This is a genomic window from Nocardia sp. alder85J (genome assembly GCF_020176955.2).
Classification (GTDB): domain Bacteria; phylum Actinomycetota; class Actinomycetes; order Mycobacteriales; family Mycobacteriaceae; genus Nocardia.
In genome coordinates this window covers 799,414-856,238 of the sequence record NZ_JAIUCZ020000001.1, presented here as the reverse complement: position 1 = coordinate 856,238, position 56,825 = coordinate 799,414, and the positions used below count along the sequence as shown (strand labels likewise).

The following is a 56,825-nucleotide window of genomic DNA, read 5'->3' as shown; positions in this document are numbered from 1 at the left end:
GTGGTGGTGGCCGACAGCGTCGGCGATGCCGCCGAGCGGACCGTCGAGTTGATCGAATCCGCCGGTGGCACTGCCGTTTCCGCAATGCTCGACGTGACCGACGAGGACAGTGCCCGCGCCACCGTCGCGCTCGCGCTGCACCGCTTCGGCCGGTTGGACGTGCTGGTCAACAACCCGAATCGCTACCGGGACACCCGCTACACCCCGTTGGCGGACATGACGATCGAGCACTGGGACCGGACCATGGCGGTGATGGTGCGTGGCACCTTCCTGATGTGCAAGGTAGCCGCACCCGCACTGGCCCGGTCACCGCATCCGGCCATCGTGAACCACACCTCCGCGGCCGCCTACGGGGTACGGAACTGGCTGGACTACGGCACCGCCCGCGCGGCGGTGATCGGCATGACCAAATCGCTGGCCAAAGAGCTTGCCCCGCAGAGTATCCGGGTCAACGCGCTGTGTGTCGGCAGCATGGCCGTCGAGGCGATCGAACTCGGAGTGCTCGAACGGGAGGATCAGATGACGAGCACGCCGGAGTTCGCCCGGCAGCTGATCCCCCGGGTCGCCACCGCCGCGGACGTCGCCGGGCCGATCGTCTTCCTGGCCGGTGAGGCGTCGGGATACATGACCGGCCAGACGATCTCGTTCGACGGCGGCAAATACTTCCTCGGCTGAGAGGTCACAGTGACGAGCACATCCCGGACCCCGTTGCAGATCATGGAATTGCTCTCGGCGACCTGGTTTCCCGACGCCATGGGTGACCCCGCGACGGCGCTGCGCTGGGAGGAGCTGTTCGACGAGGACATCGTGCTGATCGAGCCGGATTCGCTACCGCACGGCGGCCGGCGCCACGGACTCGACGGCTTCCGCGCGGCCCAGGCGGGCATGCGCGAGCTGTGGGAGCAGCGCATCGAGGCCGCCGACTATTGGCAGTGCGCGCCCGACCGGGCGGTGCTGCGCATCGTCATCCGCTGGACCGCACGGGCCACCGGCCGCTCGGTGCTGTTGCCGATGATCGATCTGATCCGGGTCCGCGACGGCCGGATCGTGGAAGTGGAGGCGTTCGTCCATGACACCGCGGCCCTGCTCGCCACCCTGCGCTGAGCCGATCGGCCCTACTCGTCGAGCCGGGCGGCGTAGTCGGCACGGCCCGCCTCGTCGATCAGTTCCAGCCGGAAGCCGTCGGCCCGAACGAGATACGCGAACACCGTCGGCGCACCGCCCGGTCCCGGCCGGGTCATCTCCAGCCGCCAGCCCGTGGCGCACAGCCGCTCGACGTCACCGGCCAGATCGTCGGTCCAATAGGCGAAGTGGTGCAGCCGGGGCCGGTCGGTGGCCCAGATGGTGTCCGCCGCACCGGCGATCAGATCGAGATGGATCGGCCCGCCCCGCGATACACACGAGGTCGGCCGTGGTTGCGCGACACCGTCGACGGTGTGCAGTACCCCCGGTCCGGTGGTCGGCGGCGTCCACGATACGCCGAGTGCCGCGGTCAGCGCGCGCATGGATCCGTCCAGGTCGCCGGTGGTGATCCCGATGTGGAAAGGAATGGCATCCATGCCGCGCTCCCCTGTTGACCGTCCCGAAAACTCAAGAGTACCCTGGCATTTCGAAAATGTAAGACAACCCTTGCATATTCCTCGTTGTCATCCGGAGAAGGGCACGATGCCGTGAACCCGACCTCGACGTTCGACCATCTCTCCCCCGAGGTCGCCGGGCCGCGCTTCTGGGACGCACTGCGGCAGCTGCAATCCCTCGGCCCGCTCACCTGGGTCGAGAGCAGCGGTGGCTATTGGGCCGCCACCCGCCACGACACCGTGCTGCGCATCGCGCAGGATTGGCAGACGTTCACCTCCACCGAGGGCGTCTCGATCACCCGCCCCGGTTTCGACGCCATGCCCCGGCTGGTCCCCATCGAGCTGGATCCGCCCCGCCAGCGCGCCTACCGCACCCTGGTCAACCCGCACCTGACCATCAAATCCCTGGCGGCCCTGCACGATCCGATCCTGGACATCGTCGACGAACTGATCGACACCTTCGCCGGCTACGGCCGCTGCGACATCGCCGAGGATTTCGCCCGCAAGCTGCCCGGTACCATCCTGTTCCGGCTGGTGTTCCGCGCCGGCGACGCCGACTTCCGGATCGCCGAACCGGCCGCCAAGATCATCAGTTTCGACGCCGACCGCAACCGTACCGCCGCCGCGGCCGCGACACTGCGGCAGTGGGCCGCAACGGTTTTCGCAGCACGCGCCGACGGCCCGGAGCTCGACGACGTGATCGCGGCCGTGATGCGGCTCGGCGCGAGCGGCTACGAATTCGCCGACCACGAATACTCCTCGGGCCTGCAACTACTGATCCAGGGCGGCATCGGCACCTCCGCCAGCGCCATCGGCGCCACAATGCGCATCCTCGCCGAGGACCCGGATCTCCAGCGGCGGGTGCGCGCGGATCTGTCGCTGGTACCGGCGCTGGTCGAGGAGACGCTGCGGCTCGAGACCCCGCTGCCGCTGATGTTCCGCACCGCGGTGCGGGACGTCGAGATCGCGGACCGCTCGATCCGCGCCGGTGACAAGGTCGGCTTGTTCTTCGGGGCCGCCAATCGCGACCCGGAGGTCTTCGAACGACCCGACGAGGTGATCCTGGACCGGCCACACAACCGGCACCTGTCCTTCGGCGCGGGCCCGCACCGCTGCATCGGCTCGAATCTGGCCCGGTTGCAGGTGCGCATCGCGATCCGCCGGCTGCTGGAACGCTTGGGCCCGTTCCGGATTCCCGACGGCGCGACGGTGGGCTACTTCAGCTTGCAGGCCCGCGGCCCGAAATCCGTACCGCTGGAATTCCTTCCCACCTGAGCCACCGGACCCGTTGCGCCCGTGCCGATCCGGATCGCCCCCGGCGTCATTCCGGCGGCCGCTCGGTGAGCACGGCGAGCACGGCGAGGAACCGCTCCTCGGCGATGCCGTTGAACGGGCGGCCCTGCATCAGCGAGAACAGGTGATAGCCGCCCAGCGCCGCCATCGCGATCGCGTCCACCACGTCCCGGTCGCCCAGGGCACCCGGGACCTCCCGCTGCACCGCGGTCCAGATCGCCTGGCGCAGTTCGGGAACCCGCTCCCCCTCGGTGAGCATCAGGCGGAACAGCCGATCGAACCGCCGGAAGTCGTGCAGCGACTGCTCGTAACCCCGCCGCCGCCGCTCCCCCGGATCCGTCACCTCCGCCACCGCGGCCCGCGCCTGCGCCATCTCCGCGCGCAGCAGCGCCACCTCACGCTCGACCGCGGCATCCAGCAGCGCCTGCTTGGAAGGGAAATGCCGGTACAGGCTACCCGTGCCGACGGCCAGCCCGACCCGCCGCTCCACCTCGCTGATCGTGGCTCCGGAGAAACCGACCTCGGCGAACACGTCCATCGCGGCCTCGAGAATGCGCTCGCGCGTCTTCCCGCGCGTCCGGGAACTGGTGGCGACGGGATCGGTGGTCACAGCGCCAGATTACGCAGCCCGCACCGATTCCCGGGCATCGGCGGAGCGCCGGGGCGCGGTGCGGGTTCCGGCCCACAACGCCGCCGCCACCAGCGCGGTCAGCAGCACACCGGTCCCGAACACGGTACCGTCGAACGCCCGCGCGGCCGGCCAGCCCGCCTCCGACCGCGCCGACCCCGCCAGGAAAGGCACCACCAGCAACACCCCGACAGCCAGAACGGCTTCGGCGGCAACGACTTTCGGGAAATGCCGGACCGCGAGCCGCACCAGCCCGGCGCGATCGCCCGCCGCGCGGGCGGCGGCGATCCGCGGCAACAACACCCGCGCGTTGTAGCCGCCCGCGGCGAGCATCACCAGCACCAGCGCCAGCTTGATCGCCAGATACCGCCCGTACGGCGTCGTAAACAGCTGCGCCGGCGTGCCGACATGCGTCCAGGCCAGCCAGGAACCGCTCACCACCAGCACCCCGACCGCACCCAGCGCGACCGACCCGAACCGCGCCCAGACCCGGGCCCAGTCCTCCCCGGCCGGCTCCGCCGCCTCCACCGATCCCAGGCGACCCACCAGACCGGCGACCGCCAGCGCGAGCAATCCACCCGCCCACACCATCGCACCCCACACATGCCCCACGATCAGCACCGCCCGGATCACATCCTGGGCGTGCGCCTGCCCGAACGGCATATGAGGTATCGCCACGGTGACCAAGCCGAGCAGCACGACCACCCACGCCCCGGCCCGCGCCGCCTGTCGCGACACCACCAGCAACGAGAGTGCCAGCAGCAGACCGACCCCCAGGTCCAGCAGCCCGACCACACCCGCGCCGACGGTCCCCCCACGCGCCGGCGCCACGTGCAGATACCCGTCGAGCACGGTCCACCCGAACCCCCGCCCGATCCCGACCCGCCGGCTCCGCGCGGCATCGGCCACGAACTCGAGCACCCCGGTCACCACGACCAGAATCGCCACCGCAACCGCTGCCCGCCGCAATCGAGCAGCTACCACTCCCCCTGCCGGCTCCGGCAGCGCCAGCCACGCGACAACCAGCCCGACGCCGACCGCCACGGCCGCCCCGATGTAGTACCCGGCCTCGATCAGCACCCGGCCCGCACTCGGAGCGGGCGGCGCAGCCGCGGCGAGAAGGACAGCATTCGACACGCCGACGACGGTATCCGCTCCGGCTGGGAGAGTCCTGGGAATGTGCTCGGAAGTTGCCACAGAGCCCACCGAACCGGCACCGACCGACGGCGTACCGGGCCGCTCGGCCGACGAGGCTGCGACCGACCGCGTGGTCACTGTTGCCGGAATTGATCCGAATCCGATTCGAATCGATTTCCGGTAGCCGCCGGGATATCTCCGAACGAACCGATCGGACCGTTTATTTTCGTCCCCCCACGAATCAGCGTCGCACTACCGATCAGGACAATCCAGCCATGGGCGCCAATTGGTCGCTTGTATTGTTGTCTATCGCATATTCGAGTTGCCGATGTGCCACAACGAGTCCAGAATGTACGAGTCGTATCGACCGGCAGGACAAGGAATTTCGAGTGGACCAGCGAACCATCGAGACAAAGCTCGACGACCTTTCGCAGGATTGCGCGTGCAGGACGATGAGTTCGGTTCACCGATCACGGCGGGTACAGCCCGGACGATGCAGCGCGCCGGTCAGGTGATCGGCCGAGCGCAGCAGGAGATGATGTTCGACGATTCACGACTGTCCGGCCCCACTATGCTCGCTCGGCGACTACTGTGGAATCGTGCGCCGAGCGAACAATCTCGAGCGCAGCCGGTAGTCGTCATGCTGGGCCCGGTCGGTGCCGGCAAGACAACAGCACTGCAAACAATCTCGCAAGACTGTGGCGACGGTGTGGTGCATGCGTTTTTCGACTTCGAACGCACACAGCCGGTAACGACAGTGGAGGCACTGGCGCAGATCGCATTCAACCTTTCCCGTCGATGGACGGCACGCCGGGCCGCCCGATTCACCCGCTTCACACTGGGCCTGATCGCAGTTCAGGCGCAGTTGGACGAGTTGTCACACGACCAGGCCAAGGAGGCATTGCGCAAGGAAATCGAAGGGTTTTTCCGGAGTCAGCGATCGGACCAACTCATCGGTGCGGTTCAGACGCTCGCCGACGCCGCCGAGAAGACCAAGATCTTGCCATCGGTGGTCGCGGTCACCGTCAAAATGGTGCTTCCTCCCCTGATCAGGACACTTGCCCGCAGGTCGTTGACCAGCCGTGCGGAACGCTGGCACGCCGACATTCCCGAAGCCGAAGGCGCGACGCCGCTGGACGCTCTCGTGGCGTTGAATCGCCGGGCACGAGCACATCCCGACGAGATGACCCCGTGGTTGACCGCAGCCTTTCTGGCCGATGTCCGGGAGAACCATCCGAGGATGGCGACACCCGACCCGTACAGTCCCTGCGCGTGCAAGAACCCCAGCAAGATTCGCCACCTGCACAACTGGATCGTGTTGCTCGACAACATCGACCATGAAGGAGGCGCCCGATTTCTGAGCGATCTGTCGGTCGCGCGGGAACGCCACCTCCGACACAATTCCGACGATCACGACGCATTGGTCGTGATCGCAACCAGTGGCCGGTGGAATCCCGAATGGGAGTCGGCGTGGCGGCCACCGTGGCAGCCGACATCCAAGGTGAACGACCTGTCGCAGGTCGTGCCTCGATGCCGGGACGCCGGTTACCGGAGTTGGTACGTCAATGCGGCAGCCCGGAACGGGCCGTCGCGGTGGTACCCCGTGCTGCTGGAGCCGCTCGAGATCGACGAAACAGCACGGATCCTCGAGGTCGGACAATTCTCTTCCCGGTGCACGCTCGTGCAACGCGCCACCGGCGGACTGCCACAAGCGGTCCACGCCCTCGCCCACCTACTGGGCAATTCGGAGATTCGACCGGGTGGCCGTGACGTCCTGCTTCGGCCGGATCAGGACCTGCCCGAGGCGGATTCGTGGCGCCGCCGCCTGTGCGACCTCGGGCCGATCCAGCGTTTGCCGGACATCGATATCGACGAGTTGATCACCGTCGCACCGTTCGTGACCGCACCCTGGCTGGCACCGATCGGCGCGACCAATATCGTCTCGGGTCCGCGAGTCGGCCGGATTCTCACCGAATTGCGCACCACACTGTGGGTCACCGGAACGAGCGACGACGACACGAGCAACGCCGAATTGCACCCATGGATCACGAAGACGATGCTGACCGCGCTCGCCGAACGGCCGGGATCGTCGGATCTCCCCACCTACGAAGCACAATTCGAGGCACTGCTTCACGACTCGGCCACCGGTGACGATCCGGTACGCAGAGCGTATTGCCAGCTTGCTCTGGGCCGCATCGGTGATGTGGTGAGTCTGTTCGAAGCCGATTTCCACCAGCGGCCGCATCGGGACTGGATCCGGCGGCTGTCGCTGGTCACGGGCGCCCCCGATAACATGTCGCTCGCCCGCGACAGCAGCGAACTCTACCGGGAACTGGTCGATCAGGATTTCCGCGATCACCCCGATGACCGATCACCGATCCGGAATGTGCTGTCCAGGCTCATCGCGGCAAGTTGGCTGATGTCCAACCCCTTCGCCGCCCCGGACCCTCGGCTCAGGGAAATCATCGTGAACGCGTATCGGGAACTGGCCCCGCAATCCCGCCGACCCGACGTGGCAGCTCTGTACGACGCCGCTACTCAACGCGCCCGCCAACTTTTCTGACAACTATCCGAACGGATTCGGCCATGCCCTTCATCGATCTCTTTCCACATCTGGCACGCCGACGCCGAGGCCCGGTATCGCCACGAGGGGTGATACGACGTCACCCGATTCTGGTCACACTCGCAGCAGCGATGGTTGTCGGCATCGGTATCGCGGCCTGCTGGAAACCCTGGCAGCCACCCGCATCCCATTGCGGGCCGGGAATGACTGAGCAGGGAACCCCACAGGTCTGCATCGGACTGGATCTGGACTCCACTCCGTTTCGTGACAACGATCCGCTGGCCGACCTCGAACGTGTCGTCGCCGAGCAAAACCGAAGGGTCGGCGACGACTTCATCACCGTCGTGGCTCTCTACGACACGGCGCCGAACCCCAAGAACAACAGCCTCGGACTGCCGGACCTGCGACACCATATCCAGGGCGCGATCACCGCCGTCTGGCGAGCGAACAATCAGTCGATCGCCGACGGCTCCATCCCGCCGATCAAGTTGCTACTGGGCAACTTCGGCGGCGAGGGAGCCTTCGAGGCGCAAGCCGTGAACGCCATCGTGCGGGCCAGAGACAGCCAGCACATCGTGGCGGTCACCGGATTCGGGCAGAGCCTCGACAAGATCCGACAGGCAGCCATCGATCTGTCCGATCATCAGATCTCATCCATCGCGGACACCGTCAGCGGCGACGACATGAATCTCGACCCCGCCACCCACCAGAAGATTCAGCGATTCTTCCGCACCACCGCAACCAACGGCGACAAAGCGGCCGCCGCAGTGGCCTATCTGGCGGAAAATTCTCTTCGGAAAGTCGTCGTGGTCGAGGACATCAACCCACTCGACCGCTACGGGATGAGCCTCGGGGAAGGGTTCAAATCCGCGTACATCAATCGGTACCGCCAATCGACGTATACGAAGAACTTCCGATCACCGGACACCGAACTGAGAGGAATGAGTCGAAGTGAATTCATGACCAAACAGTTCGCCGACATGCACGGCGAGTTGTGCCTGGAGAAGCCTGACATGATCTATTTCGCCGGCCGGGGTGCCGACTTGAGGTCGTTCCTCGTCGCGCTTTCCCAGGGTGGTGCCTGCGGCCTGGGGCCTCTTGACGTGGTCAGTGGCAACGATGCCGGAAATATCCTCGGCACACCTCTTCCGAATTTCGGGAGCCTGAACGTGACAGTCCTGTACACGACCACGGCAACCACCGGTGAATGGAACGACGCCGCACCGGCGGAAGCGGAAAACCTGCAGAACTACAACGACTTCGTATCGGTATTCACCGGTCAGCACTTCGGAACGGCACAGGACCTCGGGGACGGATCGGCGATGACCAGTCACGACGCCGTACTGACGGCCGCCACCGCAGCACGAAAAGACCCCTCATCGGCGACCGATCCGGCGACAGTCTCCGCGTTCATCGAGGAATTCGACTGCCGCAGTCCGATTCCCGGCGCCACCGGAAAGATAGCGTTCAGCCCGGACAGTCGCGGAAATCCGATCGACAAGGCCGTGCCGATCATCGAAATCCATGACGATGGAAGCCCGACGATGCGTGACATGGTCTGGGCCGCGGGCCAGCCATTCGATCCGGCCGGCTGCCAGTGACCCACTGCACTCATTCGGCGAGGTATCGGAAGTGGTCGTCCAGCAACGGGATCGGGTCCAGGTCGGAGAGGTCGTGACCGGCGTCGACATGATCGGTGAAATCCTTGCCGTCGCGGGCCTGCACGATCCGGATCCGGTCGACCAGACCGAGCAGGGTGCCGGCAACCGCGGCCGCGCGGCGGTAGCCGGGTGGGTCGCGGTCGGCGACGATCCACACCTGGGCCGCGCCCTGGAGGCAGGCGGCGTGCTCCGGGCGCCAGTTGTGGGCGCCGCCGGCGTTGGTGGTGGCGATCGCACCGGCGTGCCGGGCGGTGTCGGTGTCGGCCTCACCCTCGCAGACGTAGATGTCGGCACCCGCGGCGATTCCGGTCAGCAGGTCGGGTAGGCGGTACGGTACGGCGCCGAATCCGCCGTTGCACCAACCGGTTTCGGCCCAGCGCTGCTGCCAGAAGTGTTTCGCCCGGCCGCTGCGGTGCGGGGTGTGGACGCGGATCACCCGGCCTCGGGGCCGGCCGCCGGGATCGGTGTAGAGGTAGGTGGCGGCCACGCGGCCCGGTCCGGTGGCGGGGCCGAGGTCCGGTTTGCAGACGGTCAGCGGTAGTCCCGCGGCGAGGATCGCGCGATCCGCGAGCGTCACCGCGCGCCCGGTCGCAGCGGTCCGGGCGGGGCGGGCAGGCGGCGGGCCGTCGAAGAGGTCCCTTACGCGCAGGCCCAGGCGGGCGAGGATGTCCTCGTCGCGGCAGCCGGCGAAGCATCGGACGATCGTCTTGCGCTTGCCGCGATTGTAGACGACACCCAGCGACGGGTGATGGCGGCGGCCGTCGGCCTCGTGCACCGGACACAGGTAGCGGACCCAGTCGCCGCTGCGGCGGCCGGGGCCGCTGACCTGGCCGAGCGCTGCGGTGACGGTGTCCCAGGATCCCCGGATATCCATGGTGGTTCCTCTCCACCACCGGTGTACCGGGCACCGGAACACCGCCGCCACCACCGCTTACATCCGCAATTTCACCCAGACCATGCCCCGGCCGCTCTCGGCGGGGGCACGGACCTCGCGCGGTTCCAGGCGGTCCAGCCGATAGCCCAGTCGCCGCGCCACCGCGGCGCTGCGGAGGTTGGCCGCATCGCAGTGGATCTCCACGCGGTCGACACCCGGCAGGGCGAAGGCGACAGCGGTCAGGGCCGCCGCGCTGCGGGTGATCACACCGCGGCCGGTGTGGTCGACGTGGCACCAGTAGCCGATCTCCAGCGCCCGGTCACCGAGCCGGTCGTGCAGGCCCGCCGCACCCAGCACGGTCTGCCCGGCATCGCCGACGCCGAAGAGGCCGTAGTTGAAACTGCCCTCCGCGCTGGGCCAACCGGTCGCGGCGCGGGCGAAGGCGCGCTGCTGCTCCAGGGTGATCGGCTGCGCGGCCCATTCCATCCAGGGGTGGATGTGCTCGTAGGAGGCGGTGATCGCCTCGAACCTGGGCATCAGGTCGGCGGGCTCCCACTGCCGGATCAGCAAGTCTCCCAAGTCGATTCGCCGTGGCGGCAGACTTTCCGGCGGACGGGTGCGCGGCTCGGGGTACATGTCGCCATGGTGGCCGCCACGCCGCAGGACGCGCAATCCGTTTTCGCGGCACTGCGCGGTACGACGATGCCGGACGGCCGTCTCGCCGAGACGGGCATCCGGTGCCGACCATTGTCCGTGATGCCCGATTCACATCGGCTGGCCGAATGCGGGCGACGCCCTATTCCGCCTTGGAGTAGTCGGTGCTCAACCAGTGTTCCGGACGCATCCGGATGATCAGTGATTCCGGGCCGAGGTTCTCCGCGAGGAAGGCCGCGCCGGCCTGTTCACCCAGATATCGGTCGGCGATGCCACGGGCGGTCTCGAGGTCGGCGGTATCGATGCCGACGACCGGGCCCTCCGCGGTCACATACCGGTAGGGCGGCTCCTCCACCTGCGCGGTCAGCGAGAATCGACCGGCCGTGCGGATCAATTTCTCCTTCACCGACCCGGCCTCGGTCCACAACAGCACCTCGCCACCGGGCTGGTAGCCGTACCAGATCGGGACGGCGAGCGGGGCCCGGTCCGGTCGTTCGACCGCGATCACGCCCACATGTACCTCGGCCAGGAAAGCTGCACGCTCGGAGGGTGTCATCTTCGGCATCGCACAGGTCCTCTCGACGAAATCACGCGGTTCGGACAGGCCCACGATAGCCGCCGGGTCCGACAGGTCAGGGACCGGCGGTAACCTCCACGGTGTTGCCGTCGGGATCGCGCAGTACCACCACGCGCCGCCCGCCGCCGATCTCCAGCGGTCCGTGCAGGACGGCCCCGCCGGCCGTCACCGCGCGATCGAGCGCACCGTCGAGATCGTCGACGTGGAAGGTGAGGTACCGCAAGCCGGTCACATCCAGGAACGCGGCCGCGCGATCGGCCGGGGCGGGTGTCCGCGCCGGCACCATCACCTTGATCGAGATGCCGTCGGCCTGCAGGCGATGCAGTGTCCCGGAACGGGATTCGCTCGCCGGGATCCTTTCCAGGCCGAAGGCGAGCGCGTAGAAGTCCACGATGACGTCGTCGGCGCTGACCAACCCGATCTCGACCTGCCGCACCGCCATGTCCGCCCACCTCACCTTTGTTCAATGATCTTCTCCGTATCAGAGAACCAGATTCCGCCCGTCCGGGCCGCGGTTTCGGCCGAATCCGGCCGTCCGGCACGTTGTCGAGCGTGACCACTGGTTATCCTCGAATCATGTGCTCTCCCAGTGCCACGCTGACGGTGTGGGCCGGCTCGTGGCTGGCCGGGCGTAGTGCGCCCGACGACGTGCTGGACGCCTTGCGCGCGTGGGCAACGCGCCAGACCGTGGCCGCCGGTGACCCGGTAACCGGCGGGCACACCGGGCTGCCCTGGCCGGCCGGTGACGTACCGGACGGACAGGGCGCGGGAATCATGGTGCTACTGAAGCTGATCCGCGAGGAAACCGGCGATGCGCGCAGCCGCCTGCGCCTGGTCCTGCCGGTACCGGGCGATGTGCGCGGACTACCCCCGGCCGGCGAATTCGGCGCGGCCGCGCTCGAGGCCGAGGAAGGCGTCCTGATCGGCGTTCCGGGCGCCGAGGGCACCGGCTTGGTACCGCAGTGGGTCGATGACGACACTGTGCAGTGGGCTGTCTTCCGCACCGTGATTCCGGCGGTTCCGGAGCCGGACATACCGCTGGGCGAGGCCGAATACGCGATGCGGCAGGCCGTCCGCGACGCCGCCGACGCGCTGATGAGCTTGCAGACCACCGGCCTGAACGCCGGCAGCGACGACCCCCGCGAGCTGGTCGAAGCCGAGCTGGCCGATTACGCCCGGCACGAGTATCCGGACTCGATTCCGCTGCGGGCCCGCCGCATTCTCGACACCGCCGACCACGTGGCGGCCATCCTGACCGTCGCCCAGCGCGAACCGGCCTCCGCCCCCACCTCGGCCAGCGCCATGTCCGCGCAGGAGACGCTGCTGCGGCCGCTGTGGAACGCGATCCGGGCGGCCCGGCTCGCGGCGGTGCACGCCGCGAGCTGACCGGCGCCGGGCCCGGATACTCCCCGGATCAATGTTTGCGCACGGTGTACTCCTGCTGCCCGGGCTTCCAGATGTGCACATCCATATGCCCGTCGCGCACCTCGACCGCCGACGCGCCGGTGAGGTCGGCGGCGAAGAACGTGTCGAAATTCTCGTCCCGGAAGTCGATCTCCGTCTCCTCGTACAACGATTGCAACCACCGGGCCCGCACCGCGCCGTCGCGCACGTCGGTGACGATGCCCCACACCTTCACGTCCCCCTCGGTGACCTCGGTGTCGACCGTCGCGGTGTGCAGGCAGAAGCGCGGATCTCGTTGGAGATCCTTGAATTTCGTGGTGCCCGGCATCCCGACCAGCCACAGTCGGTCCTCGAAGACCCGCGGCTCGATCGGGCTGATGCGCGGATAACCGTCGGAGCGGGTGGTGGCCAGCAGGCACAGATTTTTCGCCGCCGCGTGACGCCGCAGGAAGAGCGCCGAGATGAGCGGGGCGGTGGTCGCGAACTCACGCCAAGTCGTCATGCCGGGCACCGTAGTCCAGGGCACCGACATCCGCGGTCCGGTCGGGTATCCGGCGCTGCGATCTGGTTGAATGTCGCTTCGTTGCATCGATTCCGAGCATCGAGGCGGTCACCATGCAGGATTCATCACGCGATACCCGCCCGGCCACGACCGGAGCGGCGGCCGCGGCCCTCGCCGCGGTGGCGCTGGCGGTCGCCGCCGTCGTCACCGCCGCACCGGCCACGGCCATCGTCGGCGGGGCCGAGGCCGCGCCGGGCGCCTATCCCTGGCTGGCGGCGATCGGCACCCCCGCCTTCGCGATGCGGCCCGGTGGTCAGTTCTGCGCGGGCGCCCTGATCGCCCCCGACCAGGTGATCACCGCCGCGCACTGCGCCGTGCTGGCCCAGGAGGCGCCCGGCGCGCTGACCGCCACCTTCGACCGCGGCGACCTCGCCCAGGGCGGTGGAATCACCGTGGGCATCAAGAACATCCGGATCGATCCGCGGTTCCGGGTGTCGATCTTCGACAGCGATCTCACCTATCACCACGACCTCGCGCTGCTCACGCTGGCGCAGCCGGTCGCGGTGACCCCGGTGGCGGTCGCCGCGCCGCACGGCGACACCGGCACGGTGGTCGGCTGGGGCGCGACCGCCGACGGCGACTGGTCCAACTCCCGCCTGCACACGGTGACGGTGCCACTGGCCGCCGACGTCGACTGCACCACCGCCTACGGCACCGAATTCGATGCGGGCGAGGCGTTCTGCGCCGGTTCACCCACCGCCGACACCGGCGAATTCGACAGCGGTGGCCCGCTGCTGGTGGACGGCAAACTGGCCGGTGTCACCTCGTGGGGCAAGGGTTCGGCGCAACCGGGCTATCCCGGCGTCTACGCCCGCGTCTCCTCCACCGCCTTCTGAACTGCGGAATCGACTGTCAGAGGGCCAGTTTCACGGCCATGACCAGCCCGCATCCGGCGGCCAGCACGCGCAGCGCGGTGCCGGGCAGCCGCCGCGCGACCACCGGCCCGACCCGGCCGCCCAGCAGATAGCCCAGCGCCAGCGGCGCCACGAAACTCCAGTGCACCGGCCCGAAGAACGCGAATCCGACCGCCGCCGTGGCGTTCCCGCACATGTTCACGATGCTCTTGACGGCATTGGCCTGCTGCGCGGTCCACGCCGGGAACATGGCGGTGAGGATGGCGAAGATCATCACCGCACTGGCCGCGCCGAAATACCCGGCGTAGACCGCGGCCGCCAGCAACGCCACCCGCAGCACCCACGACATCCGCCCGTCCGGCCCGCCGGATCCATCCCGGCGCCGAGCCAGATACGGTTGCGCCAGCAGGAACAGCGACGCGCCCCCGATCAGGAACGGCACCACCCGATGAAAGGTGGCCGCCGGCGCCACCAGCAACAGCACAGCGCCGACCGTCCCACCGGCCGCCGCGACCGCGCCGAGTCGCGCCACCACCGCCCCGCGCCCGGCCAGTTCCGCGCGTGAGCCCGCCGCGACCCCGATCCCGTTGCACAGCAACGCCATCGTGTTGGTGACATTGGCCACCACCGGCGACAACCCCAGCGCCAGCAGCGCCGGATACGAGATCAACGAGGCGAGGCTGGTCAGCACCCCCACCAACCCAGCAGTGAACCCCACCGCCACCAACTCGAGCGCCAGCACCACCGTCACCGGCACACCCCGATCACAACGCGAACTTCACGGCCATGGCGATCCCGCACCCGGCGGCCACCACCCGCAACGTGTTGTCCGGTAACCGGCGCGCGACCACCGGGCCGACCCGGCCGCCGAGGAAGAACCCGACCGCGAGCGGAACGACGAAACTCCAGTGCACCGGCCCGAATCCGGCGAATCCGATCGCCGCGGCCCCGTTGGCGAACACGGCGACCACGTTCTTCACCGCGTTGACCCGATGCGGGGTCCACTGCGGGAACATCGCCGTCATGATCGCCAGCACCAGAATGCCGCCCGCCGCACCGAAATACCCCGCGTACACCGACGCACCGAACATCGCGATCCACAGCACCGGCGCCCGCCACCACGGCTCGGCCGCCGCACGACGTTCCCGCCGGCGCGCGAGATACGGCTGCCCGAGCAGGAACACCGAGGCCCCGCCGATCAGGAACGGCACCACCGCCTGAAAGGTCACCGCGGGCGCGACCAGCAGCAGCGCCGATCCGGCCGCCCCGCCCGCCGCCGCCACCGCGCCCAGCCGCAACACGATCCGCCGGGTACCCGCCAGCTCGGACCGCGACCCCGCCGCCGATCCCATCCCGATGAACACCAGCGACACCGTATTGGTGACATTGGCCGACACCGGCGACAACCCGAGCCCGAGCAGCGCCGGATACGACACCAGCGACGCGAGGCTCACCAGCACACTCACCAGCCCGGCCGCGAACCCGACCAGCAGCAACTCGACCACTTCGACGGCAGTCACCGGCACCCGTTCAACGCTCGCAACCCTTCGCGGTGGCCGGCCCGGGCACCCTGCCCGCGCGCCCGGTGATCGCCACCGCCGCCCGCCGCAAACATCCTATGAATTGGGCTCGAATTCCGGAACCCGGCGACTACCGATCGGCTGTGCGACTGGTCACAGCCTCGAGCGAGTCGATCCACGCCACCAGCCGGCGCCCCTCCGCCTCCATCAGCCCAGGATCACGAAACGTGTTGGTGAGCAACGAAATACCCTGATACGAGGCCAGCAGTGCCACCGCCAGTTCACGGGCATCGGCACGCCCCATCGCGGCGAACTGCGCCTCGATCCAGCCCAGCAGTTCCCGCATGACCGCCGCCAGCTCCTCGTCCAGCCCGTCGGCCCGCTTGTCCAGCTCCGTGGCGAGCGTCCCCGAGGGACAACCGAATCGCACGGCCGTCTCCCGCTGCTCGACCCACCCGCGGACCAGCGCCTGCAACCGCTGCGCCGGTGTCTCGTACCGCTCCAGCTCCGCCAGCACCTCCCGCGCGGTCCGGGCATGCGCCCCGATCGCGGCCTGGATCAGCTGATCCTTGGTCTTGAAGTAGTAGTAGACGTTGCCCACCGGCACCTCCGCGACCCGCGCGATATCGGCGATCGTCGTCTTCTCCACCCCCTGTTCGTGAAAGACCCGGGCCGCCGCATCCGCGAGCCGCTCCCGCTTCCCCACCCGCACAGGCACTGAGTCAGTCATACAACTGACTATAGACAGCCGCCCGATTCATGCCCTAAAGTCGATTTAGTCAGCCAACTAACTCAGGAGTGAATCGAATGATCGCGGTAACCGGCGCAACCGGAAACGTCGGCAGCATCCTGGTACGTACCCTCACCGAGGCGGGCGCGCAGGTCATCGCCATCTCACGCGGCGAACGCCCCGCCGACCTCCCCGCGGGCGCCACCCACCGCCGCGCCGACATCGGCAACCCCGACGATTTCGCGACAGCCGTGACGGGCGCCGACACCCTTTTCCTGCTCATCACCGGCCCCCAGCTCACCACCGGACCCGAACCCCACCTCCTGCTGAAATCCCTGGCAGCCCAAGGCATCCGCCGAGTCGTGTTCCTCTCCTCACAAGGCGCGGTAACCCGCCCCGGCAGTGCCGGCTACGCTCGCACTCTCGAATTCGAGCAGGCCCTGACCGCCTCGACCCTCGAGTGGACGATAGTGCGCCCCAGCGGTTTCGCCTCCAATACCTACGCCTGGATCGAACCCGTCCGCGCCGGCCGGCCGATCACCGCCCCCTTCGCCGACGTCGGCCTGCCGGTGGTGGACCCGGCCGACATCGCCGCCGTAGCCGCCACCGCCCTGCGCGAGCCCGGCCACCACGCCCACGCCTACACCCTCACCGGCCCCGCCCTGGTCACCCCACGCGACCAGGCCCAAGCCCTGTCCGCCGCCCTCGGCCACCCGATCCCGTTCGCGGAAGTGTCCCGCGCCGAAGCCTTCACGAACATGCTCCGCTTCATGCCCGCCCCGGTCGCCGACCACACCCTGGACATCCTCGGCTCCCCCCTCCCGGCGGAACTGGAGATCAGCCCCGACATCGAGGCGGTGCTGGGCCGTCCGCCCAGGTCATACGGCGAATGGGCACTGCACAACGCTGCCGTGTTCTCCCCTGCCACCGCCTCTGCAGACCGGGTCTGAGACAGTCGAACTGTCCCGTTCGTCCCGCCAGTTCACGTCTGTCCTGGCACACTGCGCACTGGCAATGCCCGAGCAAAGCCACCACATCCGAACGGGTCACCCAGAGCTCGGCTGATCCATGCTGCGGGAGCATCCAGACCCGGCCACCGGGGTCAGAAACCGAAGTCGGGCTCACCCCTGAGCGCGGGAAGCGCCTCCTGAAGTTCCCGATACGCAAGGATCTATCCCCGCATGTGCGGGAGCACAGCGTGTACGGCTTCTCGCCTCGGCGGCGTGCGGCTAATACCTGCGCGTGCGGGGAGCACGCCGAACCACCGACAGAAGATCGCCGAGCAGAGGACCCCCGAAAGAAGCCGAACCCTGCCTCGAACGCCGCCTGGCCGACCTCTGCTGGCGGACCATGATCCGAGACGAAAGACGCACAGCCTCAACCTCATTCACAGGCCACGCCGAACCCGCTTGACAAATACAGAGGAATCACGGGTTGGGCGCCAGGTTCTGCTGCCCTCGAGAGTTTATGGGGCCCTGGAGTGGGTGGGCTCGGAAGAAGTTCCAGATGACGTCGTTCGCACTGATGGAGTTGGTGGTAGCGCCCACCACGGCGGCAGGATAGAAGGTCGCCGTGCTCCCCGGCCAGGTGTGCCCGCCTCCGTCGACAATGTAGAACTCGACGTCCGAGCCCGCTGGGCACGGGTAGGCGAGTTCGGTGATATCGGCAGCGAGATGGGTGGTGGCCGGTTCGGCCCCGCATCCGTTCCGGGCAGCCCAGGCGGCGACCTGGTCCGGGATGGGCTGCGGCAGCGGCAATCCCGGAGTGTCGGGCCGCGCAGCGGCTTGCTGTCCCCAAGTTTCAGGTGTGCCGTCGTCGGCGGGTAGCGTTTTGCCGACCGATCCGAGGCCACCGTGGTAGTCGACGAAGGGATCGGTGGACCCGCTATCGGGGCCCAGTCAGTCCCCGTCCGGATGTCTCCGACGGCGCCGTTGGCCCACGGACACCTCGAGGCTGAGAAATCCACTTCGGTCACCTGGTCGGTGCGGTGGTCACCCAGTTGGATCGGTAGGCGGCCCAGTCCGCGGGTGTGGCGGTGTAGTCGACGAAAAGGGCGACGCCGAAAGCGGGCCGTGCGGGATCTGTGCGGCCCAAGCCCAGCCGGATCGCTCGGATTGCCGCGTCAACGGTTTCCGCTGAACTGTGGTGGGCGATGTTCTCCGTCTGATAGGCCGGTAGGCCCATCAGTAAGTCGACGGATGGGGGCGTTACCTGTAAGGCGAGTGTGGTCTGTTCGGCGACGTAGCCACCGTACATGAATCGGTAGGGCATGGCCGTGTCGTAGGACATTACGGCGATTTGATCCACCCGATGTGCCGCCGCGGCGAAATACGCTTGCGACCACCACTTTTCATGTCCGGCGACGGCGAGGTAGGGGGCGTGCAGTCCAGGTAGCGGGTCGATTTGGGGAGCGGCGATCGACAGCAGCGCGTGACGGCCCGCGGTGAGGGCATGGGCTTGGTCCAGCAGGGTCAGGAAATCGGCGGTGCCCGAGCGAATCGGCTCGAAATCGTAATGCACGCCGTCGAATCCGAGATCCAGTAGCTGACCGGTCGACGCGAGGATATTCCCCCGCACGCCGGGGACGTCGAGATGCAATTCGTCCGGATACTCCGGGGCGACGAAGTTTCCCAACCATGCCTGTACCCGGGCGTTGGGAATTTCGCGGTGGACGGCGTCGACGAACCACGACGCGTTGGGATGCCGGTCGTCGGGCAGGCTTCCATCGGAGTCGAGCGGACCGGAGAAGACGTAGAGATCCTTGATGCCGGTATCGGCCAACTGCGCCTTCAACACGGCGACGTCGCCTTCGTCTTTGCGACCATCGATCCACTCGTGCCCCAGCCAGAGCGCGTCCCGACCCCTGGTGTGCGCGGTCGGCGTCCCCGCATACTCCAGCCGCAGCGCGACCACCATTCCGCCGACCACGGCGGTGACGAGCCCCAGCACCGTCAGTCCAGCGATCCACGTCCGTCGCCACCACAGCGACCACCGCATGCGCTCCCCCATTCGTCATCGAACGCCCAGACTATGGCGCGGCGAATGGCTTCGCGCGTCGAGCCGCTGACACTCGATGAGGTCGCTTATCGACGAAAACCGCTGGGCGGCCGCAGGTGATCGCCGCTACAGTGCCGGCATGACACGTTTGAATCAGATTGTCGCCGTCGAGAAAGGGATCAAGTCACGCACCTTCTCCGATCTCACCGAGGCCCACCACAAGCTGGGCAAGAATCCGCTGCTGAGCGGAATTTCGCGCACCTACCGTCCCAAGGACGAGGAGGGCGAGCAGCTGCCGCCCGAGTCGACGCGCGTACAGGTGAAGTCCGAGGAGGTCCTCGCGACCACGGCCGACATCCTGACCAAACTCTTCGACGTCGTCGCCACCAAGGACTGGGCCAACTGCGCGGCCACCGCCGATGTGGTGGTCGACGGCCGCACCCTGATCGAGGGCGCGCCCGTCACCTACCTGCTGTTCCTGGAGAAGCAACTGGTGGATCTGCACACCTTCGTGCGCAAGCTGCCGGTGCTCGACGCCTCGGAGTCCTGGGAGTACGACTCCTCGGCCGACTGCTACGCCACCGAACCGGTGCAGACGGTGCGCACCAAGAAGATTCCACGCAACCACGTGAAAGCCGAAGCGACGGAGAAACATCCGGCGCAGGTCGAGGTGTACCACGAGGATGTGGTGGTCGGTTACTGGCGGACCATCAAGTTCTCCGGCGCGCTGCCGGCCAAGCGGGTCAACGAGCTCACCGACCGGGTGGAGAAGCTGCAGCAGGCGGTGAAGTTCGCGCGCGAGGAGGCCAACAACGCCGAGATCACGCAGCGCAAGCTGGGCGAGCACGTCTTCGGATATTTGTTTGGCTGAGCGCGGCCACACCGTCTAATCTCGATATCGCGCAAGGAGCGCAAGCTGAAACCGAAGTTCGATGTGACGGGTACAGCGGTCCAGTGAAGGTTCGAGTCCTTCCCCCACCACTCCTGGTGGGGTAGCCCAATCGGTAGAGGCGCCGCCACCCACTCAATCTCACATTATCGCTCCAGCTTCAGCATTCGCCGCCGTGTGCCGAATCGAGAGAACGGATTGTCAGCGTGGAGGTTGCGGGTTCAACTCCCGCCGGCTCAGCCACCAATGGGCCGTAGCTCAATCGTAGAGCGCCACGTTAACCTCAGACTCACTCCGTCCTTAAACGTGTCGGCACAACGCAATTCGGCGGCAAACCGAGGCCCCGGGGCAGGCTAGTCCCCGGGGCTTCCCCATATCCGCGCTCAGCCGATCACCGGATACCGCTGGCGCTGCGACAGCGTCGAGAGCCTCCGCATGTGTTCGGTCACCAGCTCGCAGGCGGCGTCCACATCGTCGGGCGCCAGACCGCGCCCCGGGATAGACCAGCACCACCACACCGGAACGCAGGGCCGCACGCGCGTTGTCCGGCGCCCGGACCGCGCGGCGGCATCCTGTCGATACCACGCATCTCCGTCAGTTTTATATTGACAGGTTATCCGCAGCTGAATGTCGATTTCGCTCAGCCCGACAACCACAATCGGTATCACGACGCACGCCACGACAGCGGTCGTAACGTTCACCACATCCGATGCCCGGGTAAGCGGGTGCCAGGCCGCCGCATCAGCGGCGGCCGCAGCCGTCACTCCACGGGAACAACCCTACGGGCGCGGGGCCGACAGCCGCTCCGCACTGTCGGGGTTCCCGATCGCCGGACCATCCCCGCGGGCGCGGGGCTGACAACGAGGGCCTGATCACGTCGTGGCGGCACAGCGGACCATTGAGGTTCACCCCGGGTAGTGGACACCGATTTGACAGGACGGTCGGTCCTGTTGGGGTGAAGATCCTGGACGTGCATGCCGGCTCCGGGGGCACCTACGGGTCCCCGCGGATCACCGATGAGCTGCGCGAACGCGGCGAGATCGTGAGCTACAAGACTGTCGCGAAGATCATGGCCGCGCTCGGGATCGAGGGCATCAGCCCGCGCACGTTCAAGGTTCGCACGACGGTGGTCGATCCGGCCGCGTCGTTCCCACCGGATCTGGTGGCCCGGGTATTCGATCAGGGCCGCCCGGACGCGGTATGGACTACCGATTTCACCTATTCGACCTGCGGTGAAGGCGATATGTACTTGTGTGCCATCCGGGACGGGCACCCTCGCAGGGTGCTCGGGCACGCTGTGGCCGACCATATCGGCGCGGACGTGGTCCAGACCGCGATCGAGCAGGCCGTGGCCGTGCGCGGCGGTGAGGTGCGTGGCACGATTCTGCACTCGGACCGTGGCGGCGAGTTCACCGCGGGCCTGACCGTGAAAGCTTGTGCCCGGCACGGGCTGCGCCGGTCGATGGGAGCCACCGGCATATGCTGGGACAACAGCCCCGCCGAATCGCTGTGGTCGACCTTCAAGCACGAGTTCTACTACCGGCACACCTTCACTGCCAAGGCTGAACTCGTTGCCGCAGTTGACAAATGGATCATACGCTATAACACTACGAGAAGACACTCCGCGATCGGCGGCATCAGTCCCGTCCGCTATGAGCAGTCCATCATGACAGTCGCAGCGAACGCTGCGTAACCAGCTGTCCACGGTTCGGGGGGAACCTCAGGTACGGCGGGCCGAACGGTATATCGGTGGCAACGATTCTGGGCTACTGCGGTCTGCTGCTCGCCCCGCCCGCCATCGGCATCTTCGCCGACATCATAGGACTGTCGCGGGCATTGTCGATGACCACCGGTGTCATCTCGGTAGCGACGTTGCTCGCGTATACGGCGCACTGGAAGGGCATTCGACGCTGACCCGGAACGTCGACTGCGCTCATCGAAACCGGCTCTGTCCCATATTCGATGATGGGTGGGTGTCGATTGTGTTGGGGCCTGTCGTCAGAGCTTGGCCAGCAGTTTCGGCGCCACACTCTTTTCGGCCGCGACCTTGGCACCGGGGTCCGTGCCGGGGAGAAACGTCACCGCCACCATGAGCCCGCGTGCGCCTTTGCGGGCGTACAGGATTCCCCCCGGCGCTACGTGTGCTTCGTCACCGATTCCGGGTACGAGTTGGCCGGCCGGGTACCCGATTTGGCTCCAATCAGCGATCACGATCTGGACTGTCGCCGTGGAGCTGGTGAACGTGCAGTGGTTGGGGTAGGTGTCCAGTCCCGGGTCGGTCCTGTGCTGCACGGCGTCGGAGCCGGCCACCGGGGTGACCAGGTCCCTGGTCAGTACGTCGCACGCCGCCGGTATTCCGCTGGATGTCGTCGTGGTGGTGGAACCGCCGCATGCGACGGAGAACAGGAGCGGCGGCGCCAGCGCCACCGCAATACGCCGAACACGCGATCGTGTCATTTCACCCCTCCGGACGGTTTCGGCACATGCTCTGCCACTTTCGCGGAATATGCGCCGGAGTCCAAGTGTCCGGCCGAAATTCGACTACCACCGCATCCTGCTTCGTGCACCGGCTCGCCTGGCAACGCCGGAGAAACCGGCATTTCAGCGCCATCGGCCGCCACGCCGGAGCGCGGAGTCTGCCGAGGAAGCGAGAGGAGTGCGGGTCGAGCAGGATGGGGTCCGCCGCGGCGATCTCGGTGCGAGACCACCATCACCCACCGTGGAATTCGGCCGGGTTGTTCCCTTGCCGGGGTTGGACATCTGGTGCGATCATTCGGGCCGTCTGCGGATTCGATCAACCCCGGAGAGCTCCGGATATCCTCGATCCGGTTGCCGCATAGGATAGTTTGGGAGCGGCACGCGACATGCACCGGTCGGGCGCGGTCGGCACGGCAGAGGATTCGATCATGTCCCAGCCGGGTATGTACCCCGCTCCCCCCTCTCGGCCGCCGCGCAAGAAGCCCTCCGGTTGGTGGATCGTCGCCGGGATCGTGGTGATCGTGGCGGGAATCGTCGGCGCCGTCACGGTCGGCGTGGGCGGATTCACCCGGATGACGAACACTGTCGACCACTTCCAGCGCGTCGCGGTTCCCGGTTCCGGGGATCTGCAACTGTCGGCGGGGCACGACTACACCGGCTATCTCGAGTTCTCCGGGGCTTCGTCGGGCGATACGTCGCAAGGGGTTCGGGTCAGGCTCACCGGGCCCGACGGTCAGGTCGTGCCGATGCACGACTACGGCTCGAACGTGACCTATCAGATGGGCGGACACGAAGGGCGAGCGGAGTTCTCGTTCCGGGTCGGCCAGGACGGGCAGTATCACCTGCTCACCGATGGCGGCCCCGATGTCACGGTGGCGGTCGGGGGCGGGCTCGGTTCCTCGATCGCCGGTACGGTGGTGCTCGCGCTGGTGCTGGGACTGGGCGGAATCTTCCCGGGTATCGCGGTTGTCGTCATCGTCGCCGTGCTGCGCAGCATCCGGTCCCGGCCGGTGGCGCCCAGGGGATTCGGGCCGCCGACGCCACCGGCCAGGTGAGCGGCCCACGCGGGTTCTGCCGCCCTGCTGATGCAACGCTGATCCCGTTACCCCGGCGCGGAGACGGTCCCCACGTCGATCAGCCCCTTCCGTTCCGCGAACCGCCACCGGCCGTCCTCGCGGACCAGCTTGTCCAGGTGCCTGCCCACTCGTACCGGTGGCGAGCCCGAATCCGGTTGTGTGATGGCCACCCAGACGCATTCGCCGGTGGCCCGGTCGCCGTCGAGGGTGATGCGTGGCGACGCCAGGACGTGGACGGTTCGCTCGTCCCCGGCGCGCAGGACCTCGGTGGCGACCGCCTCGATGGCGGCCCGGCCGTCGGCGCGCATCACCGGGCCCAGGCGGAGTTTCGCGTCGCGGGCGAACAGTTCGGCGTAGGCGACGGGGTCACCGGCATCGAGGTGGCGGCCGTAATCGATGTAGAGTTGCTGGATTTCGGCGAGATCCTCGAGCCGGGCGAGGCGTTCGACGAGTTCGCCGGTCATCGCCGGACCACCTGCAACAGGGCCGAGGCGGCCGAAACCCGTTTGCCGCCATGGCCTTCGTCGTGCAGCGTGAGGCGAACAGCGATCAGGTCGCCGGGGCCCGGGTACGCCTCGCCGTCGACCCGGAACGGGCCGGTCTTCGCCCGCGCCAGGAACATCACGTGCCACGAGCGCATCTGCAACAGGTCGGTGCCCGCCGACGCCGCGGCCAGATCCATTGCCGCGGTTTCCAATACGACGTGCTGCGGGCCGATGTGCAAGGCGCCGTCGGGTGAGGCGACATGGGTCGCCAACGGCGGCAGCACCCAGTGTCCGTCCGCGCGCCGGGACGCTCCGAACGCCTGCCACAGCGGCGGCAGGTCCGGCGAGTCGACGATGTCCAGCTTGTCCTCGTCCATCTTCTGCAACCCGCCGGGCGGGGTGCCGAGGCGTACGCCCTGGCCCTCCGTGAGGGCGAGGACCCGTTTCGGATTGTCCGCGTCGACGATGCGGGATCGGCTGTACCCCATGCGAGTTCCCGGATGCAGTACCTCGGAGTCGACGACCTCGATCCGCCGCACATCGACGCCCGGGTCCAGGATCTGGCACGAGTGCACGACCGGATTGGGCACCGTCTCCAGATCGGAACCCACCGCGCCTTCGGGCGAGCTGATCGACAGCGGGGCCACCAGCAGACCACCGGCGGCGTTGCGCATGTCGCGGCGCAACGTCACCGTATCGTCCTCGGGGCCGGTGTTCATCGAGCCGTGGTTGCGGCCTATGTACCGATAGCTCAGCAGCCCTGTCCAGCGCGAATGCAGTTCCGCCGCATATGCTTCGGGGTCGTCGGTCAGTTCACGGATATCGCGCACCATCGCGCTACACCTCCACGGATCTCTGCACCAGTCCGGCGTTCTCGAACGCGCGGCGGATCTGCTGCTTACCTTCTTCCGGGAGCAGGCCCTGGGGCGCCCGCCCGTGCGGGTAGTCGCCCAGCGGCAGCCCGAGCACCGAGGCGGCGTAGCGGAACGCCTCACCCCAGTGGGTGAAATAGCCCGGCCGGCCCGGATAGCCGGTGTACCAGGGGCCGACCTCCGACATCAGGCGGTCGTAGCCCGATTCCTCGGCGTACGCGGCCGCCGCCGTGAGCTCCCCCGCCCAGATCAGCCGCCAGTACTCGGTGCACATCGGCTTGTCCGGGGTCTCCTGGAGGTAACCGGCCGTGCCGAGCTGGGCGGGGCCGAGGATGCCCAGTTGCAGCCAGCCCGCCCGGTAGGCGATCAGGTCGCACTCCCAGATCACCAGTTCGGGTGCCAGCCGGTGGATCTGCGCGCTGGCGGCGTAGTGCATGGTGCCCTGCTTGATCGCGCACACCGCCGGCACTTCGTCGTGGATGCGGGCGATCTCGTCCGGGGTGAGCACGTAGCCCGAGGAGGGCGAATTGAACAGTCCCAGTGCGATATCCGTGCGATCGGCCACGTACCGGTAGAACCGCAGCGCGCCCTCACCGCCGTGCAGTTCCATCGGCGGGGTCTGGAGGTAGCAGATGTCGGCGCCGGTCCGCTGCGCGTGCAGGGTGAGCTCGACCGCCTCCTTCGCGGACATCGAACTCGTACACGCCTGGATCACCGTCGACGGCGCCACCTGCCGGGCCTCGTCGACGGCCACCTCCACCAGCAGCTTGCGCTCGTCGGTGGTGAGCGCCCACCATTCGGCCAAACCGCTTGTCAGCCAAAGCATCTCGTGACCGAGATCGCCGACGCAGTACCGGACCAGGGCCCGGTAGGCGTCGAGGTCGATATCGTCACCGTCGCGGCCGGAGAACGGCGTGTAGAGCGAGTCCCCGATCCCGTGCAGGCCGCCTGCGGCCGCCCAGTCCCGTGCTTCCCGTGCAGATGGCATGACGAAATCCTTTGCTGCAACCGGCCTCCGCCCCGTGCGTCAGGGCAGTACTGTATTGTTTACTGTTGTACCTTGAGGACCCGTAAGTCAAGGGCCGGTGTCAGCAGGACCGCCATCCGTCGCCGGTGAGCGCGACGACTCACCGATGGCGGCCCCGCCACGGCCGCGCGAGGTCATCCACGGCGCAGCCGCACCAGAATGCCCGCCACGTGCGCGCAGGCGGCCGAGCGGGCGCCCTCGGCGTCGCCGTGCGTGATCGCGGTCAGGATGCGCTCGTGTTCGGCGAGCGCCGCGTGGCGATTGTCGTCGAAGGTCCACATGTCGGAGCGGTAGAGGTGTGCCTGACTGTCGAGCCGGAACAGGGCGTCGCGCAACGGCTGGTTCTCCGCGATGTCGCGGATCGCGGTGTGGAAGTCGAGGTCCAGGCGGGCGTCGCGGTGCCGATCCGCCGCCGCCCCGAGCAGGGCGCGCTGCTCGTCCAGCATGACCGTCAGATCCGCGACGTTGCGCCGGGTGGCGCGCAGCGTGGCGTGGTAGGCGGCGAGGCCGTCGAGCACCTCGCGCACCTGGAACACATGGGTGATCGTCTCCTCGTCGACGGCGCTCACCTTCGCGCCCGCGTTGCGGGTGTACACCGCGATGCCCTCGTTGATCAGCTGCTGCACCGCCTCCCGCACGGGGGTGCGGCTGACATTGAGGCGGGCCGCGAGCGCCGGCACGCTCAGCGGCGTGCCGGGGGCGAGCTCGCCGGAGAGGATGTCCTCACGCAGGGCGGCGTACACCGATTCCGCGAGCAGCGCCGGTTCGGTGGTCGTCATGGGGATTCCTTCGAAGCTCGAGGCCACACCACACGGTATCCCGGCGGTGGCGGCGGGGCGGTCAGCGCATTCCCGCGGCGCGGACCCGCTCGGTCTCACGCAGCCCGACCGGCGCCACGCCGGATTTCATCCCGGCCAGCTTCGCCACGATGTTCGCCGCGATCGTGATGGGCGGATACCCGGTTTCGCCATCGGCCAGGCAGCCGGGCAGGGTCTCGATGACCGCGTCGTGGTTGCCGTCGAAGAAGAACGCCGCCGACCGGCGCCGCCGGATCCGGCCGTCCTGCACCGGCGGATCCACCCGGTGCACGGTGGCCAGCCAGCGGTCGTTGGTCCAGCGGGCCATCGCGTCACCGAGGTTGACCAGGAGCGCGCCCGGTGCGGGCTGGACGTCGTGCCAGGCCCCGTCCCGGTCCAGCATCTGCAAGCCCGGCACCCGGTCGGCCCACAGGATGGTCAGGATGCCGAAGTCGGTGTGCGCGCCCATCCCGGTCAGTTCCCCGGCGATCGCGAGGTCGGATTCCGGCAGGGCGTAGTTGTTCATCTTCAGCACCTCGATCGAATGGTCGACCAGAGTGTCGAAGTAGCCGGGCGGGAGCCGGAGCGCGTCGGTGAACGCCCGCAGCAGCGTGCGCGACAGCGCCTGGGCGTGCTCGAAATACCGCTCCACCGCCGGCCGGAACGACGCCGGGTCCGGCCAGCTGTTGTGCGCGTATTGCGCGGCGGGCAGGTCGAGTTCGGGATAGGCGGCCGCCTCCACGCCGACGGTGATCGCCTCGTAGAAGTCGCGCACCGGCGAGGCCGAGGCGATACCCAGGCTCATGCTCAGCGATTCCGATTTCGGCGGGGCGTAGCCGCGATTGTCCCCGGGCGGGCGGCGATACCGCTGCTTGTGTTCCGGGGGCAGGGCGAAGAAGTCGTCGAGCGCGCAGGCCAGCGCATCGATGACGTCGCCGGGGATGCCGTGCCCGGTGATCTGCACGAAACCGACCGTGCGGCAAGCGCTATCGAGGCGCTCGGCGATCCCGGCACAGGCCGCCGGGTCGGGTTCGGCCGCACGGTAGGCGCTCAGGTCGATCACCGGAACTTCGAAACTCATCTGTTCACTTCTCCCGATCCGAGGACGAATGCCAGTCGCCGATCAGCGCTGCGGACGCGGCGTTGCAGGCCACGAAGACGAGCACACCCAGCAGCGCGGCGAGCACGATCGAGGCGAACAGGTCCGCCGACTGCAACCGGCTGCGGTACACGTCGAGCAGGGTGCCGATGCCCGGACGGCCCTTGGTGAAGAACATGTCGCCGATGATGGCGCCGATCACCACCAGCCCGGCGGCGGTGCGCAGGCCGGTCAGGATCGCGGGCAGCGCGGCCGGCAGTTCCAGTTTCAGCAGCCTGTCCCGCGCCGAGGCCCGGGACAGGGTGAACAGCTCGTGCTGACCGCGGTCGACCGATTGCAGGCCGAACAGCGTGTTGGTGATGATCGGGAACACCGCGATGATCACGCACACCAGGGTGCGGGCGAAAATGCCGTAGCCGAACCACAATCCGATCAGCGGCACCAGCGCCAGGATCGGAATCACCTGCAGCACCACCGCATACGGATAGATCAGCCGCTCCAGCCAGCGTGCCCGGCTCATCAGGGTGCCGATCGCCGTGCCGGCCAGCGCGGCCACCACGAAGCCGATCGCCGCGACCCGTGCCGTGACGCCGAGCGCCTCCAGCATCGGCAGCACGTGCGACCGGTTCAGCAGGGAACGGGTGAGCACGACATGCGGTGCGGGCAACAGGAATCGGCGCGACGGCGACAGCACCAGATAGGTGACGGCGTACCAGAGCACGACCGCCCCCGCGAGCGAGGCGATCGGCACCCGCAGCGCGCGACCGGCCCGGGCCAGCAGCCGGAAAACCATCGGCACGGAACCCGTTCCGCCGCGGTCGACGGGGAGGGCGACCACCACGGTGGCATCGGTCATCGTGACTCTCCTTGCAGCAGTGCGGAAATCCGGGCGACGTGGGCGGTGAACTGCGGTGTGTACCGCAGTTCCGGCCCGCGCGGATACGGCAGATCGATATCGAGCACACCGGCGATGCGCCCGGGGCGGGCGGTCATCGCCACCACCCGGTTCGCCAGGAACACCGCCTCGGACACCGAATGCGTGATGAACATCGCGGTGAACCGGCGCTCGGTGTACAGGCGCAGCAGTTCCACCTGCATGTCCAGCCGGGTCATCTCGTCGAGCGCGCCGAACGGCTCGTCGAGCAGCAGCACCTCCGGGGCCAGGGTGAGCGCGCGGGCCAGCGAGGCACGCATCTTCATCCCGCCCGACAGCGTCTTCGGCAGCTGGTCCGCGAAGTCCGACAGTCCGACCGCGGCCAGCGCGGAATCGGCGCGGGCCCGCCGGGTGGCCTTGTCCAGATGCCGTAGCTCCACACACAATTCGACGTTGCGGCGCACACTGCGCCAGGGCAGCAGGGTCGGCTCCTGGAAGATGAAGCCCAGCGATTCGGTGCCGACCGCGACGGAACCCGAAGTGGGGCTTTCCAATCCGGCGGCCAGCCGCAGCAGTGTGGACTTCCCGCAGCCGGAGGGCCCGACGACCGCGACGAAATCACCGCGGCGCACCCGCAGGTCGATGCCGTCCAGCGCGGTGGTTCCGGTGGGGTACCGCTTGACCACCCGATCGAAGGACAGCTCGAGCTCCTTGGTGAGGGTCCGCGCATCCACATCGTGCATCGTGTCCACCCGAGCCATACCCGCCTCCGAATCATGATGCATGCAAAGTTGCCGAATCCGACGATCTAGAGTCTGAAATACATGCATGACCATCCGGTATCTCGACGTTAAATCGCGGTGACTCCATGCATCATCGCTCGTAATCGACCATATTGGATCGATTTACCGAACAGAAACATGGTCGGTATTACATGTAATAACCGGGGCCGATAGTTGACCTCGCCCGCCGGTCGCCATGATCGGCCGCCCATCCCGGCGCTCGACACCTCGGCTGTCGTACCGATTCCCCTCCAGGAGAGACCGTGATCCCACGCATCTTCCGCACGGTTGCGGCCGTCACCGCCGCCGCGGCGGCGGTGACCCTGTCCGCCTGTAGCTCCGACGATTCCGGCGGCGCGCCGGTCGCGCTGGCTCCGGCGGCCGAACAACAGCAGCTCGGCGGGGTGTGCCCGCACGACGTCGTGGTGCAGTTGCAGTGGCAGCCGCAGTCCGACATGGGCGCGCTGTTCCAGATGCTCGGACCGGGCTATCGCGTGGACAGCGCGGCCCATTCGGTCACCGGGCCGCTGGTGGCCGGCGGCAAGGACACCGGCGTGCGGCTCACCCTGCGCGCCGGCGGGCCCGCGATCGGCTTCCAATCGGTCTCGTCCCAGCTGTACGTGGACAACGATGTGACGCTGGGCATCATGCACGGCGACCAGGTCGTCGCCGCGGCCGCGAGCCAGCCCGTGGTCGGGGTGACGCCACTGCTGAAATACAGCCCGACCATCCTGATGTGGGATCCGGCCAGTCACCCGGACTGGCGGACGATCACCGACATCGGCCACTCCCACGCCACGGTCGTGGTGTCCAAGGATCAGATCTACCCACAGTGGCTGGTCGGCCGCGGCCTCATCGACCGCGCGCAACTGGACACCAGTTACGACGGCGCACCGGCACGCTTCGTCGGCGATCCGAAGATCGCCCAGCAGGGCTTCGCCGACGCCGAGCCCTACGCGTACCAGCACACCGTCGCCGCCTGGTCCAAGCCGGTGCAATTCCAGCTGGTGAAGGATATGGGCTACGACATCTACGCCTCGAACATGGTGGTGCGCGCCGACCGGGTGGACGCGCTGGCACCGTGCCTGCAACGCCTGGTGCCGATCATCCAGCAGTCCGGCGTGGACTACATCACCGCACCCGATGCCGCGAACAAGACGATCGTCGACATGGTCGCCGCCGACGTCACCTACACCCCCTACACCGCGGACGAGGCGGCCGACAGCGCGAAAATGCTTGTCTCGCAGGGCCTGGTGGCCAATGAAGCGGACGGCTCGTTCGGCACCTACGATCCCGCGCGCACCCAGGACAGCGTCGGCCAATTGGTACCGATCCTGAACGCCGGTGGCGCCGGCCTGCCCTCGGGGCTGACCGGCGACCGGCTGTTCAGTCCTCGGTTCACCGACCACACCATCGGAATCCACTGACCGTGACGAGGACTCGACCATCGCGTACCGGATCAGTGTGCGGCGGAACCGATCCCGTCACCGAGTTCGGAGAGCAACAGCGCGGCCAGCGATTCCGGGGTGTCGGCCTCGAAGATCGTGGTGAGCGGTAGCGCCAGTCCGGTGATCCGGTTGATCGAATCGTGCAGTTCCATCGCGGTCAGCGAATCGAAACCGATATCGGTGAACCGATGGCCGGGTTCGATCGCCGCCGGATCCGGGTGGCCCAGCAGGGTGGCGGCCCGGGTCCGGATCAGATCCTCGAGCAGGCCCCGGCGATCGGTGAGGTCCAGATGCGCGAACTCGGTCCGGAACGCGCCCGCGGTGCCCTCGGCGCTCGGGACCGGGCCGGACTCCGCCGCCGCACGCGTGATCCGGGGCGGTGTCAGCCAATACCGGTCGCGCTGGAACGGATACGTCGGCAGGTCGATGGTCCGGGCATCGCCGAAACAGCGGTCCCAGCGCACCGGCAGGCCGCGGACGTATCCACGGGCCAGACCGTTCGCGAACTGCTCGGTACCGCCCCGCCGCCGGCGCAGCGTCGGCAGCACCTGCCCGGCCTCGCCCACCGTCGCCGCGATCGCGGTGGCCAGCACCGGATGCGGGCTCACCTCGACGAAGCACCGGAAGCCGCCCGCCGCCGAAGTTTCCACGGTATCGGCGAACCGGACGGGATTGCGCAGATTGTCGTACCAGTAGGCGCCGTCGGCCTCCGGTCCGGCCAGCACCGAGCCGGTCACCGTGGAATACCAGGGAATTCGGGCCGGGCGCGGGCGCAGTCCGGCCAGTTCCGCGAGGAGGCGATCGCGTGCGGGCTCGACATGCGCGGAGTGCGAGGCGAAGTCGATGGCCACCGGATGCACGACGACACCGGCCTGCCGATATTCGACGAGCAGCGCCTCGATCTCCGCCGCCGCTCCGGACACCACGGTCACCCGGTCACTGTTGCGGGCGGCAACGGTGATGCCCGGACGCCCGGCCAGTCGCTGCTCGACCTCGGACACGGGCGACTGCACCGACAGCATCCGCCCGGACAGCCCGGCGCAGGCCGCTCCCCTGCGCACCACGACGCCGATCGCCTCGCGCAACGACAGCACGCCCGCCAGGTGCGCGGCGGCGATCTCACCGAAGGAGTGGCCGATCACCGCGTCGGGTTCGACGCCGTACCACTGCCACAGCCGGGCCAGCGCGACCGTGATCGCGAACACCGCCGGTTGCACGAACTCGGTTCGGCTCAGCGCGGATTCGTCGTCCAGCACCTCCGCCAGCGACCAGCCTGCGAGCTCCCGGATCGCGGCCTCGCACTCGTCGAGCACCGCCGCGAACACCGGTGATTCCACCGACAGCGCCGAAGCCATTCCCGCCCACTGGGTTCCGTGGCCGGGGCAGACGAAGACGATGCCACCGCGCACATCCGCGCGGCCGGTGACGGCATACCCGGTCCGGCCCGCCGCCAGCGCGGCCAGATCGGCCCGGTCGGCGCCGAACACCACCGCCCGATGCTCGAACCCGGTCCGGGTGGTGGCCAGCGACCAGCCGATATCCACGGCGGCCGCGCCCGTGTCGAGTAATGCCCCGATCCGATCCGCCTGCGCGGCGAGCCCGGCCGGGCTCGCCGCCGAAACAATCAGCGGGAGCAGCGGATTCGCGGGGTCAGCGATGCCGGTGGGGCCTTCGGCGACACTCGCGGCAGACCCGGCCGCACCACGAGCGGGTGCAGCGCCACCATTGGCGAGTGCGGTGCCACCGGCCGACGATGCGGTGCCGCCACCAGCAGGCTCAGCACCACCACTCGCCGGTGCAGCGCCACCGCCGGCAGGCGCAACGCCATCGGTGACCGGTGCAGTGGTATCCGTGACCGGTGCGGAGGTGGCGGGCACCGGGACGAGGGTGGCGGGCGCCGCCTCCAGCACCACGTGAGCATTGGTGCCGCTGATGCCGAAGGCCGAGACGCTCGCGCGGGCCGGGCGAGCGGCGGCGGGCCACGGGGTGGCGGTGGTGGCCAGGCGCACCGATCCGGCGGCCCAGTGGGCGTGCGGCGTCGCGGAATCGACGTGCAGCGTCGGCGGCACGAGCCGATGATGCAGCGCGAGCAGCATTTTGATGGTTCCGAGAATTCCGGCGGCGGCCTGGGTGTGACCGATGTTGGATTTCAGCGAGCCCAGCAGCAGCGGCTGCGCGCGGTCGCGACCGTAGGTCGCCAGCACCGCGTTCGCCTCGATGGGATCGCCCAGGGTGGTCCCGGTGCCGTGCGCCTCCAGCACGTCCACGTCGGCGGTGGTCAACCCGGCATCGGCGAGCGCGCGGTGGATCACCCGTTGCTGGGCGGGTCCGCTCGGCGCGGTCAGCCCGTTCGAGGTCCCGTCGGAGTTGACGGCACTGCCCCGGACGATACCCAGGATCCGGTGGCCCGCCTGCCGCGCCACCGAAAGCCGTTCCAGCACCAGGACTCCCACGCCCTCACCCCAGCCGGTGCCGTCCGCCGCCGCGGCGAACGGTTTGCACCGGCCGTCGGCCGCCAGCCCGTTCTGCTGGGCGAACTCGGCGAAGGCCACCGGGGTGGACAGCACCGCTGCCCCCGCGGCCAGCGCCAGCGTGCATTCCCCGTACCGCAGCGACCGCACCGCCAGATGCAGCGCCACCAGGCCGGAGGAGCAGGCGGTGTCCACGGTGATCGCCGGGCCGTGCAGGTCCAGCACATAGGCGATGCGCCCGGAGGCGACCCCACCGGCATTGCCGGTCATCATCCCCGGATCCGAACCGGTGACGACCTCATAGCTGCGCGGCAGATAGTCCGAGGTCATCACACCCGCGAAGACGCCGGTATCGCTGCCGCGCAGCGACACCGGATCGATACGAGCGTGTTCGATTGCTTCCCAAGAGGTTTCCAGCAGCAAACGCTGCTGCGGATCCATGGTGGCGGCCTCGCGCGGCGAGATCCCGAAGAAACCCGGATCGAACCGAGTGGCATCCAGGAAGCTTCCCCGCCGGGCATAACGGGCATCCGGATCGACGGTCCAACCCCGATCGTCCGGAAAATCCCCGATCGTCTCCCGCCCGGCAGCCAGCAACTCCCAGAACTCGTCCGGCGACGAGACCCCACCCGGTACCCGGCACCCGATCCCGATCACCACGACCGGATCGTCGGCAGCCGCACCCAGTGCCGTCCTCGCCGAATCGTGCACCACCACACCCGATGCCGGAACGACCGGCACCGACTCGCCGGCAACCGGTTTCTGCGCTGCACCCGCCGACTCATGCGACACCGCCACAGGTTCCGGGCCTACCGGGGTCTCGTCCACAAACGACCCGAGCCTCGCGGCCGCCGATCCATGCAGCACCGCAGCCGAATTCGGTGAGTCGAGCAGTATCGTCAGGTGGGCAGCGAGGAGGGCCGGGGTCGGGTGATCGTAGGCGGCGGTCGTGGTGATCGGCAGACCGGTGGCCGCGGCGAGCGCGGTGCCCAGTCGCACCGCGCCGGCGGAGGTGAGGCCGTAGTCGGTGAACACCCGGTCGGGAGCGATCTGGTCGGCCGCGCCGACCACCGCGCGTGCCTGGGCCCGCACGAGTTCCAGGGCACGGGATCGCCGCTCGGCGGGGCGGAGGGTGCCCAGTTCGCGGGTCCATATCGAATCGGCTTGCGCCGTACGGTGTTCCAGTTGTTCGGCGAGGCGGGCCCGGGCGATCTTGCCGGTGGGCGTGTACGGCAGCCGGTCCAGGATCACCAGTTCCGCCGGAATCCGGTACGAGGCGACGCCTTTCGCCGTCAGGTGAGCGGCGATCCCGGCGAGGGTCACCGCCGCACCGGGTGAGCGCAGCGTCGCGACGAGGCAGGGGTACTCGCCGAGCCGATCGTCCGGACGGCCGATGATCGCGACCCGGTCCAGATCCGGGAAATCGTCCAGCAGCGTCTCCACCTCGGGTGCGACGAATTTCTGGCCGCCGACATTGATCACCTCGGCGTCCCGGCCGCGCAGCGTGATGCTGCCGTCGGGGTGGGCCGTGGCCCGGTCACCGGTGCGCAGCCAGCCGTCGGCGGTCAGCGCCGCCCGGGTCAGCTCCGGGTCGCCGAGGTATTCACGGCATCGGAAGTCGCTGCGGAACTGCAACTCTCCGGTCTCGCCGGGTCCGCAGACGGCACCGTCCGCGGTGACCACCCGGGCCTGCGCGCCGGTGACCGGCCGCCCGACACCACGGGCGGCCGCATCGTCCGGGTCGTCCGGGCGCGTGAACAAGCCCGCGCCGACCTCCGACATCCCCCACTGCGCGATCACCGAGGTACCGAACGCCCGGCGTGCGTCGATCACCAGCGAGGCGGGTACCGCCGCACCACTCACCCGGATCTCCCGCAGCCCGGTCCCGAAGTCCGGCTCACGCAGCAGATCCCGGACCTGTGCGGGCGCGGCGAACAGCACGGTGGCCGCGCTGCGCCCGGCCAGTCGCCGTGCCGCGCTCGGGTCCCAACCGGGCAGCAGCGCCTGCCTGCACCCGGCCACCAGGCTCAGATGCACCGACAGCAGACCGAACGCATGGGTGAGCGGGCCCGCGGCGATCAGTGTGTCGTCGGCCCGCATCACCGCATCCGCCGCCACCGCGACCGCGTTGGCGATCAGGCTGTCGTGCGTATGCACACAGATCTTGGGGCGCAGGGACGTCGTTCCCGACGACGGCACCAGCACGAAGCGATCGCCGGGCCGGACATCCACAGGCCGCGGCGAGACGCCGGTCCAGCGCCGCACCACGTCCTCGAACGTGCAACAGCCCCCGGCCGATTCGGTGTCGACACCGTCGAGCGCGCGGCCGTCGACCGTCGTTCCGTCACCACTCTCGCCCGTCGACGCGAAGCCGCTGGACGAGTCGCCGATGCCTGCGACCAGAGTCACACGCAGGGAATCGAATTCGGCAGTGAGGGCGGGGAGCAGGGTGCGGTGGCGATCCGCGTCCACTGCCAGCGCGACCGCGCCGGTGCGCGCCAGCAGGGCTCGAATCTCGTACGCGCCCAGTGCCATCGGCAGCGGCAGCAGGACCGCTCCGGCGGCGGCGACCGCGATGTGGATGGTGAGGAATTCCCAGCAGTTCGGCAGGTGGACGGCGACGACATCGCCGGGGCCGATGCCGGATTCCTGGAGGAAGCGGGTCAGTGCGTCCGCCTCGGTGCGCCAACGCTCCCACGACCGGAAGCCGTCCCCGGCGTAGACCGCGTCGGCGGTCCCGCCCGCGGCCGCGGCGGCGCGGAACAGGGCGGGCAGGGTGGGTGTCGCACCGGTCACGATCGGGCTCATGGCTGTGGCGTCCATCCGCCGTCCGGCACGGTCATGGTGAAAACGCCGCAGCCGAAACTCAATCCGAAGGCGACCAGCAGTCCCTGGCCCGCCGGGCGCCGCACCGGGTCGGTCAGCATCAGCGGCACCGAGCAGCCGAGGGTGTTGCCGTAGTCGCGCAGCACCCGATACGAGGACACGACCGTCTCGTCGCCGGGGGCGACGCCGAACTCCGTGCACAGCGCGTCCAGGATGCGCACGCTGCCGGTGTGCACGAGCAGCGCCGACGCCTCGGCGGGGGTGGCCAGCCGGCACGTCTCGTCGGCCAGCGCCATCTTCACCGTCTCCCGGGCGTAGTACGCGCCCCGCGGGGTGACCAGCGGGCTGAGCGTGTAGCCGCGGCGGCCGTCGACCACCGGAACATCCGAACCGCCGTCCGGCACCGTGCCGAGTTCGGCGTCCTCCGGCAGGGCGTTGGTCAGGTTCGACACCGGACCGAAGCGCGGCCCGTCCCCCTCGGCGCCGAGCAGCATGGCCACCGCGGCGTCGGCGAACAGGAAGCCGTGCAGTGCGTTCACCGCTTCCTGCCGTTGCTCCGGCGGCAATTCCAGGAAGTGCCGGTGGAACCCGGGCAGCGGCGGCGACAGCGGGGTGGTCGCCTCGGCGAAGCAGACCAGCACCGTCTTGCCCGGATGGCAGGCCAGGTACCACCGCGCGGTGTCGATGGCCTTCGCCATCGCCGAGCAGCCCATGTACTCGATGCTGAGATTCTGTGCGGTCCTGGGCAGTTCCGGCATCCGCGCGAACATGTCGCAGACCAGGCTCGGCACCAGCCGGCCGGGACTGCTGGAGACACCGAGCACCAGGCCGATCGATTCCACCGGTTCCGGGGTTCCGGCCAGGCAGCGCCGCGCGGCGCGCACCGCGAGATCGACCACAGGGATGCCGATCTCGGGCTCCGCGCCGCGGAACAACACCTCCGGATAGTTGGTCAGGATCGAGTGCCGGTTCTCCACGCCGAGGCTGCCCAGCATCTCCGCGAGCCGGCCGGACAGATGCCCCTGCCCGGCGTCGAGCAGTTCGTCGGTGGAGTACGCGGAACGCGGGAGTTCGGCGGCGATGCCGAGCAGCGCGGGGTCGATCATGGTGACGGTCACAGGGTTTCACCTCGGTACGAGATCTGGATGAGGGGCACGGACAGTCGCCTCACAGGATGCTGTCGGAGACGGGGACGCCGAACGCGCCCTGCCCGAAGTTGACCAGCGGCCGCTCGGCGCTGTTGGCGCGGTGCAGGCTGCCGGTGTTCACGTCCCGCCAATGCCGTTCCAGCACATCGGGAGTCCGCGCGGCCCGGCCGCCGCCGAGCCGGAACAGGGCGGTGGTCGCCGTCACCGCGCGTTCCACCGCGCGCACCTGGTCGCGCCGGGCCCGCAGCCGCAGGTCGAGCGGAATCTCCTCGCCCGCTTCGGCACAGCGCAACGCGGCGGCGAGATTGTGTTCCATCGCCAGGATTCCGGCATCGATCTCGGCGGCGGCGCGGCTCACCCGCTCCGCGACACCGGGACCGGGGTCTCGGTCGCGCATCCGGGCGGTGAAGGCCGCGTAGGCGCCCTGCGCGGCGCCGAGCAGCGGTGCGGTCACCCCGCCGGGCAGCACACTGGTGAACGGAAGCCGGTACAGCGCAGGGATTTCCGAGGCGAGGCCGGTACCGGCATTGTGCTGTTCGGCGTCGTGGACCCGATGCGCGGGCACGAAGGCCGCGTCGACGACGATGTCGTGGCTGCCGGTACCGGCCAGGCCGACCGCCTGCCACACCTCGTCGATGGTGTGGTCGCCGCGCGGCAGCAGCAGGGTGAGATGCACCCCCGGCGTCCGGTCGTCGGCGGCGGTCAGCGCACCCAGCATGATCCAGTCGGCGTGCTGGCAGCCGGAGGCGAAACTCCACCGCCCGGACAGTTCGAAGCCGCCCGCGACCCGGGTCAACCGGCCCGAGGGTACATACGAGGCCGCGAGCACCGCATCCGGATCGGCGCCCCACACATCGTGCTGCGCGGCCGCCGGGAACAGCGCCAATTGCCATGCATGCGTGCCGAATACCGATGTCACCCAGCCGGTCGACGGGCATCCGGCGGCCAGTTCGCGGATCACGGCGAAGAAGTCGACCGGTGAGGCCTCGGCCCCGCCGAACTCCCGGGGCTGCAACATCCGGTACACACCTGTCTCGGTCAGCTCCCGCACGGTGCGATCGGGCACCCGGCGCTCCCGTTCGGTGTCCGCGGCACGCGCCGCGATCCCCGGGACGAGGTCCCGGATCCGGTCCAGCATCTTGGTATCGGTCATCGGCCATCCACTACGGTCTCGAATTCGAAGGCGCCGGCCGTCGTCGGCCCGATGCGCCCGGCACGGCAGAGCCTAGAACCGCGGCGAATTCCGAAACAGTTGCGGAAACGACAGATTCGGTACCGGATCCGACATTTGCGGTCGAGTCGCGGAGTGACGTCGCGCGACTTATGGTGTCTCGCGTGATCGACTTACCGGAAACAAACTCCGGCACCGTCTCGGATTCTGCATCCCAGCTGTGCGATACCGAGGACGACGACCGGCTGGGGCAACTCACAGACTATCTGGCACACCATTGTTCGCGTGCCGTCCTGACCGGACTCCTGTCCGGCCGGGACAACGGCGATCCGCTCCGGGATCGGCTGATACTGGATCATGCGGCGGCCCTGGTGTTCCCGCCGACCGCCGCCGCACTACACCGCAGGCTCACCGACGCCGGCTTCCGGGTGGTCGATACCGTACCCAGTGTCATTGTGCGGCAACGACTCTGCAAGCGCTACGGTATCGCCCCGGCAGACTGCGCGGTGTTCATCCTGCGCGCCTGCCGCGAAACCGGCGACGCCGCGCCCCCGCAACGGCTGGAGCTGTTCTACCCCGCGCCCGCAGGAACGGCCGATCCCGCCTGGCGGCGGGCGCGCGCCGACGAACGCGCGCACAATCGGGAGACCCATTTCGCTTTCACCGTTCCCGAATTCGACTCGAATACCTATCATGCGATCCGGAGGCATTTCGCCGAATCGAGCGGTCTCCGGCCCGACGGCGGCGGCTGGAATCCGCACGAGCGCAGTCACGGACCGGGCTGCTCCACATTCTATTTCGCGGGTCCGGGAACGGTTCCCGGAAAACCGTGGCCACGCCGACTGGAAATCATCTGCGGCGGGCTGCACGCCGACGAACTCACCGCACACGGGGTATCGTTACCCTCGGCGAATCGCGGCTGACAGCGGCCCTGCGGTCACCAGGGCGAGCGAGCGGCACGGATCTCGGCGACCGTCACACCACGCCGACGCCGGATCAGGGTCCGCAACGTGCTCGCGTTCTGATAGCCCACCCGCGCGGCGACCGCATCCACCGTCAAGGTCGTGGTGCGCAGTAGTTCGGCAGCCCGTTCCAGCCGGATGTCGTGCACGAATTCCTGTGGGGACTTGCCCAATTCGGCCTGCATCGCACGTTGCAGGCCGCGTTCGGTGGCGCCGAGCGTCCGGGCCACATCGGCGAGCCGGACCGGTTCGGACAGATGCGTTCGCATCCAGCGCTCGAAGTCGGCGACCAGCGCGTTGCCTCGCGCGACCACTTCGGGAATCGCGTGCACCGCTTGCGATTTCCGATTACCCACCGCCATGTACCGGGCCACCAGCGTGGCCAGTGCCGGACTCTGCGCCTGCACCAGCGACAGGGCCAGATCCAGATGCGACAGCGAGGCGCCGGCGGTGGTGACCTGATCCCCGCGGCACAGCGTGCGCGCCTCGTCCAGCTCCGCCTTCGGATAGCGGCGGCGGAACACCGGGCCCAGCCACCAACTCGTCGTCGCGGGCTGCCCGTCCAGCACCCCGGCCTCCGCCAGGAAGAAGGTCCCGGTGCAGGCGGCGGCCAGATGTACCCCACTGGCACGGGAACATTCGAGCAACTCGAGCGTGGCGCGGCTCTCCGGCGCCGCGACCAGCCGGATGAGCGAGTCGGCCTCCAGCGCCGCCACCGCGGGCACGATCATCACGTCCGCCGCGCCGGTGAACTCCCCCAACGGCACCGTCGGAATCAGGTGCCCATAGCCCGAACGGACATCGGCGCCCAGCGACACGCATCGCACCGTCCACGGTGGCGGCGCGTTGTCCAGTTCGGCGCGTAGCGAATTCGCCGTGTGCAAGGTTTCCAGCAGCGCGGCCAAGCCGAAGTCGGCGACGCCGTCCACGACGAGAATGGCGACATTCATGTCGGGTACAGTATCCACATCACCGATCCCGACACCGCTGGAAGGCGGCTCCGGGCACCCGCTATCGGCAATATCACGAATACCGCCCGGTCGGTATCACCACTCGCCCGGCAGTAGATCTTCAGACATCAGTGCTCCCTGCGTTGTGTCCGAGAAGGGTGCCGATACCCGGCGAGTCCGCCAGGAAAGCATCGACGGCGCACGCCCTGAGCTCGATCGACGGGTCCACCCGCAACGCGCTCAGGGCGGCGGCGGACAGATTGCCCACGACCAGGCTCTCGACCTGGTCGCGGCCGAGCTCGGCGGTGTGCAACCAGTGCACGACCAGCCCTGAGGATTCCGAATTCGATTCGAGTTCCACTCGTTGGATATCCACTCGATATCGTATGGTTTTCATATCTTATGGTACCGTCGGCGACATGAAGGAACACAGCTACCGCCGGATGGTCAACAGCGTCAACAAGGTCATCATCGGATTGCAGCGCACGGGGATCGCGTTCGGACCGATGCAACTGCTCACCGTGCCGGGCCGGCGCACCGGCCGGCCCCGGACCTTCGCGATCGCGATCAACGAACTCGACGGCGAAAGGTATATCTTCCAAGCGTTTCCGAAGGCGGCCTGGGTGGCCAACGCACGCGCCGCGAGCACCGTGACCCTGACCCGCGGGCGAAGGTCGGCGACCGCCCGCCTGGTCGAGATCCCGCTCCCGGAGCGGGGCCCCTTGCTACGTCGGCTGGTGGCCACCAGCCCCGCGCGGGTCGCCGACATCTTCGTGAGCTCGGGCCAGGCCGAGGCCGCCACCGCCGATGCCATGGCGGCAGCCGCCCCGCGCATCGCGATCTTCCGCGTCGAACCGGCCTGAACAGTCACGTGACGATCGTCCCGCCGCTCGCCGTGGCAAGCCTCCCCTTCGATCTCATATGATACGAATAGTGAATGATCGGCCACGGAAGTCCTGAGGAGCGGTCCCGGTGACGGATCGACCAGCGCCCACGCACCGGCAGCTGACCAACGCGGTCAAGGAAGCCCTGCGTGACCTCAATATTCAACTGGCACTGCTCAATCGCAGGCTGGGCGGCAAGGTCGAACTGAAGGACGCCGACTGGACCTGCCTGGACCTGCTCAACCGGCAGGGCCCGCTGTCACCGAAGGAACTGGCCCGCCGCACGGATGTCCACCCGGCCACCCTCACCGGCGTCCTGGACCGGCTCGAGCGCGGCGGTTGGGTTGTCCGCGAACGCGATCCGAACTCCCCCGATCGCCGCGCCGTCACCGTCCGCGCCCTCCGCGAACGAAACCAGGAACTCTTCCGCATGTTCTCCGGCATGAACAACCGCATGGACACCCTCTGCCGCGACTACAGCGCCACCGAACTGGAACTGATCGCCGACTTCCTCCGCCGCACCGCCACTGCCGGCCACGACTCCACCGAAGAACTCCTCTGAGCGAAGCCGGTACCGGCCCACGCCTCAGATCCGGTGAACGCCGTCGGCCGGAGGATTGCCGGGCGCCGGATATGGCGCCGGTCGGACGGTGACGTCCCGCTCGTGGTCCGCGCCGCGAATCACATGGAGGGGCAACGCATCCGGATGGGCACTCAGGGCCGTGTGGAGCGTGGTGATCGAGCGGAGGGGAAGGCCGGCGGCCCGGATGAGGAGGTCGCCGGCACGGATGCCGGCCAGGTCGGCCGGGCCGCCGGGGGCCACGGAACGGACCAGCAGGCCGGGTGGGGCGGGTAGGCCCACGGCGCGGCGGGTTCGGATGGCGGTGTGGGCAGGTTCCAGGACGAGGCCGAGGGCGGGGTGCTCGGGGTCGGTGCCCTCGTAGGAGGTGAGCAGGCGGCGGAGCAGGTCGGCCAGCTGTGCACGCTCGTCGGGGGTGAGGGCGGCGAGCATGCGGTCCTCGGTGTCGAGATGCGCGGGTGTCACGCGGTCGAGTAGTTCGCGGCCGGTGTCGGTCAGGGCGATCAGGGTGTTGCGGCGATCGGTCTCGTCGGGGGTGCGGGCCACCAGTCCCTGGTTGACCAGCCGGTCCACCCGGGTGCTGATGGTGCCGGAGGTCAGGCCCAGTTCTCGCATCAGCCAGCGCTGCGAGACGCCACCGGGGCGATCCGCGAGCCGGAGCGTCGCCAGCGCCACGTAATCCGGCCCGTTGAGGCCGTATTCGGCGAAGGAGGACTCGATCTCGGCCTCCAGCACGCGTCGCACCCGGCCGAGACGCTGGACCACGGCCAGCGGCGAATAGTCCAACTCGGGGCGCTGCCGCGACCAGGCCGCGAGATGGCGATCCACCGAATCGGGCGGACCGGTGGGGGGAAACTCGGCGCTGGACATGGACATCACCGTCAGGCTAGCATTCGGGCCAATAGCTTTGGCCAAAGCTATTGGCTCAAACTTTTTGAACGGAGTGCTCATGGACTTGGCATTGAACGGTAAGCGGGCCCTGGTGACGGGCAGTACCAGCGGGATCGGGCAGGCCATCGCCCTCGCGCTCGCCGCCGAAGGAGTGGCGGTGGTCGTGCACGGCCGCGACGCGACACGGGCCGCGGCGGTCGTCGACGACATCCGGGCCGACGGCGGCCTGGCGGCAACGGCAACAGGCGATCTCACCGACGACGACGCGGCGGCCGCCGTCGCGCAGCAGGCCACACAGGCGTTCGGCGGGATCGATATCCTCGTCGACAACATGGGTGGAACGGCCGCGACGGACGGCTGGTCGGACCCCGATCCACGCGACTGGATGGCCCTGTACGACAGCAATGTACTGTCGGCCGTCCGGCTGATCGGTGCGCTGACCCCCGCCATGCGCACCGTCGGCTGGGGCCGCGTCATCCAGATCGGCAGTGGCGCACACCCGAACCCACTGCCGCAGCGCGCCGCCTACTGTGCGGCCAAGGCCGCGCTCGCGAATCTGACGGTGAGCCTGACCAAGGAACTGTCCGGCACCGGCATCACGGTGAACACCATCAGTCCCGGCCCCACCGACACCGACGGATTCCAGGACACCGCAAGGGCTTTCGCACAGCACAACGGCCTCGGCGACGATATCGCCGCCGCCACCACGGCACTGCTCGCGGGCCCCCTGGCCAACCCCTCCGACCGCCTGGTGCAGCCACGGGAGATCGGCGCCCTGGTCGCCCTCCTCGCCAGCCCGCTCGCCGCCTCCGTGAACGGAGCGAACATCCGCATCGACGGCGGCGCGATCCCGACGGTGAATTAGCCTCCCGATCCGGAAACGGGCGCCTACCCTGCCTCGGGCTCACGACCGGGTCGCAGGCTTCCTGTGCCGAACACGGGCACCGACAGCGTCGAGATGCGGGTGCCGTCCCGGGTCATGGCTACGACGACATGCCGAGTGGCGGCCGCAGCCGATGACGCCGTGCCGACCAGGCCGGCAACACCTGACCCGCAGCAGGCGTATTGGACCTCCACAGGTCGGCATCGGCCGCCATATCGGTCGCCGAAAGCTCCTCCCGCGCAGCGAAATACGGCTCCTCCCGCCGACTGCGGGCACGCAGTTCGCCGTCAGCACGGGTTCGCCGCCCAGCACGGTGCTTCGCGCCCTTCGCCGCCGACGGACGTGGTATTGCGCATCCAGTCGTATCGGACACCGGCGACTCGCACTGCTCATCCCGCATCGCCATCGAGTCGGTCCGCTACGGTGGAAATGTGAGCCTTCGCGGGCTCACCTCACTGATTGCTCGTGCATCCGGCGGGAACCAGGGTTCCGGCGAGCATGTCCTCGACCCATTCGGCGGTCAGCGGGGTGCCCAGAGCCAGTGCGCCGACGGTGAAATGACCGCCGGGGTAGACCTCGAGGCGGACCCGGGCCTGGTGCCGGCACCAGTCCTGGTAGAGGTTCACCGCGCCGGCCAGGGGGATGAAGATCTCGTCGCCGCCGTGGACGATCAGCATCGGGATCCGGGGCGCCGTGCCGCCCAATCTGTTCTCCGCGATGACCTTTCGGACGATCGGCAGTTCGATCGGGTTCGGGACGTCGGTGAGCTGTTCGATCTTGATCTGGGTCAGCGCGCCGAAGACGCCCTCCGGTTCGGTGCAGAGGTTGCGGAACGCGTGGGCCAGGCGCCAGCCGTTGTCGTTGAGCAGGGGCAGCAGTTCCGGGTACTCCCGGGCCAGTCCCAGTGCCGCGGCGAGGAAGACGCCCGCGGCGGCGTTGCCGTTCATCGACTGCCACAGCATGTGATAGTCGGCGGGCGTGCCACCGACCAGCGCTCCGGCCAGGGCGAGTTCGGGGGCGTATTCGGCGGCGAGCTGAGCGGCCCAGCCGGTGGCGATGGCGCCGCCGGAGTATCCGGTCAGCACCACCGGCGAGTCGGGGCGCAGTTCGTCCGTGCCGAGCCCTACCGCGGCCCGTACCGCGTCGAGTACCGCATGGCCTTCCATGTGCCCGGCCGAGTACGCCTGCCGCGGGCCCTGGTGGTCGGGCACCACCACCGCGTAGTTGCGGGCCAGCAGCGTCGCGATCGGCACCTGATCGGCCTGGAGCCGATCCTTCATCTTCTGCGAAGGGGCACAACGGTTTCCGAGTGAGGCGATCGGGGCGGCATAGGCGACCAGCGGGCGCGGTCCCGGGCCCTCCCACGGCTGGTTCGGCACGAACACGGTCGCCACCACGGGTGCCGGACGCCCTTTGGCGTCGGTGGACCGGACCATCAGCTCGGTCGAATGCGCCGTCGGCGGGAACCAGATCTCGGCCGGGCGAGTCGCGAGAACCGTGCCGGGCCGGGCCTTTTCGAATCCGGGCGCAGGCTGGTAGAACGGGTCCGGCAGTGGATCGGGCAGTACCGACGCCAGTTCGTGCGGCGGATCGTCCAGCGGGCCCGCGTAACCGGCCGCCGGCGCCGCCACCGACAACACTGCCGACACGAGGGACGCCGCGGTCCAGGCCACCATCCGTCTGCTGTTCGCCAAGTCTCGATCTCCCCTGTGGTACGCACGTTCGCTCGACCGGCGAACACGTCTCCGCCTGTGGACCTTCGAAATTCGACCAGCTCACCCGGGACAACGGTCGCGCAGGGACCGCTGAGACCTGCCCAAGCTTCTCACGGACACCGCCGCGTTCCCGATTTCACGGTCGGCGTGGCGGACTCACGATGCGGCAGCCGATTCCCGCTGGACCAGCGCACTCCCCTGCCGATCTGGGACGGTCGCCGATCAGTCCGGGTCGACCTCGAGGGCGTGCAGCACCCACTGGTCCCGGCCGCCGATCTTGGCGCGGTACAGACCGCGGTCGGCGGCGTCCAGCAGTTCCTCCGGCTGGGCGCCCGCGCACGGTTCGATCACCGCGCCGATGCTGACCGACATCTGCACTCGATGCTCGTCGACCACCATCGGCTCGGTCAACGCCGCCAGCATCCGCTCGGCGATCTCGGCCACCCGCCGGTCGGCGTCCGGCGGCGGCACCAGCGCCACGAATTCGTCACCGCCGAGGCGGGCGAGCAGCGAACCCGTATCGGCGAGGGCGTCGCCGATACGGACCGCCACCGCGGCCAGTACCCGGTCGCCGAAACCGTGGCCGTAGCGGTCGTTGATCTCCTTGAAGCGATCGAGGTCGGCGAAACACAGTCCGACCCGGTCGTCCTCGGTCGCCGTCTCGATCACCGCGCCGATCGCGTCCAGCAATTGCCAGCGATTCGGCAGTCCGGTGAGCGCGTCGTGGCGGGCCTGACGCTGCAATTCCTGCTCCAGCCGGTGCCGCTCGGTCATATCGCGGCCGAAGGAGATCAGATAGTCGCAGTGACCATCGGTTCCCGGCACATAGGTGACGGTGAAGCCGGCCCAGCCGATGCTGCCGTCACCGCGCAGGGTCCGCCGTTCCAGCCGGATCGTTCCCTTCCGCGGATCGAGCAGTTCGCGGTAGAGGAGTGCCTCGATCTCCGCCCGGTCGTCCGGGTGCGAGAAATGCAGTGCATCCACCGTGCCCATCTGCCGCAATTGTTCGAGCGGCACACCGACCAGATTCGCGAAGCCCTCGTTCACGTCGAGCAGATTGCCCGCGCTGTCACTGATCGCGATGGCCACCGACGCGTTCTCGAACATGATCCGATACCGGTCGTCGGCGCTGCGGACCGACGCCGCGGCGCGATCCAGCTCCGCCCGATGCCCCTGGCCGATCCCCACAGCCAGGGCCGCCATCTGCCGTTCGACCGTGATCCGGTCGGCACCGTCCGCCGTAGGACAGAGGATCTGCGCCGACACCACGGGTACCGCCGGATCGTCGAGGCCCGCCCGCGCCAGCGCCGCCCCGATGCGCATCCCGGCCTCAGCGGCACCGGTGCGCGCACCGGCTTCGAACTCGCCGACCAGCGAATCCAGCAGCTCACGTGGCGCGTCGACATGGCAGGCGTTGTGCAGCGCCTGCCACCATTGCGTGACGAGCTCGTGACGATTCCAGGCGACCATCGCCCACCACGATAACCGCTGGCAATCCACCGGCAACGCGGCGGCGGACCCTGTCGTCGCCCGGATTCGGTTCGCGCGGGTTCGCGCCGGTCGGGCCGGGCTTTCGCGGAGGTTCGCGCCGGTCAGTTCGCCCCGCCGAACGCGACCCCCGCGCCCACGCCGATGATCATCACACCGCCCGCGCTCCCGATCGCCTCGAGCCGCCGAGGCGACCGCGCGAACCAGGCCCGCGCCGTCCCGGCCAGCAACGCCCACGAACTGTCGGACACCAACTGGATCAGCAGGCACAGCGATCCGAGCAACACCAGCTGCGACGGCATTGACCCCGCCGCCGGTACCGTGAACTGCGGCAGCACCGCACCGAACAACACCAGCGTCTTCGGATTGGTCGCGCCGACCACGAACCCCTGCCGCAACGCGCGCCGGGTCGCCGCGGGTGGCACCGCGGTATTCAGCGCCGCCACCAGATCCTTCCGATGCCGGATGGCGCCGACCCCCAGATAGACCAGATACAGCGCCCCGACGATCTTCACGATCGCGAACGCCACCGCCGAGGCCGTCAACAGCGCACCGAGCCCGAACGCCACCGCCAGCAACGGCACCAGCGACCCGGCCGTCGTCCCCAGCACCGACAACACCGCCGGCCGCCGCCCCAGCACCAGCGCCCGCCCGATCGCGAACAACACGTTCGGCCCGGGAATCACGATGATGATCGTCGCCGCCACCGCGAACGCCGCGACATGGGAAAGTGGCACCATCGATCCAGCCTACCGTGGCCCGCCCGCGGATTCGGAAAACTGCTGCGCGCCAAGAAAATCCAACTCGCCAACCAGCCGTTCCGCACTCGCAGATCGCAGCGAACCTGCTGCTGCGGGCCGCATCGGCCGAAGGTGAGCGGGCCGAGCCGGACCCGGCCCGATGCGCGCAGCCGGACACCGGCCGAGACCACCCCGCGCGTACACCACTGCGGCACCGGCATCACATCCCCGCATGCGAGCCGATTCCACTGCCGGGCACTCCAATCCGGTGCCGGCCGCGTGCCACAGCGCGAGCCGGCTTTTCCCCGGCACCGCCCGACGGTACCGGCGACCCAGGTTCCACCGACCGCGTCGCCGGGGCGGTTCGCAGCAGCCGGAGCGCACAGGTTACGGTCGCGGGTACAGCCGATCCCGAAGTCCGCCGGCCGAAGTCAACGACCGGGGCGCCGGGGTGGTTCGCAACAGCCGGGGGCGCAGAGGTCACCGTTGCGGGTGCAACCGTAGCCGGGGACGGAGCCGAGGCGGCGAGGCGGCGCGCCGGAGGTCTGTTCGGCGACGAGCTCCGCGATCAGGGCGGCGAACCGGGGATCGGTGCCGGGGGTGGCGGCGCGGGCGAAGGCCATGCCCAGTTCGGCGGCCTTCTCGGCGGCCTCGTTGTCCAGGTCCCACACCACCTCGAGGTGATCCGAGACGAAGCCCACCGGGCAGACCACCACGGCCTCGATCCCCTTGGCGGACAACGCTTCCAGGTGGTCGACGATATCCGGTTCCAGCCACGGCACCTGCGGCGGTCCGGAACGGGACTGCCAGACCACGTCGAAGTCGTCGAAACCGGTTGCGGCAGCGCACAATCGGGCCGCATCGGTTACCTGACGGCTGTAGAGACGGCCGCCGTCGGACGGCGGGCCGGCGGCGGCATCGGCGGCGACCGGGATGGAGTGGGCCGTGAACACCAGCCGGGCCGCGTCCCGCAGCTCCGCCGGAAGGTGCTGCCGCGCAGCGCGTATCGCGTCGGCGAAGGCATCGATCAGCAGCGGATGGTCGAAGTACTGGCGCAATTTCACCAGGGTGGGCGCCGCGGGGCCGACCGCCGCGCGGGCGCGGGCGATGTCCTCGTCGTACTGGCGGCACCCGGAGTAACCGCCCCAGGCCGAGGTGGGGAACACCAGCGCCGAACGCACGCCGTCGTCGCGCATCCGGGCGACAGTGTCCTCCACCATCGGATGCCAGTTGCGGTTGCCGAAATACACCGGCAGTGTCGTTGCGCGAGCAGCGAATTCGGCCTCCACCGCGGCGATGACGGCCCGGTTGCAGGCGTTGATCGGGGAGACACCACCGAAGTGCAGGTAGTGCTGTGCCACCGCGGCGAGCCGTTCGGGCGGCACACCCCGGCCCCGAGTGACGTTCTCCAGGAACGGCATCACGTCCTCGGGCCGCTCCGGGCCGCCGAACGACAGCAACAGCAGTGCGTCGTACATCGCCTACCTCCGTGAGCTGCCGACTCGGGTGCGCGTCGCGGGCGACGGCTCGACAGCCGCCGCCCGCACGGATCGTCTTCTGCCGTCCGGCCCGGACCACCTGCCCGCGCCGGACGTGCCGGAATCAGTTCTCGGCCAGATCCTTGTCCGGGAACCAGGTGTTGTGGCTGGCGCCGCCGTCGACGTAGATGATCGAGCCGGTGGTGCCGGGCAGCCAATCCGACAGCAGGGTGACGATGGAGCGCGCGACCACGGTCGGGTCGTCCACGTCCCAGCCGATCGGCGAGGCGCCGTCCCAGTACTTGTTCAGCATGGTCAGCTGCTTGGCGTCGTCGGTGGCGGTGCCCGCGATGGCCTTGGCGGCCAGCGTCTTGATCGGGCCGGCGGCGACCAGGTTGGAGCGGATCTTCTTGGCGTAGCCCACTTCTCGCGCCACGTACCGGTTCACCGACTCCAGCGCGGCCTTGGCCACGCCCATCCAGTTGTAGTACGGCATGGCCGTGCGCGGGTCGAAATCCATACCGACGATCGAGCCGCCCGGATTCATCACCGGCAGCACCGCGCGCGCCAGCGAGGCGTAACTCCACGCGGAGATCTCGAACGCCTTCGCCGCGTCGGCCCCGGGGCCCTCCAGGAAGCCGAACGCCTCCGGGCCCATCAGGGTGCGGGGCGCGAACGCGATGGAGTGCAGCACGCCGTCGAGCCCTTCCGGCGCCAGTTCCTGCACCTTCTCGGCCAGGACGGCGAGGTCGGCCTCGCTGGTGACATCGAGCCCGATGGCCGGCGGCACCTCCTGCGGCAGGCGCTTGGCGATCCGGTCGATGAGCCGCAACCGTTCCGGAATCCCGGTGATGATCACCTTCGCACCCTGCTCCTGCGCGACCTTGGCCGCGTGGAAGGCGATCGACGAATCGGTGATGATGCCGGTGATGAGGACGGTCTTGCCGGCGAGCAATCCGCTCATTGGGGGTGGATTCTCCTTGCTGAGGGTCTGGTTCCGGTCGCGCCGGAACGGGGTGGGTGCGGGCGGGAATGCGACAAGGCTAGTGGCCCATGCCCATACCGCCGTCGACGGGGATGACCGCACCGCTGATGTAGTCGGCGTCGTCGGAGGCCAGGAAGCTGATCGCCGCCGCGACCTCCTCCGGCTGACCGGGGCGCTGCGCGGGGATGCCGTACTTCAGCACCACGTCGCGCATCTCCTGGCTGACCTCGTCGCGGGTCATGTCGGTGTCGATGAAACCGGGCGCGACCACGTTGGCGGTGATGTTGCGCGAACCGATCTCACGGGTGATGGACCGCGCGATACCGACCAGACCGGCCTTGGACGCCGCGTAGTTGACCTGACCCGGGCCGCCGCCGAGGCCGACCACCGAGCCGAGGAAGATCATCCGGCCCCACTTGGCCCGGATCATCGCGCGGGTGGCCCGCTTGGCACACCGGAACGCGCCGGTGAGGTTCGCGTCGATGACCGCCGAGAACTGATCCTCGCTCATCCGCATGAGCAGCGTGTTGTCCAGGATGCCGGCGTTGGCCACCAGCACCTCCACCGGGCCCTGCTTGGCCTCGACCTCGGCGAACGCCGAGTCCACCGAAGCCATGTCCGTCACATCGCATTTCACACCGAACAGCCCGTCCGGAACGCCGGAGCCCCGATGTGTGACAGCAACCTTGTGCCCGTCGGCAACCAGACGCTGGGCGACCGCGAGTCCGATACCGCGGTTGCCGCCGGTCACCAGAACCGATCGGGAAGTGATGTTCGACATACGTGCAAACCTATCTGTTCGGGTTCGTCGTCCGACGGCGGGACCCTGTCGCCATGGTGTCCGTGTGACGCGTTGTGGTGCAGAGCGTTGTCATGGCAGACGTTGACGATAGACCAGACCGCTGACCACTCCGGCCGCCGTGATGAGAAGTCCCAACAACAGCCACGGCCGGCTCGCGTCGCCCATCTGCATCTCGAAACCGATCTGCTTGTCGAGCGTCTTGTAGACCGAACTCAATTCCTCGAGCGTGGACGCGGTGAAGAAGTCGCCGCCGGAGATCTTGGCGATCTCACGTAGTGCGTCGTCGTCGACCGGGACCCGCACCCGCTGCGTGCCCTTACCGTCCTGGTCCGGGATCTCGACGGTGCCCCACGTGGTGCCGAACGAGATCGTCGACACCGGAATGCCCTTCTGCTTGGCCACCCGCGCCGCGACGAAGCCGTGCCGCGGATTGTCGACGTCCTTGTCATCGGGCACAGTCTGTTTGCCGTCGGACATCAGCACGATCCGGGCCGGTGGCGGGGTCTCCGCGCCGCCGAGCACCGACGCCAGCGTGTCGATGGCCTGCAACGCGCTGAAGATGCCCTCGCCGGTGGCGGTGCGCTCGGCCAGCTTCATGTTCTGGATCGCGGCCTTCACCGCCTCCCGGTTGGTGGTCGGCGACACCTGCACCGACGCGGTACCGGCGAAGGTGACCAGGCCCAGATTGATTCCGGGGGTGAGGCCGTCGACGAATTCGCTGGCCGCCTTCTTGGCGACCTGGATGCGCGACGGCGGCACGTCGGTGGCCTCCATCGACAGCGACACGTCGATGACCAGCATCACGGTGGCCCGGTTGCGCGGCACCCGTTTCGCGGCCTGCGGCCCGGCCGCGGCAATGGTCAGCAGCACCAGGCCGACCAGCATCAGCGCCACCGGCGCGTGCCGCCAGGCGCTCGGCCGCTTCGGTGCGACCTGTTCCAGCACCTCCATATTGGAGAACCGGAGCATGTGCCGTTTGCGCCGCCGCTGCACGACCACGTACAGCAGCGCGATCGCCGCGACCACCAGCAGGAACGCCAGCCAGGCGGCGGCGGTGAAATTCGATATCGAGAAGTTCACTGTCGGGGCACCCGCCCGCTCGGGGCGCCGAAGGTGTGGCGCCGGGTGGAGACGAACCGGACCACGTCGGCGATCCAGTCCCGATCGGTCCGCAGCGTCATCACCGGTGCGCCGGCGCCGCGCAGCGCCTGCTCGACGTCCTCGCGATGCCGTTGCGCGGCCCGCGCGAAATCGCTGCGCAGCGAAGCGGTCACGGTGAACTCGCGGGTGTGGCCGGTCTCCGGATCGTGCAGCACCACGTCACCGACATCGGGCAGATCCAGATCCAGCGGATCGAGCACCTCCACCGCGAGCAGATCGTGCCGCCCGGCGATGGCGCGCAGCGAACGCTGCCAGTCGATCGTGCCGAGGAAGTCCGAAAGGACAACGGCCAGACCACGTTTGCGCTGCGGCCGGCGCAACGACTCGATGGCGCCGCGCAGATCGCCGCGGACACCGTCGGCGGCGTGCGGAGTGGTGGCGATGCGGCGCAACATGGCCTGCGCGTGCACCCGCCCGCTGCGGGCCGGAATCCGGTACAGCCGTTCACCATTGGCCACGACCGCGCCGATGCGGTTACCGCCGCCGCTGGTGAGATGGGTGACCGCCGCGGCCGCCGCGACCACCAGATCCCGCTTCTCGCACAGGGCGGTACCGAAATCCAGGCTCGCGGACAGGTCGACCACGAGCCAGGTCTCCAGCTCCCGGTCGGCGATCATCTGCCGCACGTGCGGATGGGTGGTGCGGGCGGTGACCGACCAATCCATCTGCCGCACATCGTCACCCGGTTGATACAGCCGGGCGTCGCCGGGTTCGGAACCCGGCCCGGGGATCAGGCCGAGATGGTCGCCGTGCAGCACGCCGTCGAGGCGGCGGCGGACCGTCAGCTCCAGAGTCCGCAGTGCGGCCGTGAGTTTCGGGTCGGTGAGCTCGCCGCCACGGAACGACGGCGGCGCATGTGTCGGGGAATTCGCTGGGATCGTCACTGGCGCAACCGAATCCGACACTCCGATCACTGACGGGGTGGCTGCGGGACGACCGGGCCGCCGTTGGGCGCCGGCGCGGGCGGCACCGGCACGGCGCCGGGCACCGCCGACGACCCCTGCGGCACGCCACCGGGCATGTTGGCCTGCGGGGCCACCTGCGGCATGCCGATGGTCTGCAACACCCGCCGGATCACGTCGTCGGGGCTGACCTCGTCGGCGAGCGCGTCGTAGGACAGCACCAGGCGGTGCCGCAGCACATCCGGGATCACCTCCACCACATCCTGCGGCACCACGTAGTCGCGGCCGCGGATCAGCGCGACGGCACGGGCGGCGGCGATGATGCCGAGGCTGGCGCGCGGCGAGGCGCCGTAGGCGACCCACCCGGCCACATCGTCCATACCCGACTCGGCGGGCTTACGGGTCGCGGCGATCACCCGCACCACATAGTCGACCAGCGCGTGATGCACGAAGGTGTTGGCCGCCACCCGCTGCAAGCGGATGAGCTCCGTCGGCTCGAGGATCCGCTTCGGCTCCGGCGGGGTGACACCCATCCGGTAGATGATCTCGCGTTCCTCCTCGACCGAGGGATAGTCGACGACCACCTTGAACAGGAAGCGGTCGCGCTGCGCCTCGGGCAGCGGGTACACACCCTCGCTCTCGATCGGGTTCTGCGTGGCCATGACCAGGAACGGATCCGGCATCGGATAGGTCTTGCCACCGATGGACACGTGCCGCTCGGCCATCACCTCGAGCAGCGCGGACTGCACCTTGGCGGGCGCGCGGTTGATCTCGTCGGCGAGCACGAAATTGGCCACCACCGGGCCCAATTCGGTGTCGAACTGCTCGCGGCCCTGCCGGTAGATGCGGGTACCGACGAGGTCGGTGGGCACCAGGTCGGGAGTGAACTGCACCCGGGAGAAGCTGCCGCCGACCACCCTGGCGAAGGTCTCCACCGCGAGTGTCTTCGCGATGCCCGGAACACCTTCCAGCAGCACGTGACCCCTGGCCAGCACACCCACGAGCAACCGTTCGACCAGCCGGTCCTGACCGACGATGACGCGTTTGACTTCGTAGATCGCCTTTTCCAAGGTCTGGACGTCACGTTCGAGAGAGCTGGGAACCGGCTCCGGCGCATCTGCCACCGAACCGACCGCGCTCACACCGTCCGTCGAAGTCACCAAACTCCCCGCTTTCGCTGTGGTCCTCTGTGCAGCGCACCCGGTGGTCAGCCGTGCCGCGCACACGAATATTCGCGTGCCGCGCACACCGATACGCTGTGCTGTGTCCCCAACTATTCCAGGTCCGCACGAAAGATGCCGCAACCGGGATGGGTTTGTTCCGGCCGGATTCTCCGGCGATTCACAGACTTCGGCCGCGCCTCAGGAGATCAGGCGGATCGCGTAGGGCATGATGCCGCCCTCCCGGACCGCCGATACCCGGACCACCTCACCCGATTCCGGCGCCTCGATCATCCTGCCGCCGCCGAGGTACAGCGCCACGTGCTGGCTACCGCCGGGCCCCCAGAACAGCATGTCGCCGCGTTCCCGCTCGGCCACCGGCACCCGCGCGCCCATGTGGTACTGGTAGCCGCTGTAGTGCGGCAACGAGATACCGACCCCGGCGAAGGCGTACAGCATCAGACCGGAACAGTCGAAGCCCACTTTGTCGTAATCACCGAAGCTGTCGGCGACGCCGCCGTCGTGAATGCCCTTGGTCGGCCCGTTCTCGTCACCGCCACCCCAGGAATAGATGACGCCCAGCTGCGACATCGCGCGATCGACCACCGTCTCGATGAGCTGACCACGGTCGCCGGCGGGCCGGCCCGGCGGAGTCATCGACGAATGCGGTGACGGCGAGTTGCCCAGCTCGGTGTGCGGCCGGTGGCCGGCGCCCAGTTGCGCGGCCCGGCCGAGGGCATCGCCGTCGGCGGCGGCGCGGGCCGCGGCCGCGGCGGCCGCTGCGGCGGCGGCCTCCTCCTCGGCCCGGCGCTGCTGGTCCCAGGCCAGATAGGCGTCGCGCTGACCCCGCAGGCCGGCCACCTGCTGACGCGCGAAATCCAGTCGCTGCTGGGCGGAATCGCGCTGCGACACCAGTCCGGCGCGGCGGGTGGCCTGCGTGTCCTGGGCCGCCCGCGCGGCCGCCACCGCCGATTCGGCGTCGGAGCGCTTGGCGTCGGCCTCCGCCGCGGCGGCGTCGGCGACCTGTTTCGCCTCGCGGGCCACCGAATCCTTGTTGGCCCGCTCGACCTGGGCGCGGCGCAGTTCGTCCAGCGCCGACTGCTGTGAGGTCGACACCACGCTGAGCAGCTGCGACCGGGTCAGCGCCACATCCGGGGTCGCGCCCGACAGGTAGCTGGTCATCGAGCCGGTGGCCGGGCTGGTGTACGCCCCCACGGCGAAGCGGTCGAAATCGGCGCGCGCCCGTTCCACCTCGGTGCCCGCGGCGGCCAGTTCGTGCTGGGTGGCGGTGACCGCGTCGGCCGCGGCATCGGCGGCCGCGCGGGCGGTCTGGAGGTCGACCAGCGCCTTGTTGACCGCCTCACGCTTGATCGCGACGTCGGCGTCCAGCTGCTGCAATTGCTGATCGGCGCCGGCGACCTCGTTGATCAGCCCGCCGACCTGCGCCACCCCGCTGTCCACCTGAGCGCCCGCGGCGGCGATGTCACCGTCGCTGGGATTGGGGGGCGGTGGCGGCACCGCACCGGCGACCGCCGGTAGCGCGACGATCGCACATACCAGCAATCCTCCAGCGACCTCGTGCAGTCTCCGGCGGCGCGTCCACGACGCTCGCGGCACTCGCATCAGACCTCCCTGGATCCCGCCTGCGGTTCCCGGGGATCGGGGTGATCACCGGGACTGCGCTGTGCGACCGGTATGGCATCGCCTCATGAGCACCAGCAATAACTTCGAGCTGAACGAGCAACTTGGCACTCTTGCGTCACTTCTACCTCGAGAGTGCCGTGGGCAACCGTACGACACTTCTCCCTCGTAGATAACGAAGTCAGCAGAATGACGACGAGGTAATTTGTCGGTTGCGTAACAATAGCCAGATGCGCCAATGGAATCCGCGCGCAAAACCGACCGCCCGTTCATTCCTCGCCATTCCGGCATGCTTCGGGTCGGCGCGCGGCGGGTGCATCCGGACAGCCGCCGGATCGAGCGACCGGGCCGAATCCGAGCCGACTCCCCCTCGACTCCGGCCCGCGCCGAATTCGTGACGGGAGGCGCACGGCGAATCCGCCGCAACACGAGCAGCCGACGGAAGGCGGCCGAGCCAGGACTGGAGGGCCGACGGCTCGAGCACACTGGCACGAACGGCTCAGGCACGCTCGCGCAGACCGTTCAGGCACACTCGCACGAACGCGATCAGGCGCGCTCGGACCGGTTCAGGCGCGCTCGCGCGCCGCGCGCCGCGACTTCACCAGATACAGCCCGCCGATGGTGAGCACCGCCCCGGCCAGCAGTACGCCGGTGACCGCGGTCCAGGCGGCGTGGTCGGGTGTCTCCAGCCGGGTGACGAAGATCTGCGCGGCGTCGGCGCTGTGGCCGCCCCGGTACTTGGCGGTGTCCTCCGCCCACTCCAGCCGCGAGCGGCTGATGGTGTCGCTGTAGGTGCCGACCCAGTCGTCGCTGAGCACCACCACCGTGCCGTGGGTGGACTTGCCCACCGCGGTGGCCAGATCACGCAGATCGGAGTCGCGGCCCGGATTGCCCGGCACCACCACGATGCTCAGCTGGATACCGTGAGCCTGCGCGTCGGCGGCGATCTGCACCAGTTGGGTGTCGTCCTTGCCGGTGGGGACGGAGACGTGATCGTCGGCCAGATCCGCCACGATGGTGCCCAGATCCACGTTGGGCGGAAGTTCCACGGCCATGGGGATGAGAACCGAGGTGTGCGAGGCGGTCATTGTCCATCCGGTTAGTCGAGCCGCTCGGGCGAGCGGCGGCA

The 56,825-nt window shown here is 68.8% G+C and carries 55 protein-coding genes (1 of these 55 running past the window's edge); 17 read left to right on the top strand and 38 right to left on the bottom strand.

Going from position 1 to position 56,825, the window contains the following annotated elements; genetic code table 11:
• Together LBW94_RS04030 and LBW94_RS04025 are read left to right on the top strand one after the other, a co-directional pair.
• On the top strand, positions 1–675 hold the 3' portion of the coding sequence (locus LBW94_RS04030) for an SDR family NAD(P)-dependent oxidoreductase (protein ID WP_225061121.1). Its footprint begins 201 nt before the window's first position; the window shows 675 of its 876 coding nt (coding positions 202–876); its start codon lies beyond the left edge, outside the window; it ends in the stop codon at positions 673–675.
• Between the two features lie 9 nt (positions 676–684).
• Positions 685–1,104, top strand: a complete 420-nt coding sequence (locus tag LBW94_RS04025) for a nuclear transport factor 2 family protein (protein WP_225061120.1) — start codon at positions 685–687, stop codon at positions 1,102–1,104.
• Between the two features lie 11 nt (positions 1,105–1,115).
• Here LBW94_RS04025 and LBW94_RS04020 read toward each other — a convergent pair whose 3' ends face one another.
• A complete protein-coding gene (locus LBW94_RS04020; RefSeq protein WP_225061119.1) occupies positions 1,116–1,559 on the bottom strand; it encodes a VOC family protein in 444 nt (147 codons plus the stop codon).
• A gap of 111 nt (positions 1,560–1,670) precedes the next feature.
• Between LBW94_RS04020 and LBW94_RS04015 the strand changes: the two genes are divergently transcribed.
• Positions 1,671–2,852, top strand: a complete 1,182-nt coding sequence (locus LBW94_RS04015) for a cytochrome P450 (protein WP_225061118.1) — start codon at positions 1,671–1,673, stop codon at positions 2,850–2,852.
• Positions 2,853–2,898: 46 nt separating this feature from the next.
• On the opposite strand, the gene LBW94_RS04010 is transcribed toward LBW94_RS04015, so the two are convergent.
• Together LBW94_RS04010 and LBW94_RS04005 are read right to left on the bottom strand one after the other, a co-directional pair.
• Positions 2,899–3,480, bottom strand: coding sequence for a TetR/AcrR family transcriptional regulator (locus LBW94_RS04010; protein ID WP_225061117.1), 582 nt, complete (start codon positions 3,478–3,480; stop codon positions 2,899–2,901).
• Between the two features lie 9 nt (positions 3,481–3,489).
• Positions 3,490–4,635, bottom strand: coding sequence for a copper resistance D family protein (locus LBW94_RS04005; RefSeq protein WP_225061116.1), 1,146 nt, complete (start codon positions 4,633–4,635; stop codon positions 3,490–3,492).
• Positions 4,636–5,128: 493 nt separating this feature from the next.
• Here LBW94_RS04005 and LBW94_RS04000 point away from each other — a divergent pair, with 493 nt between their 5' ends.
• Positions 5,129–7,198 carry a hypothetical protein gene (locus LBW94_RS04000; protein WP_266269801.1) on the top strand — a complete coding sequence of 690 codons (2,070 nt, stop codon included), beginning with the start codon at positions 5,129–5,131 and terminating at the stop codon, positions 7,196–7,198.
• A 23-nt stretch (positions 7,199–7,221) separates the two neighbouring features.
• Positions 7,222–8,799 carry a hypothetical protein gene (locus tag LBW94_RS03995; RefSeq protein ID WP_225061114.1) on the top strand — a complete coding sequence of 526 codons (1,578 nt, stop codon included), beginning with the start codon at positions 7,222–7,224 and terminating at the stop codon, positions 8,797–8,799.
• A gap of 10 nt (positions 8,800–8,809) precedes the next feature.
• On the opposite strand, the gene LBW94_RS03990 is transcribed toward LBW94_RS03995, so the two are convergent.
• The 4 genes from LBW94_RS03990 to LBW94_RS03975 all read right to left on the bottom strand — a co-directional run bounded on the left by LBW94_RS03990 (position 8,810) and on the right by LBW94_RS03975 (position 11,406).
• The gene (locus LBW94_RS03990) at positions 8,810–9,733 is read right to left on the bottom strand and encodes a hypothetical protein (protein ID WP_225061113.1); all 924 of its coding nucleotides are present in this window, start codon (positions 9,731–9,733) and stop codon (positions 8,810–8,812) included.
• 57 nt (positions 9,734–9,790) lie between these two features.
• Positions 9,791–10,312 carry a GNAT family N-acetyltransferase gene (locus tag LBW94_RS03985; protein WP_225061112.1) on the bottom strand — a complete coding sequence of 174 codons (522 nt, stop codon included), beginning with the start codon at positions 10,310–10,312 and terminating at the stop codon, positions 9,791–9,793.
• A 217-nt stretch (positions 10,313–10,529) separates the two neighbouring features.
• Entirely contained in the window at positions 10,530–10,952 is a 423-nt protein-coding gene (locus LBW94_RS03980; protein WP_225061111.1) for a pyridoxamine 5'-phosphate oxidase family protein, read from the bottom strand.
• A 67-nt stretch (positions 10,953–11,019) separates the two neighbouring features.
• Positions 11,020–11,406, bottom strand: coding sequence for a VOC family protein (locus LBW94_RS03975; protein WP_225061110.1), 387 nt, complete (start codon positions 11,404–11,406; stop codon positions 11,020–11,022).
• A 134-nt stretch (positions 11,407–11,540) separates the two neighbouring features.
• Here LBW94_RS03975 and LBW94_RS03970 point away from each other — a divergent pair, with 134 nt between their 5' ends.
• Positions 11,541–12,350, top strand: coding sequence for a hypothetical protein (locus LBW94_RS03970; protein ID WP_225061109.1), 810 nt, complete (start codon positions 11,541–11,543; stop codon positions 12,348–12,350).
• 28 nt (positions 12,351–12,378) lie between these two features.
• Here LBW94_RS03970 and LBW94_RS03965 read toward each other — a convergent pair whose 3' ends face one another.
• Positions 12,379–12,870, bottom strand: coding sequence for a pyridoxamine 5'-phosphate oxidase family protein (locus tag LBW94_RS03965; protein ID WP_225061108.1), 492 nt, complete (start codon positions 12,868–12,870; stop codon positions 12,379–12,381).
• 113 nt (positions 12,871–12,983) lie between these two features.
• Between LBW94_RS03965 and LBW94_RS03960 the strand changes: the two genes are divergently transcribed.
• Positions 12,984–13,766 carry a serine protease gene (locus tag LBW94_RS03960; protein WP_225061107.1) on the top strand — a complete coding sequence of 261 codons (783 nt, stop codon included), beginning with the start codon at positions 12,984–12,986 and terminating at the stop codon, positions 13,764–13,766.
• Positions 13,767–13,782: 16 nt separating this feature from the next.
• Here LBW94_RS03960 and LBW94_RS03955 read toward each other — a convergent pair whose 3' ends face one another.
• The 3 genes from LBW94_RS03955 to LBW94_RS03945 form a co-directional block, all read right to left on the bottom strand.
• Entirely contained in the window at positions 13,783–14,535 is a 753-nt protein-coding gene (locus LBW94_RS03955; protein ID WP_225061106.1) for a sulfite exporter TauE/SafE family protein, read from the bottom strand.
• Positions 14,536–14,548: 13 nt separating this feature from the next.
• On the bottom strand, positions 14,549–15,304 hold the full coding sequence (locus LBW94_RS03950; protein ID WP_225061105.1) for a sulfite exporter TauE/SafE family protein: 756 nt from the start codon (positions 15,302–15,304) through the stop codon (positions 14,549–14,551).
• A 130-nt stretch (positions 15,305–15,434) separates the two neighbouring features.
• The gene (locus tag LBW94_RS03945; protein WP_225061104.1) at positions 15,435–16,034 is read right to left on the bottom strand and encodes a TetR/AcrR family transcriptional regulator; all 600 of its coding nucleotides are present in this window, start codon (positions 16,032–16,034) and stop codon (positions 15,435–15,437) included.
• Positions 16,035–16,111: 77 nt separating this feature from the next.
• On the opposite strand from LBW94_RS03945, the gene LBW94_RS03940 reads away from it, so the two are divergent.
• Positions 16,112–16,984 (top strand): NAD(P)H-binding protein, encoded by an 873-nt coding sequence (locus LBW94_RS03940; RefSeq protein WP_225061103.1) that lies wholly within the window; start codon positions 16,112–16,114, stop codon positions 16,982–16,984.
• A 1,021-nt stretch (positions 16,985–18,005) separates the two neighbouring features.
• Here LBW94_RS03940 and LBW94_RS03935 read toward each other — a convergent pair.
• Complete coding sequence (locus LBW94_RS03935; protein WP_225061102.1) at positions 18,006–19,031, bottom strand: hypothetical protein; 1,026 nt, start codon at positions 19,029–19,031, stop codon at positions 18,006–18,008.
• Between the two features lie 139 nt (positions 19,032–19,170).
• Here LBW94_RS03935 and LBW94_RS03930 point away from each other — a divergent pair, with 139 nt between their 5' ends.
• Complete coding sequence (locus tag LBW94_RS03930; protein WP_225061101.1) at positions 19,171–19,902, top strand: hypothetical protein; 732 nt, start codon at positions 19,171–19,173, stop codon at positions 19,900–19,902.
• Between the two features lie 401 nt (positions 19,903–20,303).
• Here the strand turns inward: LBW94_RS03930 and LBW94_RS03925 are convergent, their stop codons facing one another.
• The gene (locus LBW94_RS03925; protein WP_225061100.1) at positions 20,304–20,684 is read right to left on the bottom strand and encodes a hypothetical protein; all 381 of its coding nucleotides are present in this window, start codon (positions 20,682–20,684) and stop codon (positions 20,304–20,306) included.
• Positions 20,685–20,875: 191 nt separating this feature from the next.
• Between LBW94_RS03925 and LBW94_RS03920 the strand changes: the two genes are divergently transcribed.
• Positions 20,876–21,613, top strand: coding sequence for an IS3 family transposase (locus LBW94_RS03920; RefSeq protein WP_266269795.1), 738 nt, complete (start codon positions 20,876–20,878; stop codon positions 21,611–21,613).
• A 56-nt stretch (positions 21,614–21,669) separates the two neighbouring features.
• Entirely contained in the window at positions 21,670–21,834 is a 165-nt protein-coding gene (locus tag LBW94_RS03915) for a hypothetical protein (protein ID WP_225060977.1), read from the top strand.
• 84 nt (positions 21,835–21,918) lie between these two features.
• Here the strand turns inward: LBW94_RS03915 and LBW94_RS03910 are convergent, their stop codons facing one another.
• Positions 21,919–22,377 carry a hypothetical protein gene (locus tag LBW94_RS03910; protein ID WP_225060976.1) on the bottom strand — a complete coding sequence of 153 codons (459 nt, stop codon included), beginning with the start codon at positions 22,375–22,377 and terminating at the stop codon, positions 21,919–21,921.
• Positions 22,378–22,826: 449 nt separating this feature from the next.
• Between LBW94_RS03910 and LBW94_RS03905 the strand changes: the two genes are divergently transcribed.
• A complete protein-coding gene (locus LBW94_RS03905) occupies positions 22,827–23,453 on the top strand; it encodes a hypothetical protein (RefSeq protein ID WP_225060975.1) in 627 nt (208 codons plus the stop codon).
• Between the two features lie 47 nt (positions 23,454–23,500).
• On the opposite strand, the gene LBW94_RS03900 is transcribed toward LBW94_RS03905, so the two are convergent.
• The 7 genes from LBW94_RS03900 to LBW94_RS03870 form a co-directional block, all read right to left on the bottom strand.
• The gene (locus tag LBW94_RS03900; RefSeq protein WP_225060974.1) at positions 23,501–23,938 is read right to left on the bottom strand and encodes a nuclear transport factor 2 family protein; all 438 of its coding nucleotides are present in this window, start codon (positions 23,936–23,938) and stop codon (positions 23,501–23,503) included.
• A complete protein-coding gene (locus tag LBW94_RS03895) occupies positions 23,935–24,792 on the bottom strand; it encodes a hypothetical protein (RefSeq protein WP_225060973.1) in 858 nt (285 codons plus the stop codon). The genes LBW94_RS03900 and LBW94_RS03895 overlap by 4 nt, the downstream gene beginning before the upstream one ends.
• A 4-nt stretch (positions 24,793–24,796) precedes the next feature.
• Complete coding sequence (locus LBW94_RS03890; RefSeq protein WP_225060972.1) at positions 24,797–25,819, bottom strand: dihydrodipicolinate synthase family protein; 1,023 nt, start codon at positions 25,817–25,819, stop codon at positions 24,797–24,799.
• Positions 25,820–25,992: 173 nt separating this feature from the next.
• Positions 25,993–26,637, bottom strand: a complete 645-nt coding sequence (locus LBW94_RS03885) for a GntR family transcriptional regulator (RefSeq protein ID WP_225060971.1) — start codon at positions 26,635–26,637, stop codon at positions 25,993–25,995.
• Between the two features lie 61 nt (positions 26,638–26,698).
• Positions 26,699–27,736, bottom strand: a complete 1,038-nt coding sequence (locus tag LBW94_RS03880) for an isopenicillin N synthase family dioxygenase (RefSeq protein ID WP_225060970.1) — start codon at positions 27,734–27,736, stop codon at positions 26,699–26,701.
• A gap of 4 nt (positions 27,737–27,740) precedes the next feature.
• Positions 27,741–28,610, bottom strand: a complete 870-nt coding sequence (locus tag LBW94_RS03875; RefSeq protein ID WP_225060969.1) for an ABC transporter permease — start codon at positions 28,608–28,610, stop codon at positions 27,741–27,743.
• Entirely contained in the window at positions 28,607–29,389 is a 783-nt protein-coding gene (locus tag LBW94_RS03870; RefSeq protein WP_225060968.1) for an ABC transporter ATP-binding protein, read from the bottom strand. The genes LBW94_RS03875 and LBW94_RS03870 overlap by 4 nt, the downstream gene beginning before the upstream one ends.
• Positions 29,390–29,673: 284 nt before the next feature.
• Between LBW94_RS03870 and LBW94_RS03865 the strand changes: the two genes are divergently transcribed.
• Positions 29,674–30,837, top strand: a complete 1,164-nt coding sequence (locus LBW94_RS03865; RefSeq protein WP_416276847.1) for a nitrate ABC transporter substrate-binding protein — start codon at positions 29,674–29,676, stop codon at positions 30,835–30,837.
• A gap of 32 nt (positions 30,838–30,869) precedes the next feature.
• On the opposite strand, the gene LBW94_RS03860 is transcribed toward LBW94_RS03865, so the two are convergent.
• Genes LBW94_RS03860 through LBW94_RS03850 form a run of 3 tightly spaced genes read right to left on the bottom strand, consistent with a single transcriptional unit; the run spans position 30,870 to position 38,456 of the window.
• On the bottom strand, positions 30,870–36,152 hold the full coding sequence (locus LBW94_RS03860) for a beta-ketoacyl synthase N-terminal-like domain-containing protein (protein ID WP_416276846.1): 5,283 nt from the start codon (positions 36,150–36,152) through the stop codon (positions 30,870–30,872).
• Positions 36,134–37,273: a 3-oxoacyl-[acyl-carrier-protein] synthase III C-terminal domain-containing protein gene (locus tag LBW94_RS03855; protein WP_225060967.1), complete on the bottom strand. Its 1,140-nt coding sequence runs from the start codon at positions 37,271–37,273 to the stop codon at positions 36,134–36,136. Before LBW94_RS03855 ends, LBW94_RS03860 begins: the two co-directional genes overlap by 19 nt.
• A gap of 49 nt (positions 37,274–37,322) precedes the next feature.
• The gene (locus LBW94_RS03850; RefSeq protein WP_225060966.1) at positions 37,323–38,456 is read right to left on the bottom strand and encodes an acyl-CoA dehydrogenase family protein; all 1,134 of its coding nucleotides are present in this window, start codon (positions 38,454–38,456) and stop codon (positions 37,323–37,325) included.
• Between the two features lie 182 nt (positions 38,457–38,638).
• On the opposite strand from LBW94_RS03850, the gene LBW94_RS03845 reads away from it, so the two are divergent.
• A complete protein-coding gene (locus LBW94_RS03845) occupies positions 38,639–39,397 on the top strand; it encodes a hypothetical protein (RefSeq protein ID WP_225060965.1) in 759 nt (252 codons plus the stop codon).
• A gap of 14 nt (positions 39,398–39,411) precedes the next feature.
• Here LBW94_RS03845 and LBW94_RS03840 read toward each other — a convergent pair whose 3' ends face one another.
• The gene (locus tag LBW94_RS03840) at positions 39,412–40,386 is read right to left on the bottom strand and encodes a GlxA family transcriptional regulator (protein ID WP_225060964.1); all 975 of its coding nucleotides are present in this window, start codon (positions 40,384–40,386) and stop codon (positions 39,412–39,414) included.
• Between the two features lie 121 nt (positions 40,387–40,507).
• Positions 40,508–40,762, bottom strand: a complete 255-nt coding sequence (locus LBW94_RS03835; RefSeq protein ID WP_225060963.1) for a hypothetical protein — start codon at positions 40,760–40,762, stop codon at positions 40,508–40,510.
• Between the two features lie 43 nt (positions 40,763–40,805).
• Between LBW94_RS03835 and LBW94_RS03830 the strand changes: the two genes are divergently transcribed.
• Both LBW94_RS03830 and LBW94_RS03825 read left to right on the top strand, forming a co-directional pair.
• Entirely contained in the window at positions 40,806–41,249 is a 444-nt protein-coding gene (locus LBW94_RS03830) for a nitroreductase/quinone reductase family protein (protein WP_225060962.1), read from the top strand.
• 109 nt (positions 41,250–41,358) lie between these two features.
• The gene (locus tag LBW94_RS03825) at positions 41,359–41,832 is read left to right on the top strand and encodes a MarR family winged helix-turn-helix transcriptional regulator (protein ID WP_225060961.1); all 474 of its coding nucleotides are present in this window, start codon (positions 41,359–41,361) and stop codon (positions 41,830–41,832) included.
• A gap of 24 nt (positions 41,833–41,856) precedes the next feature.
• Here the strand turns inward: LBW94_RS03825 and LBW94_RS03820 are convergent, their stop codons facing one another.
• Entirely contained in the window at positions 41,857–42,726 is an 870-nt protein-coding gene (locus tag LBW94_RS03820; protein ID WP_225060960.1) for a MarR family transcriptional regulator, read from the bottom strand.
• A 73-nt stretch (positions 42,727–42,799) separates the two neighbouring features.
• Between LBW94_RS03820 and LBW94_RS03815 the strand changes: the two genes are divergently transcribed.
• Complete coding sequence (locus tag LBW94_RS03815) at positions 42,800–43,606, top strand: SDR family NAD(P)-dependent oxidoreductase (RefSeq protein ID WP_225060959.1); 807 nt, start codon at positions 42,800–42,802, stop codon at positions 43,604–43,606.
• A 470-nt stretch (positions 43,607–44,076) separates the two neighbouring features.
• Here LBW94_RS03815 and LBW94_RS03810 read toward each other — a convergent pair whose 3' ends face one another.
• The 11 genes from LBW94_RS03810 to LBW94_RS03760 form a co-directional block, all read right to left on the bottom strand.
• Positions 44,077–45,318 (bottom strand): lipase family protein, encoded by a 1,242-nt coding sequence (locus LBW94_RS03810; RefSeq protein ID WP_225060958.1) that lies wholly within the window; start codon positions 45,316–45,318, stop codon positions 44,077–44,079.
• 243 nt (positions 45,319–45,561) lie between these two features.
• Positions 45,562–46,809, bottom strand: a complete 1,248-nt coding sequence (locus tag LBW94_RS03805) for a sensor domain-containing diguanylate cyclase (RefSeq protein WP_225060957.1) — start codon at positions 46,807–46,809, stop codon at positions 45,562–45,564.
• 122 nt (positions 46,810–46,931) lie between these two features.
• Positions 46,932–47,567: a LysE family translocator gene (locus LBW94_RS03800; RefSeq protein ID WP_225060956.1), complete on the bottom strand. Its 636-nt coding sequence runs from the start codon at positions 47,565–47,567 to the stop codon at positions 46,932–46,934.
• Positions 47,568–47,998: 431 nt separating this feature from the next.
• Positions 47,999–49,045: a ferrochelatase gene (locus tag LBW94_RS03795; RefSeq protein ID WP_225060955.1), complete on the bottom strand. Its 1,047-nt coding sequence runs from the start codon at positions 49,043–49,045 to the stop codon at positions 47,999–48,001.
• A gap of 124 nt (positions 49,046–49,169) precedes the next feature.
• On the bottom strand, positions 49,170–50,009 hold the full coding sequence (gene inhA, locus LBW94_RS03790; RefSeq protein WP_225060954.1) for an NADH-dependent enoyl-ACP reductase InhA: 840 nt from the start codon (positions 50,007–50,009) through the stop codon (positions 49,170–49,172).
• Positions 50,010–50,088: 79 nt separating this feature from the next.
• Complete coding sequence (fabG1, locus tag LBW94_RS03785) at positions 50,089–50,811, bottom strand: 3-oxoacyl-ACP reductase FabG1 (protein WP_225060953.1); 723 nt, start codon at positions 50,809–50,811, stop codon at positions 50,089–50,091.
• A gap of 90 nt (positions 50,812–50,901) precedes the next feature.
• Positions 50,902–51,912, bottom strand: coding sequence for a VWA domain-containing protein (locus LBW94_RS03780; RefSeq protein ID WP_225060952.1), 1,011 nt, complete (start codon positions 51,910–51,912; stop codon positions 50,902–50,904).
• Complete coding sequence (locus tag LBW94_RS03775; protein ID WP_225060951.1) at positions 51,909–52,877, bottom strand: DUF58 domain-containing protein; 969 nt, start codon at positions 52,875–52,877, stop codon at positions 51,909–51,911. Before LBW94_RS03775 ends, LBW94_RS03780 begins: the two co-directional genes overlap by 4 nt.
• 26 nt (positions 52,878–52,903) lie before the next feature.
• A complete protein-coding gene (locus LBW94_RS03770) occupies positions 52,904–54,037 on the bottom strand; it encodes an AAA family ATPase (RefSeq protein WP_225060980.1) in 1,134 nt (377 codons plus the stop codon).
• Between the two features lie 219 nt (positions 54,038–54,256).
• Positions 54,257–55,678 carry an NlpC/P60 family protein gene (locus LBW94_RS03765; protein ID WP_225060950.1) on the bottom strand — a complete coding sequence of 474 codons (1,422 nt, stop codon included), beginning with the start codon at positions 55,676–55,678 and terminating at the stop codon, positions 54,257–54,259.
• 584 nt (positions 55,679–56,262) lie between these two features.
• The gene (locus LBW94_RS03760) at positions 56,263–56,784 is read right to left on the bottom strand and encodes a DUF6676 family protein (RefSeq protein WP_225060949.1); all 522 of its coding nucleotides are present in this window, start codon (positions 56,782–56,784) and stop codon (positions 56,263–56,265) included.
• Between the last annotated feature and the right edge of the window lie 41 nt (positions 56,785–56,825).

What these genes read in the sequence shown, in the direction of transcription:
- LBW94_RS03840 (WP_225060964.1), bottom strand. Translation starts at nt 40,386, where the DNA reads ATGAATGTCGCCATTCTCGTCGTGGACGGCGTCGCCGACTTCGGCTTG.
- LBW94_RS03850 (WP_225060966.1), bottom strand. Translation starts at nt 38,456, where the DNA reads ATGACCGATACCAAGATGCTGGACCGGATCCGGGACCTCGTCCCGGGG.
- LBW94_RS03930 (WP_225061101.1), top strand. Translation starts at nt 19,171, where the DNA reads ATGACACGTTTGAATCAGATTGTCGCCGTCGAGAAAGGGATCAAGTCA.
- LBW94_RS03905 (WP_225060975.1), top strand. Translation starts at nt 22,827, where the DNA reads ATGTCCCAGCCGGGTATGTACCCCGCTCCCCCCTCTCGGCCGCCGCGC.
- LBW94_RS03990 (WP_225061113.1), bottom strand. Translation starts at nt 9,733, where the DNA reads ATGGATATCCGGGGATCCTGGGACACCGTCACCGCAGCGCTCGGCCAG.
- LBW94_RS03995 (WP_225061114.1), top strand. Translation starts at nt 7,222, where the DNA reads ATGCCCTTCATCGATCTCTTTCCACATCTGGCACGCCGACGCCGAGGC.
- LBW94_RS03965 (WP_225061108.1), bottom strand. Translation starts at nt 12,870, where the DNA reads ATGACGACTTGGCGTGAGTTCGCGACCACCGCCCCGCTCATCTCGGCG.
- LBW94_RS03830 (WP_225060962.1), top strand. Translation starts at nt 40,806, where the DNA reads ATGAAGGAACACAGCTACCGCCGGATGGTCAACAGCGTCAACAAGGTC.
- LBW94_RS03900 (WP_225060974.1), bottom strand. Translation starts at nt 23,938, where the DNA reads ATGACCGGCGAACTCGTCGAACGCCTCGCCCGGCTCGAGGATCTCGCC.
- LBW94_RS03820 (WP_225060960.1), bottom strand. Translation starts at nt 42,726, where the DNA reads ATGTCCATGTCCAGCGCCGAGTTTCCCCCCACCGGTCCGCCCGATTCG.
- LBW94_RS03760 (WP_225060949.1), bottom strand. Translation starts at nt 56,784, where the DNA reads ATGACCGCCTCGCACACCTCGGTTCTCATCCCCATGGCCGTGGAACTT.
- LBW94_RS03795 (WP_225060955.1), bottom strand. Translation starts at nt 49,045, where the DNA reads ATGTACGACGCACTGCTGTTGCTGTCGTTCGGCGGCCCGGAGCGGCCC.
- LBW94_RS03880 (WP_225060970.1), bottom strand. Translation starts at nt 27,736, where the DNA reads ATGAGTTTCGAAGTTCCGGTGATCGACCTGAGCGCCTACCGTGCGGCC.
- LBW94_RS03980 (WP_225061111.1), bottom strand. Translation starts at nt 10,952, where the DNA reads ATGCCGAAGATGACACCCTCCGAGCGTGCAGCTTTCCTGGCCGAGGTA.
- LBW94_RS03765 (WP_225060950.1), bottom strand. Translation starts at nt 55,678, where the DNA reads ATGCGAGTGCCGCGAGCGTCGTGGACGCGCCGCCGGAGACTGCACGAG.
- LBW94_RS03800 (WP_225060956.1), bottom strand. Translation starts at nt 47,567, where the DNA reads ATGGTGCCACTTTCCCATGTCGCGGCGTTCGCGGTGGCGGCGACGATC.
- LBW94_RS03970 (WP_225061109.1), top strand. Translation starts at nt 11,541, where the DNA reads ATGTGCTCTCCCAGTGCCACGCTGACGGTGTGGGCCGGCTCGTGGCTG.
- LBW94_RS04000 (WP_266269801.1), top strand. Translation starts at nt 5,129, where the DNA reads ATGCAGCGCGCCGGTCAGGTGATCGGCCGAGCGCAGCAGGAGATGATG.
- LBW94_RS03890 (WP_225060972.1), bottom strand. Translation starts at nt 25,819, where the DNA reads ATGCCATCTGCACGGGAAGCACGGGACTGGGCGGCCGCAGGCGGCCTG.
- LBW94_RS03940 (WP_225061103.1), top strand. Translation starts at nt 16,112, where the DNA reads ATGATCGCGGTAACCGGCGCAACCGGAAACGTCGGCAGCATCCTGGTA.
- LBW94_RS03960 (WP_225061107.1), top strand. Translation starts at nt 12,984, where the DNA reads ATGCAGGATTCATCACGCGATACCCGCCCGGCCACGACCGGAGCGGCG.
- inhA (WP_225060954.1), bottom strand. Translation starts at nt 50,009, where the DNA reads ATGAGCGGATTGCTCGCCGGCAAGACCGTCCTCATCACCGGCATCATC.
- LBW94_RS03975 (WP_225061110.1), bottom strand. Translation starts at nt 11,406, where the DNA reads ATGGCGGTGCGGCAGGTCGAGATCGGGTTGGTCAGCGCCGACGACGTC.
- fabG1 (WP_225060953.1), bottom strand. Translation starts at nt 50,811, where the DNA reads ATGTCGAACATCACTTCCCGATCGGTTCTGGTGACCGGCGGCAACCGC.
- LBW94_RS03895 (WP_225060973.1), bottom strand. Translation starts at nt 24,792, where the DNA reads ATGGTGCGCGATATCCGTGAACTGACCGACGACCCCGAAGCATATGCG.
- LBW94_RS03935 (WP_225061102.1), bottom strand. Translation starts at nt 19,031, where the DNA reads ATGCGGTGGTCGCTGTGGTGGCGACGGACGTGGATCGCTGGACTGACG.
- LBW94_RS03805 (WP_225060957.1), bottom strand. Translation starts at nt 46,809, where the DNA reads ATGGTCGCCTGGAATCGTCACGAGCTCGTCACGCAATGGTGGCAGGCG.
- LBW94_RS03870 (WP_225060968.1), bottom strand. Translation starts at nt 29,389, where the DNA reads ATGGCTCGGGTGGACACGATGCACGATGTGGATGCGCGGACCCTCACC.
- LBW94_RS03910 (WP_225060976.1), bottom strand. Translation starts at nt 22,377, where the DNA reads ATGACACGATCGCGTGTTCGGCGTATTGCGGTGGCGCTGGCGCCGCCG.
- LBW94_RS04020 (WP_225061119.1), bottom strand. Translation starts at nt 1,559, where the DNA reads ATGGATGCCATTCCTTTCCACATCGGGATCACCACCGGCGACCTGGAC.
- LBW94_RS03945 (WP_225061104.1), bottom strand. Translation starts at nt 16,034, where the DNA reads ATGACTGACTCAGTGCCTGTGCGGGTGGGGAAGCGGGAGCGGCTCGCG.
- LBW94_RS03815 (WP_225060959.1), top strand. Translation starts at nt 42,800, where the DNA reads ATGGACTTGGCATTGAACGGTAAGCGGGCCCTGGTGACGGGCAGTACC.
- LBW94_RS03885 (WP_225060971.1), bottom strand. Translation starts at nt 26,637, where the DNA reads ATGACGACCACCGAACCGGCGCTGCTCGCGGAATCGGTGTACGCCGCC.
- LBW94_RS03875 (WP_225060969.1), bottom strand. Translation starts at nt 28,610, where the DNA reads ATGACCGATGCCACCGTGGTGGTCGCCCTCCCCGTCGACCGCGGCGGA.
- LBW94_RS03860 (WP_416276846.1), bottom strand. Translation starts at nt 36,152, where the DNA reads ATGGACGCCACAGCCATGAGCCCGATCGTGACCGGTGCGACACCCACC.